This is a genomic window from Streptomyces sp. NPDC052064 (assembly GCF_055585925.1).
Genome location: NZ_JBVJJE010000002.1, coordinates 629,940 through 687,610, shown reverse-complemented (window position 1 = coordinate 687,610; position 57,671 = coordinate 629,940). Strand labels below are relative to the sequence as shown.

Annotated in this window: 45 protein-coding genes and 1 pseudogene (2 of these 46 cut by a window edge); 30 read left to right on the top strand and 16 right to left on the bottom strand. The window is 72.5% G+C overall.

The genetic code is table 11. From position 1 onward, the window contains the following. The 5 genes and pseudogenes from ACZ6TU_RS07705 to ACZ6TU_RS07685 form a co-directional block, all read left to right on the top strand. A protein-coding gene (locus ACZ6TU_RS07705; protein WP_467679378.1) for a type I polyketide synthase crosses the window boundary here: on the top strand, nucleotides 1–3,946 show its 3' portion. Its footprint begins 4,418 nt before the window's first position; 3,946 of the gene's 8,364 nt are visible here — the last part of the coding sequence; its start codon lies off the left edge, out of view; it ends in the stop codon at nucleotides 3,944–3,946. A 33-nt stretch (nucleotides 3,947–3,979) separates the two neighbouring features. Then, nucleotides 3,980–5,449 (top strand): MFS transporter, encoded by a 1,470-nt coding sequence (locus tag ACZ6TU_RS07700; protein WP_467679376.1) that lies wholly within the window; start codon nucleotides 3,980–3,982, stop codon nucleotides 5,447–5,449. A 182-nt stretch (nucleotides 5,450–5,631) separates the two neighbouring features. Next, entirely contained in the window at nucleotides 5,632–6,570 is a 939-nt protein-coding gene (locus ACZ6TU_RS07695) for a beta-ketoacyl-ACP synthase III (RefSeq protein WP_469547325.1), read from the top strand. A gap of 228 nt (nucleotides 6,571–6,798) precedes the next feature. After that, nucleotides 6,799–7,293, top strand: a complete 495-nt coding sequence (locus ACZ6TU_RS07690) for a hypothetical protein (RefSeq protein ID WP_469547323.1) — start codon at nucleotides 6,799–6,801, stop codon at nucleotides 7,291–7,293. Further along, nucleotides 7,199–7,552: pseudogene (locus ACZ6TU_RS07685) on the top strand (cytochrome P450); the annotation flags it as partial. The gene ACZ6TU_RS07690 and the pseudogene ACZ6TU_RS07685, both read left to right, overlap by 95 nt. Before the next feature lie 213 nt (nucleotides 7,553–7,765). Here the strand turns inward: ACZ6TU_RS07685 and ACZ6TU_RS07680 are convergent. After that, on the bottom strand, nucleotides 7,766–8,437 hold the full coding sequence (locus ACZ6TU_RS07680) for a lysophospholipid acyltransferase family protein (protein WP_467679368.1): 672 nt from the start codon (nucleotides 8,435–8,437) through the stop codon (nucleotides 7,766–7,768). Nucleotides 8,438–8,693: 256 nt separating this feature from the next. Here ACZ6TU_RS07680 and ACZ6TU_RS07675 point away from each other — a divergent pair, with 256 nt between their 5' ends. After that, nucleotides 8,694–9,323, top strand: a complete 630-nt coding sequence (locus ACZ6TU_RS07675; protein ID WP_467679366.1) for a TetR/AcrR family transcriptional regulator — start codon at nucleotides 8,694–8,696, stop codon at nucleotides 9,321–9,323. Here ACZ6TU_RS07675 and ACZ6TU_RS07670 read toward each other — a convergent pair. The 7 genes from ACZ6TU_RS07670 to ACZ6TU_RS07640 all read right to left on the bottom strand — a co-directional run bounded on the left by ACZ6TU_RS07670 (nucleotide 9,214) and on the right by ACZ6TU_RS07640 (nucleotide 19,107). Next, nucleotides 9,214–10,107: an AfsR/SARP family transcriptional regulator gene (locus ACZ6TU_RS07670; protein ID WP_469547320.1), complete on the bottom strand. Its 894-nt coding sequence runs from the start codon at nucleotides 10,105–10,107 to the stop codon at nucleotides 9,214–9,216. The two genes, ACZ6TU_RS07675 and ACZ6TU_RS07670, sit on opposite strands and share 110 nt — an antisense overlap. Before the next feature lie 253 nt (nucleotides 10,108–10,360). Continuing rightward, a complete protein-coding gene (locus tag ACZ6TU_RS07665; RefSeq protein ID WP_467679362.1) occupies nucleotides 10,361–12,586 on the bottom strand; it encodes an FAD/NAD(P)-binding protein in 2,226 nt (741 codons plus the stop codon). A gap of 21 nt (nucleotides 12,587–12,607) precedes the next feature. Beyond that, nucleotides 12,608–13,783: a pyridoxal-phosphate-dependent aminotransferase family protein gene (locus tag ACZ6TU_RS07660; RefSeq protein WP_469547318.1), complete on the bottom strand. Its 1,176-nt coding sequence runs from the start codon at nucleotides 13,781–13,783 to the stop codon at nucleotides 12,608–12,610. Beyond that, nucleotides 13,780–14,913: a phosphonopyruvate decarboxylase gene (gene aepY, locus ACZ6TU_RS07655; RefSeq protein WP_467679358.1), complete on the bottom strand. Its 1,134-nt coding sequence runs from the start codon at nucleotides 14,911–14,913 to the stop codon at nucleotides 13,780–13,782. Before aepY ends, ACZ6TU_RS07660 begins: the two co-directional genes overlap by 4 nt. Continuing rightward, nucleotides 14,910–16,457: an isocitrate lyase/phosphoenolpyruvate mutase family protein gene (locus ACZ6TU_RS07650; RefSeq protein ID WP_469547316.1), complete on the bottom strand. Its 1,548-nt coding sequence runs from the start codon at nucleotides 16,455–16,457 to the stop codon at nucleotides 14,910–14,912. Before ACZ6TU_RS07650 ends, aepY begins: the two co-directional genes overlap by 4 nt. 173 nt (nucleotides 16,458–16,630) lie before the next feature. Continuing rightward, the gene (locus ACZ6TU_RS07645; protein ID WP_469547314.1) at nucleotides 16,631–18,181 is read right to left on the bottom strand and encodes a DHA2 family efflux MFS transporter permease subunit; all 1,551 of its coding nucleotides are present in this window, start codon (nucleotides 18,179–18,181) and stop codon (nucleotides 16,631–16,633) included. Then, complete coding sequence (locus ACZ6TU_RS07640) at nucleotides 18,178–19,107, bottom strand: sterol desaturase family protein (RefSeq protein WP_467679352.1); 930 nt, start codon at nucleotides 19,105–19,107, stop codon at nucleotides 18,178–18,180. Before ACZ6TU_RS07640 ends, ACZ6TU_RS07645 begins: the two co-directional genes overlap by 4 nt. 281 nt (nucleotides 19,108–19,388) lie before the next feature. Between ACZ6TU_RS07640 and ACZ6TU_RS07635 the strand changes: the two genes are divergently transcribed. From ACZ6TU_RS07635 to ACZ6TU_RS07590, 10 genes are all read left to right on the top strand, one after another. Beyond that, the gene (locus ACZ6TU_RS07635) at nucleotides 19,389–20,180 is read left to right on the top strand and encodes an alpha/beta fold hydrolase (protein ID WP_467679350.1); all 792 of its coding nucleotides are present in this window, start codon (nucleotides 19,389–19,391) and stop codon (nucleotides 20,178–20,180) included. 2 nt (nucleotides 20,181–20,182) lie between these two features. Beyond that, the gene (locus ACZ6TU_RS07630; RefSeq protein ID WP_469547311.1) at nucleotides 20,183–21,352 is read left to right on the top strand and encodes a beta-ketoacyl-[acyl-carrier-protein] synthase family protein; all 1,170 of its coding nucleotides are present in this window, start codon (nucleotides 20,183–20,185) and stop codon (nucleotides 21,350–21,352) included. Then, on the top strand, nucleotides 21,349–22,284 hold the full coding sequence (locus ACZ6TU_RS07625) for a beta-ketoacyl synthase N-terminal-like domain-containing protein (protein WP_469547309.1): 936 nt from the start codon (nucleotides 21,349–21,351) through the stop codon (nucleotides 22,282–22,284). Before ACZ6TU_RS07630 ends, ACZ6TU_RS07625 begins: the two co-directional genes overlap by 4 nt. A 67-nt stretch (nucleotides 22,285–22,351) precedes the next feature. Next, nucleotides 22,352–23,146 (top strand): SDR family oxidoreductase, encoded by a 795-nt coding sequence (locus tag ACZ6TU_RS07620; RefSeq protein WP_467679344.1) that lies wholly within the window; start codon nucleotides 22,352–22,354, stop codon nucleotides 23,144–23,146. A 56-nt stretch (nucleotides 23,147–23,202) separates the two neighbouring features. Further along, nucleotides 23,203–23,463, top strand: a complete 261-nt coding sequence (locus ACZ6TU_RS07615) for an acyl carrier protein (protein ID WP_467679342.1) — start codon at nucleotides 23,203–23,205, stop codon at nucleotides 23,461–23,463. Next, nucleotides 23,460–24,203: a 3-oxoacyl-[acyl-carrier-protein] reductase gene (gene fabG / locus ACZ6TU_RS07610; RefSeq protein WP_467679340.1), complete on the top strand. Its 744-nt coding sequence runs from the start codon at nucleotides 23,460–23,462 to the stop codon at nucleotides 24,201–24,203. Before ACZ6TU_RS07615 ends, fabG begins: the two co-directional genes overlap by 4 nt. A 10-nt stretch (nucleotides 24,204–24,213) precedes the next feature. After that, nucleotides 24,214–25,455, top strand: coding sequence for a beta-ketoacyl-[acyl-carrier-protein] synthase family protein (locus ACZ6TU_RS07605; protein WP_469547306.1), 1,242 nt, complete (start codon nucleotides 24,214–24,216; stop codon nucleotides 25,453–25,455). Next, nucleotides 25,452–26,699, top strand: coding sequence for a beta-ketoacyl synthase N-terminal-like domain-containing protein (locus ACZ6TU_RS07600; protein ID WP_469547304.1), 1,248 nt, complete (start codon nucleotides 25,452–25,454; stop codon nucleotides 26,697–26,699). The genes ACZ6TU_RS07605 and ACZ6TU_RS07600 overlap by 4 nt, the downstream gene beginning before the upstream one ends. Nucleotides 26,700–26,769: 70 nt before the next feature. Beyond that, the gene (locus tag ACZ6TU_RS07595) at nucleotides 26,770–33,006 is read left to right on the top strand and encodes a type I polyketide synthase (RefSeq protein WP_469547302.1); all 6,237 of its coding nucleotides are present in this window, start codon (nucleotides 26,770–26,772) and stop codon (nucleotides 33,004–33,006) included. Beyond that, nucleotides 33,003–34,721: a beta-ketoacyl synthase N-terminal-like domain-containing protein gene (locus ACZ6TU_RS07590; protein ID WP_469547300.1), complete on the top strand. Its 1,719-nt coding sequence runs from the start codon at nucleotides 33,003–33,005 to the stop codon at nucleotides 34,719–34,721. Before ACZ6TU_RS07595 ends, ACZ6TU_RS07590 begins: the two co-directional genes overlap by 4 nt. 19 nt (nucleotides 34,722–34,740) lie before the next feature. Here ACZ6TU_RS07590 and ACZ6TU_RS07585 read toward each other — a convergent pair whose 3' ends face one another. Continuing rightward, nucleotides 34,741–34,995, bottom strand: coding sequence for an acyl carrier protein (locus tag ACZ6TU_RS07585; protein ID WP_467679330.1), 255 nt, complete (start codon nucleotides 34,993–34,995; stop codon nucleotides 34,741–34,743). Nucleotides 34,996–35,170: 175 nt separating this feature from the next. Between ACZ6TU_RS07585 and ACZ6TU_RS07580 the strand changes: the two genes are divergently transcribed. Next, the gene (locus ACZ6TU_RS07580) at nucleotides 35,171–35,842 is read left to right on the top strand and encodes a lysophospholipid acyltransferase family protein (protein WP_467679328.1); all 672 of its coding nucleotides are present in this window, start codon (nucleotides 35,171–35,173) and stop codon (nucleotides 35,840–35,842) included. A 129-nt stretch (nucleotides 35,843–35,971) separates the two neighbouring features. Here ACZ6TU_RS07580 and ACZ6TU_RS07575 read toward each other — a convergent pair whose 3' ends face one another. Genes ACZ6TU_RS07575 through ACZ6TU_RS07565 form a run of 3 tightly spaced genes read right to left on the bottom strand, consistent with a single transcriptional unit; the run spans nucleotide 35,972 to nucleotide 39,712 of the window. Beyond that, nucleotides 35,972–36,505 (bottom strand): winged helix-turn-helix transcriptional regulator, encoded by a 534-nt coding sequence (locus ACZ6TU_RS07575; protein WP_467679326.1) that lies wholly within the window; start codon nucleotides 36,503–36,505, stop codon nucleotides 35,972–35,974. A 49-nt stretch (nucleotides 36,506–36,554) separates the two neighbouring features. Then, entirely contained in the window at nucleotides 36,555–38,993 is a 2,439-nt protein-coding gene (locus ACZ6TU_RS07570; protein WP_469547299.1) for an FtsX-like permease family protein, read from the bottom strand. Continuing rightward, nucleotides 38,987–39,712: an ABC transporter ATP-binding protein gene (locus ACZ6TU_RS07565; RefSeq protein WP_469547298.1), complete on the bottom strand. Its 726-nt coding sequence runs from the start codon at nucleotides 39,710–39,712 to the stop codon at nucleotides 38,987–38,989. Before ACZ6TU_RS07565 ends, ACZ6TU_RS07570 begins: the two co-directional genes overlap by 7 nt. 164 nt (nucleotides 39,713–39,876) lie before the next feature. Here ACZ6TU_RS07565 and ACZ6TU_RS07560 point away from each other — a divergent pair, with 164 nt between their 5' ends. From ACZ6TU_RS07560 to ACZ6TU_RS07545, 4 genes are all read left to right on the top strand, one after another. Next, on the top strand, nucleotides 39,877–41,157 hold the full coding sequence (locus ACZ6TU_RS07560) for a sensor histidine kinase (RefSeq protein ID WP_467679320.1): 1,281 nt from the start codon (nucleotides 39,877–39,879) through the stop codon (nucleotides 41,155–41,157). Next, a complete protein-coding gene (locus ACZ6TU_RS07555) occupies nucleotides 41,147–41,806 on the top strand; it encodes a response regulator (RefSeq protein ID WP_467679451.1) in 660 nt (219 codons plus the stop codon). Before ACZ6TU_RS07560 ends, ACZ6TU_RS07555 begins: the two co-directional genes overlap by 11 nt. Before the next feature lie 121 nt (nucleotides 41,807–41,927). Next, nucleotides 41,928–42,623, top strand: a complete 696-nt coding sequence (locus ACZ6TU_RS07550; RefSeq protein WP_467679318.1) for a ScbR family autoregulator-binding transcription factor — start codon at nucleotides 41,928–41,930, stop codon at nucleotides 42,621–42,623. A 144-nt stretch (nucleotides 42,624–42,767) separates the two neighbouring features. After that, the gene (locus ACZ6TU_RS07545; protein ID WP_469547297.1) at nucleotides 42,768–44,108 is read left to right on the top strand and encodes a cytochrome P450 family protein; all 1,341 of its coding nucleotides are present in this window, start codon (nucleotides 42,768–42,770) and stop codon (nucleotides 44,106–44,108) included. On the opposite strand, the gene ACZ6TU_RS07540 is transcribed toward ACZ6TU_RS07545, so the two are convergent. Further along, nucleotides 44,053–44,985 (bottom strand): NAD-dependent epimerase/dehydratase family protein, encoded by a 933-nt coding sequence (locus tag ACZ6TU_RS07540; protein ID WP_469547296.1) that lies wholly within the window; start codon nucleotides 44,983–44,985, stop codon nucleotides 44,053–44,055. The two genes, ACZ6TU_RS07545 and ACZ6TU_RS07540, sit on opposite strands and share 56 nt — an antisense overlap. Then, nucleotides 44,982–46,052, bottom strand: coding sequence for a ScbA/BarX family gamma-butyrolactone biosynthesis protein (locus ACZ6TU_RS07535; RefSeq protein ID WP_469547295.1), 1,071 nt, complete (start codon nucleotides 46,050–46,052; stop codon nucleotides 44,982–44,984). Before ACZ6TU_RS07535 ends, ACZ6TU_RS07540 begins: the two co-directional genes overlap by 4 nt. 159 nt (nucleotides 46,053–46,211) lie before the next feature. Here ACZ6TU_RS07535 and ACZ6TU_RS07530 point away from each other — a divergent pair, with 159 nt between their 5' ends. From ACZ6TU_RS07530 to ACZ6TU_RS07515, 4 genes are all read left to right on the top strand, one after another. Then, nucleotides 46,212–46,907 (top strand): ScbR family autoregulator-binding transcription factor, encoded by a 696-nt coding sequence (locus tag ACZ6TU_RS07530; protein ID WP_467679311.1) that lies wholly within the window; start codon nucleotides 46,212–46,214, stop codon nucleotides 46,905–46,907. 199 nt (nucleotides 46,908–47,106) lie between these two features. Next, entirely contained in the window at nucleotides 47,107–48,510 is a 1,404-nt protein-coding gene (locus tag ACZ6TU_RS07525; RefSeq protein ID WP_467679450.1) for a DUF2252 domain-containing protein, read from the top strand. Nucleotides 48,511–48,578: 68 nt separating this feature from the next. After that, nucleotides 48,579–49,427: a hypothetical protein gene (locus ACZ6TU_RS07520; protein ID WP_467679309.1), complete on the top strand. Its 849-nt coding sequence runs from the start codon at nucleotides 48,579–48,581 to the stop codon at nucleotides 49,425–49,427. A 60-nt stretch (nucleotides 49,428–49,487) separates the two neighbouring features. Continuing rightward, nucleotides 49,488–49,817, top strand: coding sequence for a rhodanese-like domain-containing protein (locus tag ACZ6TU_RS07515; protein WP_469547382.1), 330 nt, complete (start codon nucleotides 49,488–49,490; stop codon nucleotides 49,815–49,817). A 28-nt stretch (nucleotides 49,818–49,845) separates the two neighbouring features. Here ACZ6TU_RS07515 and ACZ6TU_RS07510 read toward each other — a convergent pair whose 3' ends face one another. Then, a complete protein-coding gene (locus ACZ6TU_RS07510) occupies nucleotides 49,846–50,979 on the bottom strand; it encodes an acyl-CoA dehydrogenase family protein (protein ID WP_469547294.1) in 1,134 nt (377 codons plus the stop codon). A 439-nt stretch (nucleotides 50,980–51,418) separates the two neighbouring features. On the opposite strand from ACZ6TU_RS07510, the gene ACZ6TU_RS07505 reads away from it, so the two are divergent. Genes ACZ6TU_RS07505 through ACZ6TU_RS07495 form a run of 3 tightly spaced genes read left to right on the top strand, consistent with a single transcriptional unit; the run spans nucleotide 51,419 to nucleotide 54,269 of the window. Next, a complete protein-coding gene (locus ACZ6TU_RS07505) occupies nucleotides 51,419–52,246 on the top strand; it encodes a DUF5819 family protein (RefSeq protein WP_467679305.1) in 828 nt (275 codons plus the stop codon). Next, nucleotides 52,243–53,457, top strand: a complete 1,215-nt coding sequence (locus ACZ6TU_RS07500) for an HTTM domain-containing protein (RefSeq protein WP_467679303.1) — start codon at nucleotides 52,243–52,245, stop codon at nucleotides 53,455–53,457. Before ACZ6TU_RS07505 ends, ACZ6TU_RS07500 begins: the two co-directional genes overlap by 4 nt. Next, nucleotides 53,454–54,269, top strand: coding sequence for a TrmH family RNA methyltransferase (locus ACZ6TU_RS07495; RefSeq protein WP_467679302.1), 816 nt, complete (start codon nucleotides 53,454–53,456; stop codon nucleotides 54,267–54,269). Before ACZ6TU_RS07500 ends, ACZ6TU_RS07495 begins: the two co-directional genes overlap by 4 nt. On the opposite strand, the gene paaN is transcribed toward ACZ6TU_RS07495, so the two are convergent. Then, nucleotides 54,266–55,957, bottom strand: a complete 1,692-nt coding sequence (gene paaN, locus ACZ6TU_RS07490; RefSeq protein ID WP_467679300.1) for a phenylacetic acid degradation protein PaaN — start codon at nucleotides 55,955–55,957, stop codon at nucleotides 54,266–54,268. The genes ACZ6TU_RS07495 and paaN overlap by 4 nt on opposite strands. Before the next feature lie 160 nt (nucleotides 55,958–56,117). On the opposite strand from paaN, the gene ACZ6TU_RS07485 reads away from it, so the two are divergent. Continuing rightward, the gene (locus tag ACZ6TU_RS07485; RefSeq protein ID WP_469547290.1) at nucleotides 56,118–57,635 is read left to right on the top strand and encodes a 3-hydroxyacyl-CoA dehydrogenase; all 1,518 of its coding nucleotides are present in this window, start codon (nucleotides 56,118–56,120) and stop codon (nucleotides 57,633–57,635) included. After that, nucleotides 57,632–57,671, top strand: the beginning of a protein-coding gene (locus ACZ6TU_RS07480; RefSeq protein WP_467679296.1) for a TetR/AcrR family transcriptional regulator. 551 nt of this gene lie beyond the right edge of the window; 40 of the gene's 591 nt are visible here — the first part of the coding sequence; it begins with the start codon at nucleotides 57,632–57,634; the stop codon falls past the right edge of the window. Before ACZ6TU_RS07485 ends, ACZ6TU_RS07480 begins: the two co-directional genes overlap by 4 nt.

Below are 57,671 nucleotides of genomic sequence, written 5' to 3'. Positions count from 1 at the left end.
AGGGACCGGGCCGGTACCGCTGCCGCTGACGGCCAAGAGCGCGGCCGCGCTGGGCGCCCAGGCGGACGCGCTCCGCGCCCACGCGGCGGCCACGGACGCCGGTCTGCTCGACCTCGGCCACAGCCTGGCCGCCACCCGCTCGACGTTCGAACACCGGGCCGTGGTGCTCGCGTCGGACCGTACCGAGCTCTCCGCCGGCCTGGAAGCCCTCGCGAACGGCGGCCTCGCCGGGAACGTGACACAGGGGGCGGCGGCGCCCGGCCGGGTCGCCTTCCTCTTCACCGGCCAGGGCAGCCAGTACCCGGGCATGGGCCGCGACCTGTACGCGGCTCATCCCGCTTTCGCGCGGGCCCTGGACGAGGTCTGCGCGCATCTGGACCCCCACCTCGGACGCCCGCTCCGCGACGTGATGTTCGCAGGCGAGGCGGACGGGGAAACGGCGCTCCTGAACCGTACGGAGTGGACCCAGCCGGCCCTGTTCGCCTTCGAAGTGGCCCTGTTCCGGCTGCTCGAACACTGGGGCGTCACGCCGGATCACCTGCTGGGCCATTCCGTCGGCGAGATCGCGGCCGCGCATGTGGCCGGAGTCCTGTCACTGCCGGACGCCTGCCTCCTGGTGGCGAGCCGCGCCCGGCTGATGGGCGGGCTGCCGGACGGCGGGGCGATGGTGTCTCTGGAGGCGGCCGAGCACGAGGTCACCGAGTGGATCGCGGCACAGGGCGCCAAGCTGGACGTCGCGGCGCTCAACGGTCCGGACGCGACGGTCGTCGCGGGGGACGCGGACTGGGCGGTCCGCATCATGGCGGAGTGGCAGCGGCGCGGCCGCCGGGCCAAGCGGCTGACCGTGAGCCACGCCTTCCACTCCGCGAAGGTGGAGCCGATGCTGGACGAGTTCGCCCGGATCGCCGAGACCCTCGACTACCGTCCGCCGACGCTGCCCGTCGTCTCCAACCTGACCGGCCGGCCGGTCGAGGAGACGACGCTGTGCTCCGCCGAGTACTGGGTCCGGCACGTGCGGCAGCCCGTGCGGTTCCTGGACGGCATCAGGGCGCTGGAAGCGGCGGGAGTCACCAGGTTCCTCGAAGTCGGGCCCGACGGAGTGCTGTCGCCGATGGCGAGGGGCTGCCTGACGGCGGCTCGGTCGGCCGTGGTGGCGGCCGCCGCCCGCCGCAACCGGCCGGCGGAGCGGACGTTCTTCACCGCGCTCGCCACGCTGTACGTCCAGGGGGTCGACGTCGACTGGGCGGCCGGGTTGTCCCGGGCAGGGGGGCGCACCGTCGCGTTGCCGACCTACGCCTTCGACCGGCAGTTCTACTGGTTGACCGCACCGGCGCGCAGCGGCACCGACCTCGTCGGCGCGGGGCTGGAAGCGGCGGACCACCCGCTGCTCGGCGCTGCGGTCGAACTGCCCGCCACCGATGGTGTCGTGTACACCGCCGGGCTGTCCCTGGACAGCCACCCCTGGCTGTCCGACCACGTCGTGCTCGGCACGGTCCTGGTCCCGGGCGCGGCGTTCGCCGAATGGGCCGTGCACGCCGCCGCGGGGACGGGCGGCCGGGTCGGCGAACTGGTGCTCGAGGCGCCCATGGCCCTGCGGGAGGGGACAGCTCTCGACGTACGGGTGAGCGTCGGCGGTGCGCAGGCGGACGGCCGCCGCGAATTCACCGTGCACGCACGGCCGCAGGAGGCGTCCCGCGGGGAGTGGACCCGGCACGCGACCGGCCGGCTGGAACCAGCGGACGCCGGGCGCCCGGCCGCCGTCCCGGCAGCGGAGCAGAGCTGGCCGCCCGCCGGAGCCGTCGAGGTGGACCTCGCCGGTGTCTACGAGCGGTTGGCCGAACGCGGCCTGCAGTACGGCAGCGAGTTCCGCGGGCTGCGGGCCCTGTGGCAGCTCGGGGACGAGCTTCTCGCCGACGTGGAACTCCCCGGCGGTGAGGCCGGAGAGGCCCACGGATTCCTCCTCCACCCGGTTCTCCTCGACGCGGCGCTGCACGCGGTCCTGGCACCGGCACCGGAGCAGGACCCCGCCCTGCCCTTCGCCTGGCGGGGGATCGAGACGTACGCACCGAGCGGACGGCGTCTGCGGGTCCGGGCCCTGTTGCGCAAGGGCGGAAGATCCGGCGAACTGTCGGTCTCGCTCGCCCTCGCGGACGGCACGGGCCGCCCGGTGGCCTCGGTCGAGTCCCTGCTGTTGAAGCGAACCACGCCCGAACAGCTCGGCCGGGCGCTCGGAGAGCGGCAGGGGGAGCTGTACCGGCTGGAGTGGCTGCCCGTCGCGGACCCGGCGGTCGCCGACGGGCCGGACGGCCGGCTGGCGTTCCTGGGCAGCGACCACCTCGGCCTGACCGGAATGTTCAAGAGCGCCGGGATACCGGTGGAGGTCTGCCCGGACCTGCTGGCTCTCGACAGCCTGATCGGGGCCCCGGAGCCGCCGCCCGAGGCCGTCGTCGTCACGTGCGTGGGAGAGAAGGACACCGTCGACGAGGCGGTCGCCGCGGCGAGCCGGCGGGCGCTCAGACTGGTCCAGGAGTGGCTGACCGACGAACGGCTGGCGGCGACCCGGCTGGTGCTCGTCACCGCGGGCGCGGTCGCCACCCGTGCGGGCGAGGAGGTGTCCGACCCGGCGGGCGCGGCCGTCTGGGGCCTGATCCGAAGTGCCCAGACGGAACATCCCGGACGATTCGTCCTGGTCGACATCGAACCGGGGGAACGCGGCGTGGACGGGCTGATCAGCGCGATCACGTCCGGCGAGCCGCAGACAACCGTCCGCGCCGGTGCCGTCCGGGAACCCAGACTGGCGGCGGTCCGCGGCAGGCGTTCTCCGGCCGCGGTGGGCAGCGGGCCCTGGACGCCGGACGGCACCGTGCTCATCACCGGCGGAACCGGCATGCTCGGCAGCCTGGTCGCCCGCCACCTGGTGCGGCGGCACGGCGTGCGGAAGCTGGCGTTGCTGAGCCGACGTGGCCCGGCGGCACCCGGCGCCGACGGCTTGGTGGCCGAACTGACCGCACACGGTGCCGAGGTGTCCGTCCTGGCCTGCGACGCGGCCGACCGTCCGGCGCTGGCGGAGGCACTGACGCAGCTGCGGAAGGACGCTCCGCTGAGCGCCGTCGTGCATACGGCGGGGGTCCTCGACGACGGCACCGTCACGGGGCTGACGCCCAAGCGGCTGCAGCGCGTCCTGAGGGCCAAGAGCACGGCAGCGCTCAATCTCCATGGACTCACCACGGGAGACGCGCTGTCGGCGTTCGTCCTGTTCTCCTCGGTCATCGGCATGCTCGGTGGCGCGGGACAGGCCAACTACGCCGCGGCGAACAGCGTCCTGGACGCGCTGGCACACCAGCGCAGGGCGCTCGGGCTGCCCGCCGTCTCGCTGGCCTGGGGTCTGTGGAACCCCGACGCGGGAATCGCGGCGAGCCTGTCGGACGTCGACATCGCCCGTATGGCCCGGTCAGGCCTGGCACCGTTGTCCGTGCAGCGCGGGATCGAGCTGTTCGACGCCGCCCTCGCCTGTGACGAGCCCGTGCTCGTGCCCGCCGCGCTCGACGCCAAGGCACTGCGTACCCGGTCCGGCGGCATCGCCAAGGTACTGGCCGGGCTGGCACCGGCCGGGGCGGCGCGACCCGGGACGGCACCGCAGGCCTCGCTCCAGGAACGGACGGCGGCGCTGCCGGAGGCGGAACGGGCCTCCGCACTCCTCGCGTTCGTCCGGGAGCAGATCGCCGCGGTGATGGGGTACGCCTCGGCGGACGCCGTCGAGCCCGAGCGGGAAGTCTGGGACCTCGGCCTCGATTCGCTGACCGCACTGGAACTCACCAGCCGGCTGACCGCCGCAGCCGGACTGCGGCTGCCGACCACCCTCACCTTCGACCACCCCTCCGCTGCCGCGCTGTCGCAGTACCTCGATGAGGTGCTGACCGGTAAGGCCGTACCGAAGCAGCAGTGACACCCCCCGCCGTCCTCGGACAGAAGCAGTGAGATGAAGCAGATTCAAGACGCGGGCACGCCGCCCGAGGCACCCGGCCGCGGACAGTTACTGCCGGCACTGGTGCTGGCCATGCTGGCCTTCAGCATGGTGCAGACCGCGGTGGTGCCGATCCTCCCCTCTCTCGCGACGGCCGTACACGTCTCCAGCGGCACGGTCGCCTGGCTGATGACGGCCAACCTGCTCGCGGCCGCGGTGCTCACCCCGCTGCTGGGGCGCTTCGGTGACCTCTACGGCCGCAAGACGATGCTGCTGGTCTCGCTCGGCGGCCTGGCGCTGGGGTCGGTGCTCGCGGTGAGCACCGAGTCGTTCGCCTGGCTTGTGGTGGCCCGCGTCCTGCAGGGCGCGGGTGGCGGTGTCCTTCCGCTGGCCATCAGCGTGGTGCGCAACCAGCTCCCGCCGGGCAGAATCCCGGGCGGCATCGGGGCCGTCAGCGCCGCGATGGGCATCGGCAGTGCCCTCGGCCTGGTGGTCACCGGACTGCTGATGGAGCAGTGGAGCTACAAGTCCGTCTTCTGGGCCGGACTGCTCTTCAGCCTCGTCGCCATCGCCTGGTCCGTGGTGGGCATCCCCAAGGACGTGGTAACCGATCGCACCATCAAGGTGGACCCGCTGGGCGCCCTCACCCTGGCCGGGTGGCTCTGCGCACTGCTGCTCGCCGTCAGCCAGGGCAACTCCTGGGGCTGGGGCTCCGGACGGATCGTCGGCCTCTTCATCGCGGCCGCGGTGATCGCGGCCGTGTGGGCCGTCGTCGAACTGAAGGTGCAGCACCCCTTGGTGAGTATCCGGATGCTGCTGAGCCCCGTCGTGGCCATCACCAACGTGGCAGGTGCGGTGATCGGGTTCGGCATGTACGGGTGCTTCATGGTGATCAGCAACTTCGCCCAGACACCGGAGGAAATCGCGCACTACGGATTCAGCGCCGACGTCCTGCACGCGGGCGTGATGCTGCTGCCTTCCGCCATCGGCAGCATGACGGCCGCCCCGGTCGGCGCCAAGCTGATCGCCGCGCGAGGCCCGCGGATCCCCCTCTCACTGGGCGGACTGCTCGCAGCGGTGGCGATGGGCTTCCTCGCCGTGGTGAACGGGCACCCGGTCGACCTCTATCTCGCCTCCGCGGTGTTCGGCTTCGGCGTCGGCCTTGCTTACACGGCCATGCCGGCCGCCATCAATTCCGCTGTCCCGATCGAGGAGAGCGGCATCGCCAATGGCATGAACGCGGTGTTCCGTACGGTAGGAGGCGCTGTGGGAACGGCTGTCCTCGGCGCCACCCTGGCCAGTGACACCATCGAGGGCTTGCCGCTGCCCACCTTGGGCGCATATCAAGAGGCGTTCTGGATCACCGCGATCGGCTGTTTCCTCGCGGCCGTGGCCTCTCTTGCGATCCGCACCCCCCTCAGCTCGGTGAACTCGGGGAAGCCCGCTGTGCGGCAAAGCGACCCGACCGAGGAAACCGCCGCCTGACACGTTCTGGTCCGAGCCGTCGGATGAGAAACCCACTGGAATTGGTCCGAGCGGTTCGAAAGGCAGCCAATGTTCAAAGCTATTGGGGTGGCCGGTTTCAACTCTCTCTCCCACTCTGGCGGCACCCGGGAACGGCTAGGGTGACGGCACGTCAATCGTCAGTGCACCAGGAGGACTTCACCATGACCGGGTCTCGCCTCGTGGCCCTCGGCCACTACCAGCCGCAGAAGGTGCTCACCAATGAAGCCCTCGCGGAGATGGTCGACACCAGTGACGAGTGGATCCGGAGCCGGGTCGGCATCCGTACCAGACATGTGGCGAAGGCCGAGGAATCGGTGGCGGACATGGCGGCGGAAGCCGCTCAGAAAGCTCTCGCCAATGCGGGCTTGACCAGTGCGGAGATCGATCTCGTCATCGTCGCGACCTGCACGTCCCACGATCGTTCACCCAATGTGGCAGCGCGTGTCGCGAGCCGGCTCGGCATCACGGCGCCTGCGGCGCTGGACGTCAACACGGCCTGCTCCGGATTCCCGCACGCCCTGGCCATGGCCGACCTGGCCATCAAGGGCGGCTCCGCGAAGAAGGCCTTGGTGATCGGGGTCGAGAAGCTCACGGACTTCGTGGACTGGTCCGACCGCAGTACCTGCGTGCTGGTCGGCGACGGAGCGGGTGCCGTCGTTGTCGCCGAGGCCGACACCGCCGAGATCAGTCCCGTGGTCTGGGGATCCGTCCCCGAGATGGGCAGGGCCGTGCTCATCGAGGGCAAGTCGGGCACCTTCACCCAGGAGGGCCAGTCCGTGTACCGCTGGGCGACGACCACTCTGCCGGACATCGCCCGGACAGTGTGCGAGCGCGCCGGCGTCAAGCCGGAGGAACTCGGTGGTGTCGTCCTGCACCAGGCCAATCTCCGGATCGTCGAGCCGGTCGCCAGGAAGATCGGCGCGGTGAACGCGGTCATCGCGCGGGACGTCGTGGACTCCGGCAACACCTCGGCCGCGAGCATCCCGCTGGCGTTCTCCAAGCTGGTGGAACGGGGAGAACTGACCCCGGGGTCACCCGTGCTGCTCTTCGGATTCGGCGGCGGCTTGTCGTACGCCGGCCAGGTCGTCCGGTGCCCGTGACGGGTGAACCAACGGCCCGGCCATGTCGCCCGCGTGGCGGATCTCCACCCCATCGACGCGGATGCCGCCGTCTGCACCGGCCCGGCGTGGCAGTGGCTCCCCGGACTGACACGGGGGCGCCGCGCCGTACGCTGGGGTTCCGCCGTCGTCCTGACGACGTATGCCGACTGCCGGACCGCCTTGTCGGACAAGAGATTCGGTAACGGCCTCCGGGCTGAGATCGGCGCCATGCAGGACATCGACCCGCAGTTCGTTGCGCTGCGCCGGCAGTCGCTGCTCCTCGAGGAGGGGGAGCGGCACAAGCGGCTGCGCCGGCTGGCGATTCCCGCCCTGCACCCCCGCAACGTCGACCGGCTCCGGCCCGCGATGGTCCAGGTCGTCGACGAGTTGGTGGACCGCGTCCAGGAGCGGGGACGATGCGACGCGGTCGTCGACATCTGCAACCCCTTGCCCATTTCGGTGATTTGCTGGGTGCTGGGCATCCCGCGTGAGGAAGCGGCGTTCTTCGCCGAGGTGGCCGAGGCGTCGACCGCTGTGTTCTCCGGGGATCCGAGCACCATACCGGCGGCCATGGCGGCCACCGAGAAGATCGACTCCTACATCGAGGACCTGATCGAACGCCGACGTGATGACGGTCATCACGTCGTTGATCGTCGGCGGCACCGACACCACGCGGAATCAGCTCGCCATCGCGCTCCACTGCTTCGTCGAGCGTCCCGATGACTGGGAGCAGCTCCGCAAGGATCCGGGGCTGGTGCCGAACGCCGTCGAGGAAGTCGTCCGTTACGCCCCGACGGCGTACGTGATGAAGCGTGTCACCAATGAGGATGTGGACCTCGACGGTCTGTGGCTCCCCGGTGGCACCCCCGTCATGGTCATGTCCACCCTCGCCAACCGCGATCCCGGCGTCTTCACCGATCCCGAACGCTTCGACATCCGCCGGGAGTTCCGGCACCCTCACATGGGGTTCGGCTGGGGGCTGCGCAGCTGCGTCGGGTCGGCACTGGCGCGAGCCGAGCTCAGCGAGGCGCTGACCATTCTCTCCCGGCGACTGACTGGTCTGGCGCTCGACGGCGAGAGACTGTGTGGAGCCGACCCGACAGCATTCAGGGCCCGGTGGCCCTGCCCCTGCGCTTCGAGGCGGCGTAGGGGGTGTCCGCAAAGTCCCGAGCATGACCCTCGTCGGCCGGACTGCTCAGGCACTCGGGGCAGGGGCTGCCGCGTAGTCGTGGGCACGCTCCTGTCCCGAGAGGCCCCCGATCGCCCCGATGATCTCGTCGGTGACGAACCGGCGGACCTGCGCGGGGCGCATACCGGTCTCGAGTCCGGCGCAATGCAGCGGCTTGCCGAACTCCACGGTGATGCGGTGGTAACGGGGCAGTCGTCGGCCCACCGGCTGGAGTCGATCGGTACCGGTCAGCGCCACGGGCACCACCGGGGCTCCGGTCGTGAGGGCAAGCCATGCGACACCGGTCCGCCCGCGGTAGAGCCGGCCGTCGAGAGAACGGGTTCCCTCGGGATAGATACCGAAGGCCCGGCCCTCGGCCAGGACGTGTTCAGCCGCCTCCAGCGATGCCCGCGCGCCGCGGTGGGAGCCACGGTCGACCGGGATGCAGCCGAAGGCGGTGAAGAAACAGCGAGTCAGGACGCCCTTGATTCCCGATCCCGTGAAGTACGCGTCCTTGGCCAGGAAATACACCGGACGCGGCGAAAGGAGCGCGATGACGATGCTGTCGATGAAGGACAGGTGGTTGCTGGCGAGAATCACCGGACCGTGCCGTGGGACGTTGCTCCGGCCACGGACAACGGGCCGGTAGACCAGCCGTACCAGCGGGGTGAGCAGCAGTCGGGCGAGGGGGTAGAGCACCAGCGGTCCTTTCGTGGGCAGTGACGCCTGGTGGCCCCGGAGGGCAGCCGGGTGATCAGGCACACCGGGGCAGCCGACCGCGTTCGGCCGACCCGGAGCGCGTGAGGAGTACGACGGCGGCAAAGGTGCGACGCAGCCGGGGCAAGGAGGGGTTCTCCCGCGGGCAGGGCCGCACCGACGCAGCGGATGCGGAGGGATGTTAGCAACCGACCGATCGGAAGTTAAGTGACGCGTGGGGCGGCTACCATGGATGCCCATGAGTCCCCGGAGCAGCGTTGCCGAGACGCGTCGCACCCGTCAGCGCATCGTCGATCGCAGCCTGGTCGTCGCCTCGTTGTACGGCCTCGACGGTCTGACCATCGGCCGGCTCGCGACCGACCTGGGGATGAGCAAGGCCGGTGTGCTGGGCCACTTCGGCACCAAGGAGAGTCTCCAACTCGCCGTCGTCGACGCTGCGGTGGAGTTGTTCACCCGTGAGGTGCTGAACCAGGTGGCGGACGACGTGCCACCTGGCCTGCCCCGTCTGCGAGCGTGGTGCGATGCCTGGGTGTCGTATCTTGCGCGGGACGTGCTGCCCGGTGGGTGCTTGCTCACCGCGGCGGCGGCCGAGTTCGACGGGCGCAGCGGCCCCGTGCGCGACGCCATCGCCGGCATGAACGACTTGTGGCAGCGCGACCTGCGCCTGCAGATCCGGCATGCGATCACCGCGGGAGAACTGCAACCGGACACGGATGCCGACCAATTGGTCTACGAGGTGGTCGGCATCATGCTGGCCCTCAACCACTTCCTGCAGTTGCAGCGCGACCGGTCCGCCCCGGCCCGCGCCCGCAGAGCACTTCACCGGCTCTGGGAGGGCGTGAAAGTTCCCGTGTGCAATAGTGATTGACGTCGGCGACGCCGCGGTCGGCACGGTATTCGAGCCAGGGATCGCGAGCGAGAATGGACCGCTGTATATGCTGTAGCTGCGGTCCCGGCTCCAGGCCCAGCTCCTCGACCAGAAGCCCCCGGATTCGGTCGAAGGTTCGCAGTGCGTCCGCGGTACGGCCACTGCGGTACAGGGAGATCATGAGATAGCCGTAAATCGCCTCCCAGGCCGGATGCGCCTCGATCAGCGAATACAGCTCGCAGATCAGCTCGTGGTGACGGCCCAGGTCCAGCTCCAGCTGCAGTCGGCGCTCGTGGGCGTAGACACGCTTCTCGTCGAGCAGCCTGCGGACGCCCGCGAAAGCGGGCATGTCACGGAAGTCGGCCAACGCCGGGCCGCGCCAGAGGGCGACGGCAGCGCTCAGCGCGGCGGACGCCGCTTCGAGCTCACCGCGGGTTTGCAGGTCACGGGCCTCGGCCAGGTGCGCCTCGAACAGGTTGAGGTCGAGGGAGGAGTGCGTGAGCCGCAGTTCGTATCCGGTCGATTGGGTGGTGAGGACGGAGGCGTCGAGGCCCAGTTCACGGAAGCGGCTTCGCAGGTTGCAGATGTAGACGTGGAGTGCGGTGTGAGCGCTCTGCGGCGGCATGCCCGACCAGATCGCGTTGATGAGCCGTTCCGGGGAGACTGCAGTCAGATTGTTGACGCAGAGATAGGCCAGTAAAGCGCGGTTTTTCGGCGCCCAAGGCCTGACACTTTCGCCGTTGGGTTTTTCTATTCCGAGCGGACCCAGAATACGGAAAAACATGTCCAATCCACCCCCGTGACAATTTGGACGAGGCAGGGGGGAGCCCCCGCCGTAGACCTGTCATCGTCAATGATTCAGGGGCGGCGGGCAAGTGCTTTGAGCATCACCTGAGGTTACCGGTCAGTGAAGATGTGGGAGAGTGGGGGACATAAGCGCATTTACCCCCCTGTGATGCTTCACTACTCAACCTGAGCTAACCGTGGGGCGAGTTTATGGCAAAGCTTGCGCCCTGCCCGCGATGGGTGGTCGATATTCACTGGGACCTCACAAGTGACTCCCAGAAGCCGTCCAGCCAGACCAAGATATCCCGCATGACGTAGTGGTCCGCGTCTGGGCGCAGCGCCGACAGCAGAAAGGAGCGGGCGCCCTCCGCCGGCGCCCCCAGGACCGTGATGCGGGACTCCACGTCGCCGTCGGTACGCAGGGGATGGAACTGCGGGGTGAGGTCCAGACCGCCGGGCGCGAAGTCCGTGGCACCCGCGCCGTCCGGACCGTGGTTGCGCCACAGGCGTACCAGTCCACGGTCCCGCAGGCTGCGGTACAGGGGCCGTACGTCCACGCGCGGGTCGAAGGGATGCATGCGTGCCTCGACCAGCACGTCCAGAGCGCGTCGCGCACCCGTGCGCGGCCCCACCACGACCGTGCGGCCGCTCGACTCCTCGTAGCCCACCCGGGCGTCCGGGCCGGTGCCCACATCCAGGAGCCCGTGGTCGACGAGCGCGGTGATCTTCGCCATGACCTCCGGCGCGGCCCCGTTGGCCAGCCGGTTGTGCCAGCCGGTGTGCCGGCGCAGGAACGCCCGCTGGGAGGCCGCGGTGACCCCGGCGTCGTCCACCGCGTAGGAGATCACCGACCGCAGATCACGCCACACTCCGTCGGACGCGGCCTTGTGCGGATTGCACAGGTTGCCCTGCCGGGCCCAAGCCTGGTCGCGGATCATGAACTCCAGCAGTTCCGCCCGGTACTCGGCAGGGGAGCCCGCCGGGCCGACCGGGCTGACGGCCGCACGCCAGTCGAACCGGTTCCCGTCGAGTCCGGTGTCCAGGGACCACGGCGAGTCCCGGCCCTCGAGGACTCCGGCCGGCGGCAGGGAACGGTCCAGGCAGCGCCGGACCTCGTACTGCACCGACGGGCCGTACACGGTCCGCACCCAGTGCAGCAGCACGTCTCGAACCGACCACACGACCGTCTTCTGGGCGTCGAACAGCGCCTGTTCACCGCGCAGCACCGGCAGCAGGATCCGCACGATGTCGTCCACGGCCGCGTCCAGCGCCGACACCAGACAGTCCTCGCCGCCGGGCCGCGCACCGGCCAGGAAGGCGAGGTAGGACGGCATCGCACGCTGCGTCAGCGGCAGCGCCGCACTCGGTCCGAGCAGCGTCACGTAGTGCAGGTGGGCCATCTCCGCCACCAGCAGCGGCAGGACGTCCCGGTCGAAGTCGAGCTGCGGCCGGGTGCGGTCCGGCGTGGGGTACGGCTGCCCGCAGTTCGCCCGGAGCAGGTCCACCGCCTCTTTGGTCAGAAACATGCCGGGGTGGTCGCCGGAGCCGTCGCCTGGCTTGTGGTTGTCGGGCCGGGCGAAGGTGAACAGTCCGGAACCGCTGAACGCGACGATCGCGGCGGGTTCCGAACCGCTCGCCCGGTACACCAGCCCGCGCCCGGGCTCCTCGTGGAAGCTCCCGCCCCGCCCCTCGGTCAGGTGCAGGATCGTGTCGATGGCGGTGAGTCCCATGCCGGCGCAGCCGACCACGTCCGTCGGTCCGACCAGGTCCGGGCCGAGCGACTCGTGCAACGGGTACGGGTGCGGCACATGCGAGGCGCCGCCGCGGGACGCCGCCTCGGCCAGCCGGCGTCCCTCCGGCGACAGCGCCGGGTCGTGGTACGAGTGCCCGGTGAGCAGCAGCACCTCGTCGGCCGGGTGGCGGGTGCCGTCCGCCGTGACGATCCGCAGTTCGGCACCGACCGGCTCGATGTCCACGACCTCCGCGTGGTGCAGGTGGAGGTCGGCACCGGGGTGCCGGCGCAGGTCGTCGGCGAATGCCCGGAACATGTCGCTCAGCGCCAGGCCGTGCACGTATCGCCGGGGCCAGTCCTCCGGACGCAGGTCGAAGTCCGGGTGCCCGGTCTCGGCGTAGCGGCGGCGGCACCACTCGTGCAGAGTCGGCCGCTCCTCCCGCGGCCGCAGCGGGCCGGCACCCGAAACGGTCTCGTCGGCGGCGAAACTCACCTGGCAGCCGATGCGGTTGAGGTAGCTGGTGCGGGCCTGCCCGGAACTGTGGGCCTGGCCGGCCCCGAACTCCCCGGTGCGCTCGAAGACCCGCACCTCCAGCCTGCGGCCTCCGAGCCGGCCGATCGTCGCCGACAGCCTCTCGACGACGTACGTCGCCCTGGGCCCGCCGCCGACCAGAGCGAGCCGGTACGGGCGGCCCGGCGCGGTCGGGGGCGCCGGGTTCGGCGGCTCAGCGTGTGTGGTGGTCACCTCGTACCCCATTCAGCGATGTCAGGCGTGTCGGCCAGGCCGGCCGGCAGCCGGATCGGCGAGCGGTGCGTGGTCCGCGTCCCGCAGGACGTCCGCGAGCACAGCCAGGAAGCGGTCGATGTCGGCGGCGGTGATCCGGCCCATCGTCGACAGCCGCCAGTGGTCGGCGGCCAGCCGCTCCTGGGCCCGGTAGATGACGAACCCGGCGGCGCGCATGCCCCGGTGGAGTTCCTCGTAGCCGGTCCCGGCGGGCAGGCGCAGCGCGGTCAGCCCCACCGCGCGCCGACCGGGCGGCAGCAGCAGTTCGAGACCGAGAGCCTCCAGGCCCGCGCGCAGCCGCTCGGCCAGCGCGGCGTAACGGGCGTGCCGGGCCTCGCGCCCTTCGGCGAGGACCAGGTCGAGCGCCGCCTCGAAGGCGTAACACGCCGGAATGCCGGGGGTGAAGGCGGGCAGGCCGGACTTCTCCTGAGCCGTGTAGTGCCGGTGCAGGTCCAGGTAGTAGGTACGGTTCGGGCGGCCGGCCAGCCGCTCGAACGCCGTTCTGGCGGCGCTGACGAAGGCCAGTCCGGGCGCGCCCTCAAGGCACTTGTTGGCCGATCCGCACAGCCAGTCGGCACCGTCCCCGCCCAGTGAGATCCGTTCGGCGCCGACACTGCTGACGGCGTCCACGATCACCTCGCGGCCGAGTTCGTGGGCGATCCGGGCCACGGCGGAGACGTCGTTGAGCATGCCGGTACTGGTCTCGTGCTGCACCATGCCCACATGTGTCAGCCCGGGGTCGGCGGCCAGGACCTGCTCGACCCGGGCCAGGTCGACCGGCGTGGCCCAGCCCAACTCCTGCCGGTGGGTGCGGATGCCGTACGCGGCGGCGATGTGCTCGAACCGCTCGCCGTAGTGGCCGTTGTCGACGACGAGCAGCCCGCCGTCCGGAGGGACGGCGGAGCTGATCGCCGCCTCGACGGCCGAGGTCCCGGACCCGGTGAGGAGCACCGAGGTGTGCGCGTCGCCGCCGCCGGACACCAGGGTCGTCTTGTGCCGGATGCGGGCGAGCAGGTCGGCGAACTCCGGTTCCCGGTGGCACAGGTCGGGGCCGGCGAGTGCGGCGCGGACCCGCTCGTCGAGGACGACCGGTCCGGGGTTCATCAGGACGAGCTGTTCGGCGGCATCGGCCGCGAGGAAGGACACGGGAGCGGTCACCGGGCGAGCACCTCCATGAATCGGGCCGCCGACTGCGGCGGGCGGAGCGCGGGCCGGCCCAGCGCGGGGTCCGAACCCGGTCTGATCCGGACCCGGACCAGCTGGGCGCCGCCCTCGGCCTGGGCGCTGCGCACCGCGGTGCGCAGCTGCTCCGCGTCCGACACGTCGTACGTGGCGCGGTAGCCGCTCGCGGCGGCGACGGCGCAGAAGTCCACGCCCGCCGACGCGGTCGGCTGGCCTCCGGTCGATTCGTAGGACTCGTTGTCGAGAAGGATGTGGCACAGGCCCGTACGGGTCTGGCGGCCGATCGCCGCCATGGCCTCCAGGCGCATCAGCGCGGCGCCGTCGCCGTCGAGGACCGCGACCGGCCGTCCGGGCGACGCGTGCATCGCCACGCCGAGGGCCACGCTTGAGGCGCAGCCCATGGAGCCGACGACATACAGGTTCTCCGGCCGGTCGAAGTCGCGTTCCAGCTCGCGGGAGGTCTTGCCGGTGGTGGCGACCAGCAGGGTCGCCGGGTCCATGGCCTCCACGACCCGGCCGATCGCCTCGGACCGCAGCATGAGGTGTGCGCGCGGGTCCGGCACGCCGGCCGCCGCTGCCCGGCGGGGGGCGATGGCTCCCTTGGGCACGATGAAAGCGAACGGCAGACCCGTGGCGGCCATGTGCGCCAGCGCGCCGTCGAGGAGGTCGCTGAGCTCCGGGAGGGTCTGCGGAAGCAGCTCGTTGCGGATGCCCATCGAGGTGAGCATCTCGGGGGTGATCGCGCCCATCAGCTCGTGCTGCGGCTCGTCCGGCTGTCCGGGGCGGCCACGCCAGGTGACCAGGAGCAGGACCGGCAGCCGCAGGGTGTGGCACAGCGAGGTGAGCGGGTTGACGGCGTTGCCGAGGCCGGAGTTCTGCAGGATGACCACCGGGCTGCGTCCGGTCAGCCGGGCACCTGCCGCGATGGACACCGCCTCGCCCTCGTTGGCGCAGATGACGTAGTCCTCGGGATGTTCCGCCTCCAGGCAGCTGATGACCGGCCCCAGGAACGAGCAAGGCACACCGGTGAACGGCCCGAGGCCGCGTTCCTTGAGCAGCGCCACGACTCCGTCCGCGGCGAGCTGCGCGGGGATCGTTGTGCTCAACGTCCCGCCTCCGGTGCCGCGAACAGTGCGGCGGCCCGCTCGGCATCCTCGGCGGTGCGCAGTTCCAGCCAGCCGGAGGCGATCTCGACCGCGCGGACCCGCACGCCGGCGGCCAGCAGATCTGCGACCAGGTCGCCCAGGGCGGCCGGGGCGACGTCGGCGCGCCGCTTCTCGGCCGCCGCGCGCAGCGCGGCGAAGCCCTGTGGGGAGAAGACGGCGGCTCCCGCGAACTCTGCGTCGGAGTCCGGCTCCCCGATGCCCACGACCTCGCCGGCCCCGCCTTGTGCGACCCTGCGGCCGCCCTGTGCCACGGAGCTCAGCGTCAGCGGCAGCCCGTCGTCCCGCCGCGGTGTGGCCGACACGTCCGCCAGGACGGCGACATCGGCGTCGGCCGCCGCGAGCAGCCGCAGCGGCTCGGCCTCGACGAGCACGTCGCCGCAGACGACCAGGGTGGGACCGTGGTGGGCCTCGGGCAGGCCGAGCAGCGCCTCCACGACCGACCGCTCGCCCTGCGCGCCGGTGTCCGTGACGGTCTCGGCGCCGGAGCGGCGCAGGGCCACGGTGCGGTGGTCCTGCAAGGACGAGGGCGTGGCGTCGGCGGGCCCGGGGAGCACGACCGCGCGGGGACGGGTCTCGTACGAGGTGACGAACTCCGCCTCGTTCCGCTTCTGCTCGGCCATGCCCTGGAGGTCGAAGACGGTGGACAGGGGAGCGATGCGGTCCTCGATGCCGGTGGTGCGGTCGTCCCGCAGGATCGACGCGAAGGTGTCGGTCACGGCCGTGATGCCGGCCCGCAGACCGTGGTTGGCGTAGATGACCATCTTCGCGCCGGCCGCGGCGAGTTCGGTCGCCGTGATGGTGTGGTACGTCGTCGGGACCACGGCCACCGGCGTCGGCAGCGTCCACTGCGCGAGGAAGTCCAGGATCGGCTCCGGCGAGGATCCCTTGGCGTGGATCAGCACGGCGTCGGCGCCCGCCCGGGCGTAGGCCTCTCCGCGGGAAAGTGCCTCGTCCATGCCCCAGCCCGCGATCAGCGCCTCGATCCGGGCGATGACCATCAGCTCGGGTGCGCGCTGCGCGGCCTTGGCCGCGGCCAGCTTGCCGCAGAACTCCCCCACGGGGGCGAGCTCCTGACGACCCGGGATGAAGCTGTTGACCTTCGGGAACCGCTTGTCCTCGATCGAGACGGCGGCGATGCCGGCCGCCTCGTAGCGGCGGATCATGTGCATCACGTTGTGCGCGTTGCCGTACCCGGCGTCACAGTCGGCCACCACCGGTACGTCGACCGCGGCGGCCAGCGAGGAGGCGACGCCCAGCAGTTCGCTCATCGTGAGGATGTCGGTGTCCGGTACGCCCTGGGAGGCTGAAACCTCGAGACCGCTCGACCAGACGCCGTCGAATCCGGCGCGTTGGGCGAGCCGTGCACCCAGCGGATTGTGGGCGCCGGCCAGGCGCACCGCCCCGGGGCGGGCGAACAGTTCGCGCAGCCGGCGCGCCCCGGAGAGCCCGGACGCCCGATGGATTTCCGTCGTTGCAGCACCCATGCCGAATTCTCCTTGCGGGTAAGGGCGGCGCAGCGTCATCGGGGCAGCCCTGAAATCTACGATTGACTGAGGGGACGAAATAGCGGGGAAAAACGGGAGCGAGGACAGCGGCGGGCACAGCCGGGGAGACGAATCGGCGGCCCGAGGGGCATTCCGGTCGGAACAGTGGCCGGTCAGTCCTGCCGGGCCCGTGCCACCACGACGGCCCCCAGCGCCGCCACCGCGGCCGTGGCCAGCAGCGCGTACTGCATTCCGTCGAGGAACACCGACTGGCCGATCCGCTCCAGCACACCGTGGGCGGCCGTACCGGTGCCGAGGTCGGGTGGCAGCCCGACGGCCACGGACCGTACGGCCTCCTCGGTCCGGTCCGACGGCAGCGTGACCCCGGCGGCCGCGAGCCGGGACGGCAACCGGTCCGCCGTGTACGTCATGACGACGGCACTGACGACCGCGATGCCGAGGCTGCCCCCGACCTGCATGGCCGTCTGCTGCATGCCGCCGGCCACCCCGGACAGCTCCTTCGGGGCGTTGCTCATGACGAGCTTGGTACCGCCCACCATGACCGGGCTGAAGCCGAGACCCAGCAGCAGGAAGCACAGGGTCGTGTGCAAGGTGCCGGAGTCCGCGTCGAGTCCGGCCAGGGCGCACATCGCCGCGGCGATGACGGTCAGTCCGACGGCCACCGGGATCCGCGGGCCCGCCTTGCCGATCCAGATCGCCGCGGGCGGCGCACCCACGATCATCAGCAGCGTCAGGCTCAGGACCCGGACACCGGATTCGGCGGGCGAGAGACCGAGCACGTTCTGCAGGTAGAAGATCAGCACGAAGGGCGCGCCGACCATCACGCATCCCATCACGGCCATCGTGACGACACCCGAGGTGAACGGCGCCGAGCGGAACAGCCGCAGTGGCACCAGGGGGTGCGTGCTGCGCCGCTCCCACGCGACGAAGGCGGCGCCGAGCACCGCACCCGCCGCGAGGTAGGGCAACGCCTCCAGGTCGGTCCAGCCGGCGTCCGCCACCGCGGCCAGGCCCCACACCAGCGAACCCAGGGAGCCGGCCACCAGCAGCATGCCGACGAGGTCGAGGCGGCCACCCGCGTCCTCGTCGCGCACGTCGCCGAGGACGGTTACGCCCAGCAGGAGGGCAACGGCGCCCAGCGGAACGTTGAGGAAGAACACCCAGCCCCAGTGGGCGTGTTCGACGAGCAGACCGCCGACCACCGGACCGGCGGCGGTGGAGGCGGCGATGACGGCGCTGCGCACCGCGATGGGCTGGTTGAGCCGCTCGGGCGGGAACGCGCTGCGCAGCAGCCCCAGCGTGGCGGGCTGCATCAGCGCGCCGAAGACGCCCTGCACCACGCGCAGGGCGACCACCCAGCCCAGGCTGGAGGACAGGCCGATGGCCACCGACGAGGCGGTGAAACCCGCGGCGCCCACCAGGAACACCGTGCGGTGTCCGAAGCGGTCGCCGAGCCGGCCCGCGGTGATCAGGAGCGCGGCCACGGCCAGGAGGTAGCCGTCCGTGACCCACTGGACGCCGGTGAGATCCGTGTGCAGGTCCGCCTGCATGGCCGGCTGGGCGACCGTGACGATCGTCGTGTCCAGCGAGACCATCATCGCGCCGACGGACAAGGTCAGGACGGTCAGCCAGGGATGGCCGCGCATGCCGCGCCGGGCGGCTTCCGCCTCCTGCGGTTCCGCCGCGGTGTGCGGTCGGCTCACGTCGCCGCTCCGGGCAGTTCCACGGTTGCGGACTTCGGCTCGGGGCGGTCGGCGTGGCCGGTGCCGGGGTCGTCGGCGGGCTTCCAGCCGGGCGGGCCGAAGACGTAGCCCAGCTTGTGCCGGAACGTCCTGGCCTGGCGCACGTCCCGCACCATGTTGGCGAACTCGTGCAGCTGGATCTTCCAGATGCTGAAGCTCTCCAACGGCTTGGTCAGGCCGTACGTCGGCCGGTGCAGCTCGGGCTGGAAGGTGCCGAAGATCCGGTCCCAGATGATGAGGATGCTGCCGAAGTTCTTGTCCAGGTACTCCGGGTCGCTGCCGTGGTGGACCCGGTGGTGCGAGGGCGTCACGAAGACGTACTCGATGGGACGCGGCAGCTTGCCGATCTTCTCGGTGTGCGCGAACAGCCCCCACAGCAGGTGCACCGAGTGCATCGTGAACACCAGGGCGGGGTGGACGCCGAGGAGCGGCAGCGGCAGCCAGACCATCTTCTCGAACCACTGCGCCCACTTGCGGCGCAGCGCGGTGGACAGGTTCAGGTACTGGCTGGAGTGGTGGACCTGGTGACCGGCCCAGATCAGCCGGATGGCGTGCGCGGCCCGGTGGTACCAGTAGAGCAGGAACTCGACGCCCCAGAAGACGATGAACCAGGTCGTCCAGGCCGTCGACGACAGCTGCCACGGCGCCACATACTCGTAGACCAGCAGGTACAGCGCCAGCGCCACGGTGCGCAGCAGGGTGGACGAGACCAGCGCGCCGAGGCCGGTGATGATGCTCGCCCGGTGGTCCCGAAGGTCGTAACCCTGCCGCCCGTCGGGGTCGTCACCGAACTTGATCGCCAGCAGTTCGATCACGATCAGCAGCGCCATCGCGGGCATCGCGTACACCGCGGGGTCGTGCAGCCGGTCGATCACGTTGTCGACCATCAGGCCCTCCTCGATTGGTTCGTGCCGGGCCTGTCGCATGCGATCCGTTGGAAACCCCGGAACTGCCCGAGCGTTTACGCAGCGTAATTCGGGGTCCTTAAAACTGACTTACGAACTCCTTGCGAACATCGGGCAACGGTTTTGCGTCCGGCTCTCATTGAGCAGGTCAACCAGTCGTTAAGCGAGGGTTAAGAGGAATTACCTATGCTCCAACTCCGGGCGAGCAGCGGTCGTATGACGAGAGCCGCCGGGGCCATCGATGAGTTGTGAGCGGGGTAGCCATGACCGGGATTCATGTCGTCGTCCGGAGAACGCGGGCCACGACACACGAGCGCCCCGTGCGTGCGCTGGCCCTGCACGGACTGGCGGCCACCGGCACCACCTGGAGCGCGTACGGGCAGCATGCCGCGCCCGACGTCGAGTTGTGGACCGCGGAGCTGCCCTGGGGGCAGACCGGCGCACCGGCGTGGAGCCTGCCGGGCGGCGACCCGGCCGACTGGATCGGCGCGGCGATGGACGAGGTGCCGGGGGGCGTCGACGTCCTGATCGTCCACTCCTACTCCGCGCTCCTGGCGCTGGAACACCTGGCCGCCGCATCCCCGCAGGCCCGCCCCGGTGCGCTCGTGGTGGTCTCGCCCTTCCACCGGCGCGACCCGGCGGACTTCCACTGGGACACCGCTCGGCATTACCTGAGCATCTTCCAGGACGTGTTCGACGAGGCGCTGCGCCTCGCCTCGACGCGCCCGCTGGACGCCGGGATACGCCACGACATGGCCCTGCTGGTACGCGACCGGGTCGGCCCCTACGGCTGGCTCCGCTTCTACGACAGCTATCTGCGCAGCCCTTTCCTCGACACCGCCGCACTCGACCTGCCGGTCCTCGCGGTGGCCGGCCGTGACGACCGGTTCGCGCCGCCGGAGGACGCCGCGGTCCTGGCCGAGGCACTGCCCCGCGGAAGGCTGTGCCTGCTCGACGGCTGCGGGCACTTCCCGATGGCCGAACGGCCGCGCGAGTTCGCCGACGCGGTCCACGCGTTCGTGAGCGAGTCCGTCACATCCGCGGGGGTGAGCTGAGCATGGCGGCCGCCACCATCCCCGAGATCCATGTCACCGGGCTCGGTGCGGTCAGCTGCCTCGGCACCGGGGTGGGGGCGTTCTGGACCGGACTGACCTCGGCGGCCCCGCGCCCGACCCCGGTGGCCGGGCTCACCGACCGGGTGCCCGACGTCCTCGCCTACCAGGTCCCGGACGGGCCGCAGTGGTCGCCGAGGGCCGGTGAGCCGCACGGCCGGGCCACCCGGCTCGCGCTGCACGCGGCCCGGCAGGCCGTGGCCGACGCAGGGCTGAGCGAGGACGAGACCGCCGACATGGCTGTGGTCATCGGCACCGCGGCCGGTGAGAGCGGCGAGCGCGACGGCCTGTCGTCCCCGGCGGCCGGGTGGATGCCCGTGTTCCGGCTCGCCTCCGAGGTCGGCGGCGAACTCGGTGCGTTCGGCACCAATATCAACGTCAGCAACGCCTGTGCCGCCAGCGGGTATGCCCTGTCGGTCGCCATGGACCTCGTGCGCCGCGGCGAGGCCGACACCGTGCTGGTCGGGGGTGCCGAGGCGCTGTCCTGGGCGCCGCTGGCCAGCTTCAGCCGGCTCGGGGCGAACGACCCCGAGCTGTGCCGTCCGTTCGACACCGACCGCCGGGGCACCGTGTTCGGGGAGGGCGCGGCGATGCTCGTCGTGCAGTCCGCGCGGGCCGCGGCGGGCAGGCCGTCGTACGGCCGTCTGCGCGGCACCGGCTGGAGCTGCGACGCCCATCACCTCACCGCACCGGACCCGGCGGGCGACCAGCCCCTGCGGGCCGCCCGCGAGGCCTTGCGGGAGGCGGACGGTGCCGAGGACATCGGCTGTGTGGTGCCGCACGGCACGGGGACCGAGCACAACGACGTGCTGGAGGCCCGCGTGCTGCGCGAGGCGCTCGGCGAACACCTTGAGCGAATACCGCTGTTCAGTCTGAAGGCGTTCATCGGACACACCGCGGGCGCCGCCGCCGCGTTCGCCGTCGTGGCCGCCGCACTGATGACACGGCACGCGCTCGTACCCGCGAACATCGCCCCACAACGGCAGGACCCCGCGTGCCCGGTGTGGCTGCCGCGGACCGGCCCGGTACGGCTGGAGCGGCCCCGGATCCTGCTCAACGCCTACGCGTTCGGCGGCAGCAACGTCTCGCTGGTGTTCGGGGGTGAGACGCGGTGACCGCCCGAGACACCGTGGCCGAGGCGACGATCACCGGCGCCGGCCTCGTCGTACCGCCCGTGCCGCTCCCGCCGGACGCACAGTGGTTCGACCACCGCACCCGGCTGGGGCGCGGCTACCGGTACCTGCCCCAGGCCTGCCACTATCTGCTGGCGGCCGCCCGGGAGGCTCTGGCCGGAGCGGAACCCGAGCAGCATGCCGAGGAGCGGCGCGGGATCGTGGTCGGCACCAACAGCGCCGTGACCGCACTGCACGCCGACATCGCGGGAGCCGTACGGACCGGGGGTTTCGACACGCTCAGCCCCATGACCGTGCCCTTCTTCTCGGTGAACCTCGTCGCGGCCAAGCTGTCCACCGAACACCGCTTCAAGGGCTTCAACCTCACCGTGAGTTCACCCCGGGTGGCCGGTCTGGAAGCGGTGCACCTGGCCGCCCGCGCGCTGTCCGCCGGGCGCGGCGACCTGGTCCTCGCGGGGGCCACCGAGGCACCCGATCCGCAGGCCGGCGACGCCGTACCCGAGTCGGGGGCCGGGCTGCTGCTCCTGCGGCCCCGGACCGCCGACGCCCCCGGACCCGTCGTACGGACCGCGCTGCGCTTCCTGCCGCCCCGGGCCGCCGCCACCCCGGCCGGGCGCGAGCGGGCCGGGCGCGCGGTACAGCACGCGCTGGACGAGGTATGCCCGGCGCGCCCGCTGTCCCTGCACCTGGTGACCGACCATTCGCCCACGGCGCGCACGGCCGCGGACGCGGTGCGCGCCTGGTGCGCCGGTACGACCGCGGTGACGGATGCGGTCGGCCCGGCCCGGGCGGGCGCACTGGCCCCGCTCGAGCTGCTCGCCCGCGCCCTGCGGCGGGACCGCGGGGGCCCCGAGGCCGTGGTCGTCGCCTCCCGGGAAGGCAACCTCGCCTTCGCCGCCGTCGACGCCCGCTGAGACCCGCGGGCGACCTCCTCACCGACCGCCCTCCCCACCCGACCCATCCACCGAGCAAGAGGAAAGCATGCTGTCATCCGTCAAGGGATCGTGGTGCCTGATACTCGGCGCCTCCAGCGGCATGGGCCGGGCCACCGCCCTCGCCATGGCCCGCGAGGGCGCCAACGTCTTCGGCGTGTACTTCGGCACCACCGCCCAGCAGGAGGAGGCCGACGCGCTCGTCGGGGAGCTGCACGCGCTCGGCGTCCGGACCTCCTTCCACAACCTCAACGCCGCGAAGGAGCAGACGCGTACCGAGGTCGTCGCGCGGCTGGCCGACCTGACCGGCCCGGACGGAGTGCGGGTGCTGCTGCACTCGCTCGCGTTCGGCAGTCTGCTCCCGTTCATTCCGAAGGAGGGACAGCCGGACGTCATCACGCCCCGGCAGATGGACATGACGGTCGACGTCATGGGCCACAGCCTCGTCTACTGGGTGCGCGACCTGTACACCGCAGGCCTGCTGACCCGCGGTTCCAAGGTGTTCGCGCTGACCAGCCGGGGCGACGCCCGGGTCATGCCGAGCTACGGCGCGGTGTCCGCCGCGAAGTCCGCCCTCGTCTCCCACGTCCGGCAGCTGGCCGTCGAACTGGCGCCCTCGGGCATCGCCGTGAACGCCGTGCGCGCCGGACTGACCATGACCCCGGCCCTGGTCCGCATCCCCGGCAGCGACATCCTGGCCGGCCGGGCCGGCGAGGCGAACCCGCACGGCCGGATCACCACGACCGAGGACGTCGCCGAAGCCGTCGTCATGCTGTCTGCCAGCGACTCCTCCTGGATCACCGGCAACGTCATCGACGTCGACGGCGGCGAAGGCCTGGTCTGACCGACCGGCCCCCGCTGTACCCGACCCTGCCCAGCACTCACGACGGAGGAACCGCCATGCCCGAACTCACCACCCCCCTCGACCTGGAGGACCTGCGCGCCACCATCGCCGAGGTCATCGATGTCGACGTCGCCGAGGTCACCGACACCGCGGACTTCAAGGAGACACTCGACGTCGACTCGCTGCTGGCGCTGGAGATCCTGGTGACCCTGGAGCGCAAGTACGGTGTGAAGCTGGCCGAGTCGAACCTGCAGAAGGTGCGCTCGCTCCAGGAGACCTACGCGCTGCTCGTCGAGCAGTTCGAGGCGTCCTCATGACAGCCGACACCCGCACGGCCCTGGTCACCGGCGGCTCCCGCGGCATCGGCCGCGCGGTGGTCGAGCGCTTCCTGGCCGACGGATACCACGTCGGTTACTGCCACCGCACCCCGTCCGCCGGAGCCGCCGGGCTCGAGGAACTCGCCGAGAAGCACGGCGTGCGGGTGCACGGGGCCGTGGTGGACGTCACGGACCAGGCCGCGGTGCGCGCCTGGCTGGAGGAGACCGAGGAACGACTCGGCGCCGTCGACGCGCTGGTGACCAACGCCGGAATCATCCGGGACATGCCCCTGGCCGTGATGGACCGGGAGCACTGGGACGCCGTCGTCGACACCAACCTCACGGGGACGTTCACCGTGTGCCGGGCGGCGATCATGTCGATGATGAGCCGCCACCGGGGCGCGATCGTCAACGTGTCGTCCGTGGCCGGCCTGCGCGGCAACGCCTCGCAGACCAACTACGCGGCCTCCAAGGCCGGGATCGTCGGCTTCTCCAAGTCGCTGGCCAAGGAAGTGGCCCGGTTCGGCGTCCGCGCCAACGTGGTGGCGCCGGGACTCATCGAGACGGACATGACCGCCGCCCTGGACGAGAAGGCCCGCCGGCGGGTCGTCGCCGACATCCCGCTGCGGCGGACCGGCACGGCGGACGAGGTGGCCGACGCGGTCGCCTTCCTCGCCTCGGACCGTGCCGCCTACATCACGGGCCAGGTCATCCAGATCGACGGCGGAATCGGCATCTGAGGGAGCACAGGTGAACGCAGTGGTGGACCGCTCCGCCCGCGTGGTGGTGACCGGCCTCGGCGTCCTCACCCCCGTCGGGGAGACGCTGGAGGACTTCTGGGACGCCGCCGTACGCGGAGTCGTCGGCACCCGCCCGCTGGACCGGCCGGACGCCGCCGACTTCGCGGGGCGGCTGGCCGGTGAGGTGCGCGGTTTCGTCGCCCCGCGCGGCGACGGCGACCGTGTCACCCGGCTGGCGGTGGCGTCGGCGGTGGCGGCGACCGCCGACGCCGGCCTCGCCCCGTGGGCGGGCGACCCGGCCCGGGCCGGGGTGTGCTTCGGCACGCTGCTGGGGAACCGGGCGGCGCTGGAACCGGCGGTGACGCGGTATCACCGTGGTGGGGGCACGGATCCGGGCACGAACGGTACGGATGCCCCGGCCGCGGGACCACGCCCCGTCGTGGGCCTCGCCGACGCCGTCGCCCGGGAACACGGATTCCTCGGGCCCAGCTCGGTCGTGGCGACCGCCTGCGCGTCGGGCAACAGCGCGCTCGCGTACGCCGCGGAGGCGATCCGGGCGGGCCGGGCGGACGTGATGATCGCGGGCGGGGCGGACGAGTTGTCCACCGGCATCATGATGATGTTCGCCAGCCTGCGCTCGCTCACCGACGACGCGCTGCGCCCGTTCGACCGCAACCGCTCCGGGCTCGTCGTCTCCGAGGGCGCTGCCGCACTCGTCCTTGAGTCGTACGAGCACGCCCGCTTGCGCGGAGCGCGCGTGTACGCCGAGCTCGCCGGGTGGGCGTCCGCCTGCGACGCCCACCACATGACGGCACCGCATCCGCAAGGGCGCGGCGCCCGCCGCTCCCTGGAGCGGGCCCTGGCCATGTCCGGGGTGCCGCTCGACCGGGTCGGGCACATCAGCGCGCACGGCACCGGCACCCCGTCGAACGACAGCGTCGAGGCGGCGGCCGTGCGGGCCGTTTTCGGGGAGCGCGGCCCCGCCGTCTCCTCCCTGAAGGGGGCGCTCGGGCACACCCAGGGCGCGGCCAGCGCGATCGAGGCGGTGGCTTGTGTGCTCGCGCTGCGCGACGGAGTGATCCCGCCCACCGCCAACCTCGTCGACCCGGACCCCGACTGCGCGGTCGACCTCGTGTACGGCGCGGCGCGGCAGGCGCCGCTGGAGGTGGTCGTCAACAACGCTTTCGGTTTTGGGGGCAACACGGCCTGCACCGTGTTCACCCGGCCGGGCTCCGGAGGGAACGCAGGATGAGCACATCGGCCGCTGTCACCGGCGTGGGACTGGCAACCGCGCTGGGCGCGGGACTCGACGCCACCTGGGAGGGCCTGCTGACGGGGCGTACGGCGGTCACGGACGTGGCCGCGCCCGAGGGGCTGTACCCCGGTCGGGGTCCCGCGCCGGCCGCCGCGCTTCCCGACGACCTGTCCGACGTGTCCGCCTTCGGCCGGCGGCGGCTGCGCGCGCTGAGCCGCGAGTCACTGCTGGTGTCCCGGGCGGGCCTGCTGGCCTGGCAGGACGCGGGGCTCGACGCGGGCGGCGCGCCCGCCCCGGAGGACCTCGGTGTCGTCCTGGGCACGGCGGGCGCGGGCCTGACGGGCTATCTGCAGGTCCTCCACGACGGCCTCACCCTCGGGGTGGACCTGGTCAGCCCGTATGCCGGCCCCCAGGGAAGCCTGAACGCCGCCGTCTCCGACCTCGCCATCGCCGCGGATGCCGAGGGCCCCGTCGCGACGGTCACGGCCGGCCGCTGCTCCGGAGCCGAGGCTCTGACCGTAGCGGCCGACCTCGTCCGCACCGGTCAGGCCGAGGTGGTGCTGGTGGCGGCGGTGGACGTGCTGGACCCGCTCACGCTCGGTGCCGGTGCGGTGCACGAAGGCGCCGCCGAGGGTGCCGTGGGCGGAAGCGCCGGCGGCCGTTCCGCGCACCTGCCGCGCCCCTTCGCGCCCGGCCGCACCGGTCACCTCCCCGGCGAGGCCGTCGTGGTCCTCGTCGTCGAGGACGCCGGCCGGGCCCGCGAGCGCGGCGCCCGGATCCACGCCGAGGTCGCCGCCGTGAGCACCGCCCTGGGCGACACCGGCGACACGGACGGGGAGGCCGCGGCGCGTGCCGTCGACACCGCCCTGGCAGCGGCCGGCCTCGTGCCCGGGGCTGTCGGACTCGTCTGCTCCTCGGCCGACGGTTCCGGCCCGGTCGACCGGGCCGAGGCCCACGCCCTGTACAAGACGCTCGGCGCGGACACCCCGGTCTTCACCGCGTGCGCCGCACTGGGGGATTGCGCCGGCACCACCGCCCTGCTCCAAGTGGCCCTGGCCGCGAAGGCGTTGGCGGTCGGCGAGGCGCCTGCCACGGCGGGGCTCGCCGACTGGGATCCGGCGCTGCCCCAGCTCGCCGTGAGCGACACGCCCCAGCGGCTCGGCGCCGCCACCGCGGCCCTGGTCCTGACATCGGACGACCGCCCCGGCGCGTCCGCGGTGGTCCTGCGCGTCCCGCGCTAGGGCCGACGCCCCCAGAGAACTCACGAACGTCCCGGCCCGGGCACCGGCCGCCGGGTTACGGAGGTAGGAAGTGAAGCAGGACCCGGCAGAGCAGATCGCCATCGTGGGGATGGCGGGGCGTTTCCCCGAAGCCCCGGACATGGACAGTTTCTGGCAGTTGCTGATCGAGGGCGGCGACGCGATCCGCTCCGTCCCCGCCGACCGCTGGAACGCCCAGGAGGTCCTGGACCCGGAGAAGCGGATCCAGGAGCGCGGCGGATTCCTGGCGGACGTCGACCAGTTCGACGCCGCCTTCTTCGGCATCTCCCCGCGCGAGGCCAAGGTGATGGACCCCCAGCAGCGGCTGCTGCTGGAGGCCGCCTGGCAGGCGGTGGAGGACGCGGGCGTACCGGCCGCCTCGCTGCGCGGTTCCCGCATCGGCGTATACAGCGCCGGGATCTGGCACGACTACGAGAATCTGCGCAACAACCGCGGTGTGCCGATCTCGCAGCACTCCATCGCCGGCACCTCCCTGGACATGCTCTCGGCCCGCGTCTCCTACTTCATGGGCCTGATGGGTCCCAGCCTCAACCTCGAGACCGGCTGCTCCTCCGCGTTGGTCGCCCTGCACCTGGCCTGCCAGGCGATCCGCGTCGGCGAGGTGGACGGCGCCCTCGTCGGCGCGGCCAACCTCATGGTCACCCCCGAGGTGACGATCGGACTGACCCACTTCGGCGGGCTGTCCCCGAACGACCGCTGCGCCACCTTCGGGGCCGACGCCGACGGATTCGTCCGGGGCGAGGGCGCTGCCGCCGTCTACCTCAAGCGGCTCGACCGTGCCCTGCGCGACGGCGACCGGGTGCACGCCGTCATCGCGGGCACCGCCGTCAACAACGACGGCGGCGGCCCCAGCCTGGTGACACCCAGCCAGGAAGGGCAGGAGGACGTGCTGCGCCAGGTCTACGAGAAGTCCGGCGTCCCGCTCGACCGGGTCGCCTACGTCGAAGCCCACGGCACCGGCACCCGGCGCGGCGACCCGACCGAGGCGGCGGCCATCGGCCGGGTGATCGGCCAGGCCCCGGAGCGGGCGGGCCGGCCCCTTCCCGTCGGGTCCGTGAAGAGCAACATCGGCCACCTCGAGGCCGCCGCCGGGTTCGCCGGCCTGTTCAAGGCGGTCCTGTCCCTGCGACACGGTGTCGTGCCGCCCAGCCTGCACTCCGCCGAGCTCAACCCGAGAATCCCCTTCGACGACCTGAACCTGCACGTCGTGCGGAAGCCGCTGCCGCTGCCCGAGGACGGCCCCGTCTACCTGGGCGTCAGCTCCTTCGGCTGGGGCGGCACCAACGCCCACGCCGTCGTCACCGGCCCACCGCCCGAGAGGGCCGCCGTCGTGGAACCGCCCGTCGACACGACGGCACCCTTCCTGACGCCGCTGAGCGGCCACACCCCGGCCGCGCTCGCCCAGCGGGCCCGCGATGTGCGCCACGCGCTCCAGCGGCCCGGCGCCGAACCCCGGCGGCTGGCCGGGGCGCTGGGCTGGCAACGCGACCACTTCCCGTTCCGGGCCGGTGCGGTGGCCACCGACACGGGCGAACTGACGGCCCTGCTGGAGAAGTTCGCCGCCGAACCCGACATCGAGCTGCCCGGCGTCGTCACCGGACGGGCCCGGGAGCACGGCCGGACCGCCTTCGTGTTTCCCGGACAGGGCTGGCAGTGGGCGGCCATGGGGCAGCGCCTGTACGCCTCCGACCCGGTCTTCGCAGCCTCGGTCGACCGCTGTGCCGCCGCCCTGGCCCCGCACGTCGACTGGGACGTGACCGACATCGTCACCGGGGCCGTCGGGGACGCGTGGATGGGGCGGGTCGACATCGTGCAGCCCGTGCTCTGGACTGTCTGCGTGGGGCTGGCCGCGGTCTGGCGGGCCGCGGGTGTCGAACCGGACGTCGTCGTCGGCCACAGCCAGGGCGAGATCGCCGCCGCGACCGTCGCCGGCATCCTGTCCGTGGAGGACGCCGCCCTCATCGTGGCCCGGCGCAGCGCGGTCCTGTTGCGCACCAGCGCCGGCACCGGCCGCATGCTCGCCGTGGACCTGGACGCGGACGCGGCGCGTGCCGCGCTGGAGGGCTTCGAGGACAGCGTGGCGCTGGCCGTGCACAACGGCCCCCGCTCGTGCGTCCTGTCCGGCGAGACCGATTCGGTGCTGCTGCTGAAGGAACTCCTGGAGGCCGACGGCACGTTCTGCCGACTGGTCGATGTCGACTACGCCTCCCACAGCCCGCTGATGCGGGGCCTCACCGACGAACTGCTCGAGGTGCTGGCACCCGTCCGACCCCGTCGGGCCGAGCTGCCGCTGATGTCGACGGTGCGCACGCAACTGCTGCACGGGCCGGAGATGGACGCCGCGTACTGGGTGGAGAACCTGGGCCGCCCGGTGCTGTTCGCCGACTCCGTCCGCACCCTGATCGACGAGGGCGTCACCCACTTCGTGGAGATCAGCGCCCACCCGGTGCTGGTCCCCGCGCTGGAGCAGCTGGTCGCCTCGGATCCCGAGCCGCCGGCCGTCCAGGGCACCCTGCACCGCGACCGGGGCGCCCCGGAGGACCTCGCCGAGTCGTTCGCCCGGGCGTACGTGTCGGGGCTCACTCCCTTCGGGCGGGTGCCGCTGGGCCGGGACGCGCACGTGCCGACGTACCCGTGGCAGCGGGAGCGGCACTGGGTGGACTCCGTGCGCCGGCCCGCGGACCGAGCCGCCTCCTTCGCCCTCCCGCTCGCGCCGGTTCCCGCCGAGGCGGACGTCTGGCAAGGCACACTCGACCTCGACACCGTCGCCCACCCCTGGCTCGACGACCACCGGGTGCACGACGCGGTCGTCGTTCCCGCCGCGGCCGCCGTCGAACTCTGCCTGGGCACAGCCTCCGCACGCACCGGCGGCCTGCCGTCCGCGCTGCACGGCCTTTCCCTGCAGCGCGACATGACGCTCGCCGACGACGCCCTGCGACTGGGTGTCCTCTGGCGCGAGGACGCGGCCGACGGCGCCGGAGTCGAGCTGCTCTCGCTGCCGACGGGTGCCGACGCCTGGACCCGGCACACCACGGCTCGTGTGTCGTACGGGCACGACGCCCCACCCGCCCCGGAATTCCCCGAAGCCCTGCTCCAGGCCCCGGCAACGGACCCCGACACCTTCTACGCCGCCTGCGCCGCCCGAGGCCTGCAGTACGGCCCGGCCTTTCGCAGCGTGCGCGAGCTGTACGCCACCGCCGACGAGGTGCTCGGGCTGCTCCGGCTCGACGAGCGCTGCCGGGCGGGTGCCCGCCGCTTCACCCTCCACCCGGCACTGTGGGACGGCGCGTTGCAGTTGTCGCTCCCGCTGTCGGACGACACGGGGACGGTCGTGCCGGTCGGCGTCGGCCGCATCGACCTGCTCCCCGGCCTGTCGGCGGAGGTCACCGACCTGTGGGCGCACGCCCGCCGCCGCCCCGACGGCCGCTTCGACCTCTGGCTGTACGACACCGACCGCCGCCCCCTGGTCCGGCTGACGGGGCTCGAACTGCACCCCTTGGCCTTGGAGGGCGACTCCGACCCCGCCCTGGAGCGGGTGCACCGGTTCGCCTTCCACGAGGTCGAGCCGGGCGAGGGGGCGGGCCGCGAGGCACGGTGGCTGGTGTGCGGCCCCGAGGCATCGGCCGGCATGGTGAAGGAACTCGCGGCCGCCCTGGGCGCCGAAGGGGTCGCCCTGCCGGAGGCGGACGCCGCCGACCGTGGCGCCTGGGCGGCGGTGCTGCGCCGGGCGTCGGACATCACAGACGTCGTGTTCGCCGCCCCCGACGCGACGGCCGGGGAGGCCGCTCAGCGGGCCGGGCTGACCGTGCTGTCCGCGCTGGCGGGCGCGGCCCTCGACCGGCCGACCGCACCGCGGCTGACCGTGCTGACGACACACGCCCAGGCGACGGCCGGCGAGCGGCCTGACCCCGGGGCCGCCCTGTACTGGGGCTTCACCCGCGTCCTGCGCGGCGAGCATCCGGGTCTCGCCGCCACACTCGTCGACCGGGCGGCCGAGGACGGCTGGGCGTCGTACGCCGTACGCGAACTGTGCGAGGAACGGCGGGAGGACCAGGTCCTGTTGCGGGCGGGCCGACGGCTCGCGGGCCGACTGGAGCGCACCGCCGGGCTGGGCACGGACGCGGAGACGCCCGTGCCGTACACGGCGGGTCAGCCGTTCCGGCTGCATCCCGGCCCCCGGCCCGGCCAGTGGGAGTCGCTGCGCTTCCTGCCGCTGGTGCGCCGCGCGCCCGGCCCCGGTGAGATAGAGATCGAGGTGGATGCCACATCCCTGAACTTCATCGACGTGATGAAGGCGATGGGCACCTACCCCGACGAGTCCGGCGGCAAGGAGCTGCTCGGCGGGGACTGCGCCGGCCGGGTCGTCGCGGTGGGCCCGGACACCACCGGGTTCCGGGCCGGTGACCGTGTGGTGGCCTGCAAGTTCGGTGCGATGGTTTCCCACCTGACGCTGAGTGCCGAGCACGCCCGCCTCGTCCCCGACGGCATGACCCAGGCCGAGGCCGCCGCGCTGCCGCTGGTCGTCGCCACCGCCTGGTACGCGTTGCACGACCTGGCCCGCGTCGAGAAGGGCGACCGCGTCCTGATCCATTCGGCCGCCGGCGGCCTCGGCCTCGCCGCCGTTCAGATCGCACAGCTCCTCGGCGCCGAGGTGATGGCCACCGCGGGCAGTCCCGCCAAGCGCGACCATCTGCGCGGTCTCGGCGTGCGGCACGTCTTCGACTCCCGCGACCTGGCGTGGGCCGACGCCGTGCTCGACCTCACCGGCGGCCGGGGAGTCGACGTCGTCCTCAACTCGCTGACGGGCGCGGCCCTGATCCGGGGTCTCGACGTGCTCGCCGAGGACGGCCGGTTCCTGGAGGTCGGCAAGAAGGACATCCACGGCGGCCGCCGGCTCGACCTGCGCACCTTCCGCAAGGGCATCAGCTTCGCGGCCATCGACCTCGAAGGGCTGGTGATGCGCCGTCCGGAGCGGTTCGCCCGGGTCCTCCACGCGGTGTGGGACGAGGTCGCCGCGGGCCGCATCCGCCCGCTGCCCGTCATCCCGTACACCTTCGACCGGGCGGCCGAGGCGCTGCGTGCCATGTCGCACGGGGACCACATCGGCAAGTTCGTCCTGCACGAGCCGCACCGGGTGCGCCGGGTGGTCGCGGACCCGCTGTCGTACGGGAGTTTCCGGGCCGACGGCAGCTATCTGATCACCGGAGGTCTGGGCGACCTCGGCCTCTCGCTCGCCGAGCACCTGGCCGTGCGCGGGGCCACGGTCCTCACCTTGCTGGGCCGCTCGGAGCCGGGCCCGGAGGCCGCCGCTCGCGTGGGGGCGCTGCGTGCGGCCGGCGTCACGGTGAGCGTGGCGCGGGCGGACGTCGCCGACGAGGCGGCGCTGGCGGCCGTCCTGCACCGGATACGCGCCGAACTGCCGCCGCTGCGTGGCGTGTTCCACGCGGCTGGGATCCTCGACGACGGCGTGGTCCAGGGACTGGACGCCGCGCAGGTCGCCCGGGTGCTGGCGCCCAAGGTGGACGGGGCCCGCCATCTGGACCGGCTGACCGCCGACGACCCGCTGGACCTCTTCGTCATGTTCTCCTCGGCCGCGGGCCTGGTGGGCAACGTCGGCCAGGCGTCCTACGCGGCGGCCAACACCTACCTCGACGCCCTTGCGGTGGCCCGCCGGCACGCGGGCCGCCCGGCTCTGAGCGTCCAGTGGGGCAGCTTCGACGGCATGGGACTGGCCGCCCGCAGCGAGAACCGCGGCGCGCGTCTCGCGGACCGCGGAATGGACCCGTTCCCGGCGGCCGACGCCTGGCGAGCGCTGGAGGAGTTCCTGCGGGACGGCGAGACCGTCGTGGGCTATCTGTCACTCGACGCGCGACGCTGGTTCGAGACGTACCCGGCGACGGCGAGTCTGCCCAGCTGGAGCGGGCTGGCGGCAGCCGGCCGGTCCACCGGTCCCGCCACGCGCGGCGCGTTCCGGCAACAGCTCGCCGCCTGCGCCCCCGAGGGCCGCCCCGACCTCGTCGAGCAGCGGGTACGGCACCTGGCGGGCCGGGTGCTGCGCATCGCCGCGGACTCCATCGACCGCGAGACACCGCTGAAGTCCCTCGGCCTGGACTCGCTGATGAGCCTGGAACTGCGCAACCGTCTGGAGGCCGACTTCGGCTTGAAGCTGTCACCGACGCTGCTGTGGACGTACGCCAGTCTCCGGCCGCTGTCCCAGGCGCTCATGGAGCGAGTGGGGGCAGAACTCGTGGACGGGGAACAGCGATGAGCGGGCCGACGGCATCCGGGGCGACGCCGGTCAGCCGGGCCATGGAGACCATCCGCGGGCTGCGTGCGGAACTCGCCGCGCTGCGCGGGGGACGGACCGTCGCCGTCGTCGGGGTCGGTCTGCGTGCCCCGGGCGGCGTCGCCGACATGGACGGCTACTGGCGGCTGCTGGCCGCCGGTGGCGATGCGGTCCGGCCCATTCCCGAGCATCGGCGCCACCCCTTCGGCGACTCCTGGGACGAGGTGCCGCACCGGGGCGGGTTCCTGGACGAGGTCCTGGAGTTCGACGCCCCGTTCTTCGGCATCGCTCCGCGTGAGGCCCGTGCCCTGGACCCGCAGCACCGGCTGCTGCTCGAGGTGGCCTGGGAGGCGCTGGAGGACGCGGGCCTGGCCCGGCCCGGCGGAAACTGCGGGCTGTACGTCGGCGTCACCGGGCAGGACTACCGCGAGTGGATGCCTGGCGAGTCCGACGTGTACTGGGCGACCGGCAACGGCCACTGCTTCGCGGCGGGTCGGCTCGCGCACACGCTCGGGCTCACCGGGCCGGTGGCCGCCGTCGACACCGCGTGCTCGTCGTCCCTGGTGACGGTGCACATGGCCCGTCAGGCGCTGGCCACGGGCGAGTGCGACGTCGCGCTGGCCGGCGGGGTCAACCTGGTGCTGTCCCCGCGGGCCACCGAGTTCGCGGCTCGGACCGGGGCGCTCTCCCCGGACGGGGTGTGCCGCCCCTTCGACGCGCGTGCCACCGGTTTCACCCGTGCCGAGGGCTGCGGAGTCGTCGTACTGAAGCGGCTGGCGGACGCGGTGAGGGACGGCGACCGGGTGCACGCGGTGATCCACGGGTCGGCCGTCAACCACGACGGTGCCGCCTCGGGGTTCACCGCGCCCAGCGTGGCGGCACAGACCGCGCTCGTGGAACGCGCGCTCGCCGACGCGGGGCTGGGCCCGGCAGACGTCGGGTACGTGGAGACGCACGGCACGGGGACGGCGCTCGGCGACCCCATCGAGGTGGAGGCGCTGGCCGAGGCGCTCGGCCGGCCTGGTGGTGCGGCCCCCGTGCTGCTCGGCGCCGCCAAGGCGAACCTCGGCCACACCGAGTCGGCGGCCGGCGTACTGGGCCTGCTCAAGGCGATGCTGAGCCTGCGGCACCGGGCCGCGCCGCCCGTGCCGCACTTCACCACCCTCAACCCGCGGATCGACCTCGCGGGCACCGGCTTCCGGGTGCCGGAGCGGCTGGAGCCATGGCCGGCCGGGGCCGGGGCGTACGCGGGCGTGAGCTCATTCGGGATGAGCGGCACCAACGCGCACGTCATCCTGGGCGGGGCGGAGGCGTCCGCCACTCCGGCGGCCGGTCAGGCGGTGGAGGTCACCGGATTCGAGGTGTCCGCGCGTACGCCCGCCGCGCTGCGCGTCTACGCCGGGCTGCTGGCCGCGCATCTGACCACGGTCAAGGACGAGGACTACCCCGCCTTCGCCTACACCCTCACTCACGGAAGGGCCGCGCTGGCCACCCGGGTGCGGGTGGCGGCGGCCGGCCGGGAGCAGGCCCGGGCCGCCTTGGAGGCGCTGGCCGAGGACCGGGAGTGTCCGGTGGCCGAGTTCCTGGACCCGGGCGCCGAGCCCTCGTTCGCCGGTCTGCCGCGCCGCGTCCTGACGCTGCCCGCGTATCCGTGGGAGCGCCGCCGGTACGCGCCGCCGGCTGCTGAACGTCCGTGAGGGCCGGCGGCGCGGCGGCTCAGGCCGCCGCGGCCCGGGAGCGGATGAGCTCGCACACCGCCGAGACCGTGCTGGTGCGCGGTATGTCCTCGAAGGGGATCTCGACGGCGAACCGCCGCTTGACCGAGGCGACGAGTTCGACGACAGCGAGGGAGTCGATGTCGAGGGCGTCCAGTGAGATGTCGTCCGAGATCGCGTCCGGTTCGGCGCCGAAATCGACGAGTTCTTGCTCTATGAAGGTACGTACGGAATCAGGCGTGATGGGCTTGGACACGGCGCTCCTGGTCTCTCACATCCGATGAAGAACGAACTGGCTGAAGGTGAAGGAGAGTTTACCCGGGAAAACAGTCGAGTGCGTCGATGACTTTCTTTCAGAAGCGGCTTCTAAGTCTTACTTAAGCGGGTCGCGTTAAAATCCGAAACGGCCCTCGTACGGACAGGACAGGCACATGTTTCGAATGCTGCTGCGGAGGATCCTCCTGATCCCGCTGAAACTCATTTTCCGCCCCCGGGTGGAGGGAGTTCGCAACATACCCGCGAGCGGCCCGTTCATCATTGCTGCGAATCACCTCTCATTCTTCGACTCCATTTTCATCGCGCTCCTGACGCCACGACTGCTGTACTTCGTCGGAAAGCAGGGCTGGCTGGAGGTGCCGGGCATCAAGGGCCGGCTGCAGAGGATGTTCTTCCGATCCGTCGGAATGATCTCGGTGGACAGGACGAGCGGCACGGGAACCATGGCCGGGCTGGAGCTGTCCCTGAGTGTTCTGGCGGAAGGCGACGGCGTCGGCATCCACATCGAGGGCACCCGTTCACCCGACGGCCGCCTCTACAAGGGCACCACCGGCACCGCCTGGCTGGCCCTGCGCAGCGGGGCACCGGTGATTCCGTGCGGCCTCATCGGTACGGAGCGGGTGCACCCCAAGGGCGCCAAGCGGCTGTATCGCGCAAGCTTCGACGCGAGGTTCGGTCCCGCGATGACGTTCGCGGAGCACCTCGGGCGGGAATCGGACCGCCGGACCCGCCGCGCGGTGACGACGAGCATCACGGCCGAGATCTCGGCTCTGTCCGGCCAGGAGTACGTCGACATGTATGCGGAGACGGTGAAGAGCGGCGCGTGACGGGTGCGGAGCCGCCGCGGAGACCGAGGCCCTGCAGCCGGGTGGCTCCACCAGGGTTCGGGTGAGCGGTGTGCTGCCCAGGACACCGGGAGCGGACGGACGGCGCGGGGGGCCGCGTGAGGGAAGCTCTCAGGACTGGTCGGCTCGGGCGTCCCCCAGCGGCCGGCCGGGGGCGAAGCGTTCCCGTACGGCGGGGTCGTCGAGGAGGCGGGCCGGGTAGCCGGGGCCGGTGCGGGCGGTCAGGTCCTGGTGGCGCAGCGGCTCGCCGCAGGAGGAGCAGACGACCCGGGCCTCGGTGTCGTGGTCGCAGGGCGTGTGGTGCAGGACGACCGGGGCGCCCTCGTCGCCGGCCAGCCAGCGGTCGCCCCAGGCGTTGATCGCGGCCAGTACGCCGAAGAAGTCGCGGCCCTTGTCCGTCAGCAGGTACTCGTGGCGGACCGGGTCGCTCTGGTAGGCCTGCCGCCGCAGCAGGCCCTCGGACTCCAGGCGCCGCAGCCGGTCGGTGAGGGTGTTGCGGGCGATGCCGAGCGAGCCGATGAAGCCGTCGAAGCGGGATTCGCCGTAGAAGACCTCGCGCAGCACCAGGAGGCTCCAGGCGTCGCCCAGGATGTCGGCGGTGCGGGCGATGGAGCAGGGCCAGGTGTCGAACGAGGTCCGTTTCACGGCTGCCAGGTTATCGGTTTCATCATGAGATGGACCCGCCCTCGGGGCGTCACTCCCGTACGCCCGCCAGTTCCACCGGGCGGCGGCGCAGGGTGAGGGCGGCCGGGACGAGCGCCGAGGCCACGGCGAGGAGGGCGCACACGGCCGTCGTCGTGCCGAGGGCCTGCCACGGGAGCTCGATCGCGGCCGGGGCCGACAGCAGGGCGAGGGCGCTCGCCATGCCGGCCAGGTTGACGGCGGCGACCAGGAGGCCGAGGAGGGCGCCGGCCGCCACGATCGTCAGGGCCTCGGCGCCGGTCAGCCGCAGGACCTGCCACCGGGTGGCTCCGGCCAGCCGCAGCACGGCCAGGTCGCGGGCCCGGTCGGACGTCGCCATGACCATGGTGTTGGCCACGGAGATGCCCGTGTAGAGGAGGGCGATGCCGAGGACCAGCAGGAGGCCGAGGCGGGTGGTGCGGTTGGTCTCGGGGTGGGTGGCCCGGATCCATGCGTCGCGGGTGAGGACCTGTCCGTTCCCGGTGCCGAGCGCCTTGCGCAGGGCGGTGGCGACGGATTGCGGGTCCGCGTCGTCGGTCAGGGTCACGTCGATCCGGTCGACCGTGGCGCCAGGGGCGTTGCGCGGGGTGACGTAGACGCCGTTGTCGCCGGTGCCGGTGGTCATCACCGCGGCGATCCGCAGGGTCCGCGGCGTCCCGTCGCCGAGCCAGACGCGGATCCGGTCGCCCACCCGGTGCCGCTGCCACTCCTCGTTGACGATGATCGAGTCGTCGTCGAGATCGCCCACCGCGCCGGCGGCCAGGGGCAGGCGGGTGGTGGCCGCGAGGGGGCCGGGGGTGGCGGCGCGGGCCTCGGAGCGGACGAGGGCCACGTCGTCCTCCAGGACGTGGACGGCCGTCGAGGACGTCGGTGACATCTCGGCGCCCGGGACGGCGCGCAGTCTGCGCAGGGCGGCGGCGTCGAAGCCGGTGCCGGCCGGCGGGGTCACGACGAAAGCGGCGGTGGTGCGCTCGCTCGTCTCGGTGGTCTTCGCCCGGTTCAGGGTCGCGGTGGCGCCGAGCAGGGAACCCGCGAGGGCGACGGTGACCAGGACGGGCGCCGCGAGCGCGGCGGTGCGGCGCATGCCGGCGGTGGTGTTCTCGCGGACCAGCATGGCGCAGGCACCCGGCAGTCGCGTCAGCAGCCGGGTCAGCGGGCGCAGCACGAGCGGGGAGAGCAGGGCGGCCGCGGTGATCAGCAGCATCGGGCGGCTGATGTAGGACTTGCGGTGCAGCAGACCGGCCGGGTCGCCGGTCAGGGACAGGCCCAGTGTCACCGCGGCCGTCAGCAGCAGGCCCGTGCCGTACAGCAGACGGCCGCGGGTGATGGTCCTGCTCTCCGCCGAGGCCTCGCGCAGCGCCTCGGTGGGGCCGGTGCGGCCGGCCCGCCAGGACGCCGCGGTCGCTCCGCACAGCGCGACGAGCAGGCCGGTCCAGAAGGCCGCGTGGTACGGCCAGGCATGGTCGCCGATGGTGAACCAGGCCGGGGCGAGGCCGTTGTCGGCGACCCAGGCCGCGAGGCGTGGCGCTCCGTGGGAGCCCAGGACGCAGCCGGTGGCCGAGGCGAGGGCGCCGACGGCGAGCGCCTCGGTGAGGACGGTCCGGCGGATCTGGCCCGGGGTGGCCCCGGCGGTGCGCAGCAGGGCGAACTCCCGGCGCCGCTGGGCGACCACGAAGGCGAAGGTCGACGCCACGACGAAGACCGACACGAAGGCGGTGACGCCGCCGGCGGTGCCGAACAGGGAGTTCATCGCCGTGAGCGCCTCGCTGTCCCGGCCGGGATCGGCGTCGGCGAGGCGGCGCGCGGTCCCGGTGAGGACCTGGGCGCTGTCGCCCACCGCCTCCCGTACGGCTGCCGGGTCGGCCTCGACAGCCCACTGCGTGACCGAGGGCGCCAGTTGGGCGGCGCGGGCGTCGGTGAAGAACACGGCGTTCTCGAAGCCGCGCGAGGTGAGCGTGCCGACGACGCGTACCGGGCCGCGGTCGGTGTGGAGCCGCCGGCCGGGGCGCGTCCAGTCTCCGGTGACGGCGACCTCGTCGGCGGTGCGGGGGGCTCGGCCGGCGGCGAGGTCGTAGGGGGCGAACGCGGCGGTGGGCCAGGGGTGGCCGACCAGGTCCGTGGGGGCGTCCGCGGCACGGACGGCGAAGGACCTGTCCGCCACGACCGGGCCCAGCTTCCGCAACTCGGCGACGGTCGCGGCGGGGACCGGGCGCGGGTGGGCGAGCCGGGACTCGTGGTCGCCGATCGCGGTCGGAACGCGCAGCGTGTCCTGGCCCTTGACGACGGCCGGCGCCGCCGCGAAGCGTTCGGGGGACCGCTCCGGTGCGGTGGCCGACGAGGCCAGGGCCAGGCCTGTCACGGTCAGCAGCGCCACGCCCAGCGAGAGCGCGACGAAGCTGCCGGTGAAGGCGGCCCAGCGGGTGCGCAGGGTGCGCAGGGAGACGCTCAGCACGGCACGGCCTCCAGGCGGGTCATGCGCGCGGCGACGGCGTCGGCGCTCGGGCCGGTCAACTCCCCGTGTACGCGCCCGTCGACGAGGAAGAGCACGCGGTCGGCACAGGCGGCGGCCACCGGGTCGTGCGTGACCATGACGACCGTCTGGCCCTCGCGGTCGACCATGCCGCGCAGCAGCCCGAGCACCTCGCGGCCGGTCCGCGTGTCCAGGGCGCCGGTCGGTTCGTCGGCGAACAGCACGTCGGGTCGGGTGATCAAAGCGCGGGCCAGGGCGACGCGTTGCTGCTGGCCGCCGGACAGCTGCCCAGGTCTGTGCCGGGCCCGCTCGGCGAGGCCGACTTGTTGGAGCGCCTGGCGCACCCGGGCCTTCGGTACGCGCCGGCCGGCCAGTCGCAGGGGCAGGGCCACGTTCTGCCCGGCGGTCAGCGAGGGCAGCAGGTTGAACGCCTGGAAGACGAACCCGACGCGTTCGCGGCGCAGCAGGGTCAGCCGCCGCTCGCTCAGCCCGGTCAGTTCGGTGCCGGCGACGGTGACCGAGCCGGAGGTGGGCCGGTCCAGGCCGGCGGCGCACTGGAGCAGGGTCGACTTGCCGGAGCCGGAGGGCCCCATGACGGCCGTGAAGGACCCGGCGGGGAACGCCAGGGAGACGTCGTCGAGTGCGGTCACGGGTCCGTACGTCCTGGTGACGGAGTCCAGCCGGATGGCGTCGTGTGTCATGGGTTCCCTGCCTCGTGTCGATTGACCGTTGGCTTCCACGACATCGCACGGAGGCGGGTCGGCGCAGTGCGGCGGAGCCTAGACCTGAGGTAGGGCCAGGCATACCTCTGAGCCTCCGCCTGAGCCCATGGCCCGGACCCCGAGGGGCTTCTACGGTGATCCCCATGCAGTCTCGGAACGTGTGGCAGGCCATGGCCCGCCCCGGCTACCTGATGTCGGCGTGGCCGTGGCGCTCCGCCGCGTACCTGCTCACCGGTGTGGTGACCGGCGTCGTCGTGCTCGTGGGAATCGTGGCCTCGGTGGCGGTCGGGGGTGTGTTCGCGCTCGCCCTGGTGGGGCTGCCGCTGCTCGTCTGCACGGTCCTGGCGGGCATCCCGGTCACCGCCATCGAGCGGCACAGGCTGCGGCTCGTCGACCCGGACCCGGCGCCCGGGCAGCACGGGACGCCCGGCGAGCCGGGCCTGCGGGCGTGGCTGACGACCCGGCTGCGGGAGAGGGCCACCTGGCGCGAGCTCGGCCACGCCCTGCTGTTCGCGGGGCTGTTGTGGCCGGTCGACGCCCTCGCGCTGTTCGTCGCCCTGCTCTGCCCGCTGTCCGTGGCGCTCACGCCGCTGCTGATGGCCACCGTCGGCGACGGGCAGGAGGCGAAGGTCCTCAAGCTGTGGACCGTCACCAGCTGGCCCGCGGCCTTCGGGTTCGCCGCTTGCGGGCTGGTCCTGCTGGCCCTGGGCGCCTACCTGCTGGGCGTCGCCGCCGGTGCGCGGGCCGGGCTGACGCGGCTGCTGATCGCCCCGCGGGATGCCGACCTGGGGACCAGGGTGGTCGAACTGGCCCGGTCCCGGGTGCGGTTGGTGGACGCGTTCGAGGCGGAACGGCGGCGGATCGAGCGCGATCTGCACGACGGGGCGCAGCAGCGGCTCGTCGCCCTGACGATGACGCTCGGCCTGGCCCGGCTGGACGCCCCGCCGGGTCCGCTGGCCGACCAGCTCGCCAAGGCCCATGAGGAGGCGGGCACGGCCCTCGCGGAGCTGCGCGAGCTCATCCACGGCATCCACCCCAAGGTCCTCGCCGACTACGGCCTCGAAGCCGCCGTCGCCGACGCCGCCGACCGCTCGGCCGTGCCCGTGGACGTCGACCTGGAGCTGCCCGGGCGGCTCTCCCAAGCCGTCGAGGCCGCCGCGTACTTCGTGGTCTGCGAGGCGCTCGCCAACGTGGGCAGGCACAGCGGGGCGAGCCGGGCGGAGGTGAGCGGCGGGCACCGCGACGGCCGGCTGGTCCTTCGGATCCGCGACGACGGGCGCGGCGGTGCCAGGGCCGGGGAGGGCAGCGGACTGACCGGACTCGCCGACCGGGTGTCGGTGCTCGATGGCAGACTCTCCCTGTCCAGTCCGCCCGGCGGACCGACCCTGCTGCGTGTGGAGATCCCTTGTGGCCCTGCGAGTTGAGCGACCGCTGCGCGTGGTCCTGGCCGAGGACAGCGTGCTGCTGCGGGACGGGCTCGTCGGGCTGCTCGGCCGCTGCGGACACGAGGTCGTCGCGGCCGTGGGGGATGCCGAGGCACTGATCACGGCCGTCGAGGAGCACACCCCGGACGTGGTCGTGACGGACGTGCGGATGCCGCCCGGGTTCCAGGACGAGGGCCTGCACGCGGCCGTGCGGCTGCGCGGGGAGCGGCCCACGCTGCCCGTCCTGGTCCTCAGCCAGTACGTGCAGCGCCGCTACGCCGCCGAGCTGCTGGACTCCGGTGACGGCACGGGCGTCGGCTATCTGCTCAAGGACCGCGTCGGCCAGGTCGAGGAGTTCGTCGAGGCGCTCGGCGAGGTGGCCGACGGCGGCACGGTCGTCGACCCGGAGGTCGTACGGCAGTTGCTGCGCCGCCGCCGTGACCCGCTGGAGCGCCTCACTCCGCGTGAGCGGGAGGTGCTGGCGCTGATCGCGGAGGGCAGGTCCAACGGCGCGATCGCCCGCGAACTGGTCGTGTCCGAGGCGGCCGTCGGCAAGCACATCTCCGGCATCCTCACCAAACTGGACCTGCCACCGGCGGACGAGACCCATCGCCGGGTGCTGGCCGTGCTGGCGTATTTGCGGGCGTAGGCGCGCGGCCGAACGGCCCGGCCCGGCCGGACCCAAGGCCTGCGGCCCGGCCGCGCGTTGTGCAAAAACCAGCAAGTTGGTTTCATTGCGTCGCCATCAGAGCCCTCCACAGGAGCCAGGGGTGACCAAACAGGACCGGGCCGTCCGGACCCGTCTCGCGCTGATCCGGTCGGCGGCCGAGCAGTTCGAGGCACGGGGATACGTCCGGGCCAGTCTCTCGGAGATCAGCGCGGGTGCCGGCGTCAGCTCCGGCGCACTGCACTTCCACTTCGCGAACAAGGCCGCCGTGGCCGAGGCCGTCGAGCACGCGGCCGCCCGTGCCCTGCGCCAGGTCGCGGTCCGGGGCCGCGGCGGCGACGGGTGCACTCTCCAGCGCCTCGTCGACGTCACGCACCACCTCGCCCGGCTGCTGTGCGCCGACATCGTGGTGCGCGCGGGGCTTCGGCTGAACGCCGAGGCGGTCGCCGGACGGGTGCGGGACCTGCGCCGGGAGTGGCGGGAGTGCGTGCACGAGCTGCTGGCCGAGGCGGAGCGCAAGGGCGAACTCGCCGCCGGGGTGCCGCCGCACCGCTCCAGCGCCGTCGTTCTCGCCGCCACGACCGGCATCGAGGTGCTGGCCCGGGAGGAGCCCGGCTGGCTCGCCCGCCACTCGCTGACCGACCTGTGGCACCTGCTCCTGCCGTGCGTGGCCGCACCCCACCTGGCCGGCGCGCTGGACCCGGCCGGGACCGAGCCGGAGCACGCGGAGCCGGACGTCGGCAGGGAGGCGGACGGGACGTGGGAGGAGCCGGGCCGGACGGGGCTCGCGCTGCGGTAGCGGGGCGTCCCGGCCGGCTTCCGGCCGGCCTTCCCATGGCCGACAGTGGTTGAAGCCGTGGCCAAAACAAACCGGTTGCCAAGTTTTTTCGTCACTTCGATCGCACGATGGTTCCCCAGCCTCTGGACCAAGGAGCGATGAGTCATGGCACAGCAGGCCTGCCCCTTCCTGGCGATCGACCCGTCCGGCCAGGACCTCTACGACGAGATAGCCCGGATCCGGGCCCAAGGACCCGCCGTGGAGGTCGAACTCCCGGGCGGCGTACGGGCGTGGTGGATCAACGGCCTGGAGCTGAACAAGCGGCTCCTGGCCGGACCCGAGACGAGCAAGGACGCCTTCCAGCACTGGCCGGCCTGGATCAACGGGGACATCTCCCGCACCTGGCCGCTCGCGATCTGGGTGTCGGTGCGCAACATGGTCACGGCCTACGGCGCCGACCACAGCCGGCTGCGCAAGCCGATGTCCGCCGCCTTCACCAAGCGCCGCGTCGACGGGCTGCTCCCGCGCGTCCAGGAGATCGTCGACCGGGCGCTGGACGACCTGGAGCGGATCCCCGAGGGCGAGGTCGTCGACCTGCGGGCGGCGTTCGCGGGACCGGTGCCGCACGAGGTGGTGTGCGAACTCTTCGGCGTACCGCCGGGTGAGGACGGTCCGCGGGGGGCCCTCTACCGCATCATCAACCGTTTCTTCGACACGGCGATCACCCTGGAGGACGCCCAGGCCAACGGGGTCGAGCTGTACGGCACGCTGACCGCGTTCCTCCAGTACAAGCGCGAGCACCCGGCCGACGACCTGACGACGGCTCTCATGACCGCGCACGACGAAGGCAGCCTCAGCGAACAGGAGCTGATGGACAACCTGATCCTGCTGCTCACCGCGGGCTTCGAGACGACCGTCAACCTCATCGACAACACCGTGCACAGCCTGCTCGCCCACCCCGACCAGCTCGAACTCGTCCGCTCCGGGCAGGTGACCTGGGAGGACGCCATAGAGGAGTCGCTGCGCTTCGAGGCGCCCGGTGCCATGTCGGGGCTGCGCTACGCCGTCGAGGACATCGAGATCGAGCCAGGTCTGACGATCCCGAAGGGCGACCCGGTCGTGGTCTCCTTCGCCGGTGCCGGACGCGACCCCGAGCGGCACGGCCCGGACGCCGAACGGTTCGACGTCACCCGGTCCACCAGCCGGGACCACGTCTCCTTCGGCCACGGCGTGCACCACTGCCTGGGCCGGCCCCTGGCCATGGCCGAGGCGACGGCGGCGCTGACGTCCCTGTTCGACCGTTTCCCGAGGCTGGCCCTGGCCGATCCGTCGCGGACTCCGAAGCGGTTGCGCTCCATCATCTCCACGGGGCACCAGGAGCTGCCCGTGCTGCTGCACGGCCGGGCCCCCGGGCCGGTACCGGGCCCGCGTGCGGAGGAGGCGGAGGCGATCAGGAGGCTTTCCGGCCTTGGAGGAACGAGCGGTACCAGGGCGCCGCGCGCCTGAATCCGGCCGCGAACCCCTCGCCGGGAGAGCAGTCGAGGTCCTTCCAGAAGGCGTCGTCCACGAACCAGTGGTCGACCGTGAGCATGCCGAGGTGATGGAGGGCGAGCGGCTTCCCGGCGGCCCGGTCCAGGGCGGTGGCGACGTCCACCGCCGCACCGCCGCCGGGCTCCTCCAGCAGCGTGCACGCCGCCCCGAGCAGGTCCGGAACCCCCACCGGCTCGGGGTGGTTGACGTGGTGCACACCGCCGTCGTGCGCCGGGGACAGGGCCGCGGCCACCACCGCACGGCCCAGGGCGTCGACGTCGATCATCGACTGGAGCGCCTCGCAGCCGGTCAGGGTCGCCGACAATTCGTCCAGCAGCCACACCAGTCCGGGGACGACCCACCGGTCGCCCTCGCCGTACACGAGGTGCGGGCGCAGCACCAGGCCGCCCGCGTCGAGGACGTGCCGTTCGGCGGCGGCCCGGGTGCGGCTGGTGGCCGACGCGGGCGCGATCGGCACCTCGCCGGGGCGCACCCCGCGGAACGGGCCCCGGCCGTACACGGCGGCCGTGCTCACGTGCACGATCCGGCGCACCCCGGCGCGTACGGCCTCCTCGACCAGGGCCCGCGTGCCCAGGTCGTTGACGGCCTCGACGGTCTCGGCGTCGCCGCCGACCCGCGTGGCGCAGTGCACCAGGACGTCGGTGCCCGCGCAGGCGCCGCGCAGGGAGGGCGGGTCGCCGAGGTCGCCGTGGACGAACTCGCCGGGCCCGGCTTCGGGTGGGGTACGGCGTGACAAGTGCCGTACGCGGACGCCGGGTTGCCGGTGTGCGGCGGCCGCGACCCTGCTGCCGACGAAGCCGCTCGCGCCCGTGATCAGAAAATCGACCGTCACGACAGGGACCGTACCCGGGTCGGCCGCGCGCAGGTCAGCGTGGCGCTGAAGACGGACTCGCCGTCCTGCCGCCCCGAGACCCGTACGGCCGTCTCTCCCGGATCTCCCTGATCCTCGTCGAGCACCTCCGTCTCGATCCGGCACGGGCTGTGCAGCTCGGCGTACCGGGCGAAGGTCGCCGTCATCGAGCGGGGCAGGAAGGGGTGCCGGCCGGACGCGGCCGTCGCTGCCTGGCGGGCCGCCTCGAACAGGACCATGCCGGGCACGTGGTCGTTGGGCCGCGGGAAGAGCACCGGGTGGCCGGTGTCCACGCGCAGCAGCCAGACGCCGGGGCGGTCCGCGGGGGCGAGGACGACGTCCTCCGGGCGGGAGCGGCCGGCGAGCGCCGGCGAGATGCCCGGCAGCAGCGGCACCGGGGTGTCCAGTTCGGCCAACTGCTTCTGTCGCAGACGGCGGTAGGCGAGCGGCGAGGTGCAGCCGGTGCTGCCGGTGCCGCGGGCGACGAAGCGTCCCGCACGGCGGAACTCCATCGTGGTCCGCATGCTGTGCAGGCCGCGACCGCGACGGCGTATCTCGGAGCACACGACGTCGACGTCGACCGGTTCGGCGGCGTCGGACAACAGGAGCGCGGACGGGTCGGTGTGGACCGTCAGGTCCCACATGACGAAGTGGGTGTCGGCGGGGGCTCCGAACTCGGCGTGCGCGAGCACCATCGAGGCCTGCCGCAACGTTTCGCCCACGATCATCGGGTCCTGGTGTCGGTCGTCCACGGGGCCGAAGAAAGCGTGGGCGGCCGGCCAGTGAGCGGTGAAGCGGAAGCGGGACTCGGAGATTCGGCGCCACTGGGTGGGGAAGACGTCCGTCTCGGTGGTGCGGTGGGCGAGTTCCTTGGTGACCGAGGTGGCTTCGGGGACTTCGGGAACTTCGGAAATTTCGGGGACTCCGGTGGGATCGGTGACTGCGGCTTGTGGCGCGTTCTCGACGGCCGCAGCGGTTCTGTTTGCCGGAGGGCCCTCCTGTCCGGTCTGATCGTCCGTGGACGCGCTTAAAGGTTCTGACTGCGGCATGAGAACCCCCAGGATCGGCAGCCTGGCTGAGGTCGGCGTTTGACTAAGATACGGACGAGCCGGTTTTTTTCAAAGGGTTTGCCAAACCGCTGGGACAGGCTCTCGCGCCCCCGCTGCACAGCGATTTCACAGGAATCGACGGAGATCAGGAGGCACCCGATGGCGCGACAGGAGCGCGCGATCCGCACCCGGCGGACCATCCTTGAAGCGGCTGCGGCCGTCTTCGACGAACGCGGCTACACCTCGGCGACCATCGGGGAGATCCTGGACCGGGCGGGCGTCACCAAGGGCGCGCTGTACTTCCACTTCGGTTCCAAGGAGGAGCTGGCGGTGGGGGTCTTCGAGGAGCAGCTCGCGCTCACGCTCCCGCCGCAGTCCAGCAAGCTCCAGGAACTCGTCGACTCCGGGCTGGTGCTGGCCCGCCGACTGCGCTCCGAACCGCTGGTTCGCGCGAGTGTGGGGCTCGCCCTCGACCAGGGGGCCATGGACCTCGACCGCACTCCGGCCTTCCGTATGTGGATCGACCAGAACGTGCAGCAGCTGGCCGAGGCGAAGGCGCAGGGCGAACTGCTGCCGCATGTCGACGTGGCGGAGACGGCGGAGCTGCTGGTCGGCAGCTTCTCGGGGGTGCAGCTGCTGTCCCAGCTGCGCTGTCAACGGCAGGATCTGGAGCGCCGCGTCGTCGTGATGTTCGAGCACTTCCTGCCGAGCATCGCCGTCCCCGCGGTGCTGGCCCGGCTCGACATCTCGGTGGAGCGGGCGGAGTGGGTGCTGGCGCAGGTGCTGGTGCAGGTGCAGGGGCCGGGGCGGGTGCCGGAGGGGGCGGTGCCGGCGCAGGTCTCGTCGGGGGCGTAGGCGTCGGCCGGAGTGCGACTGCCCTTGTCTCCCCCTGTCTGCTCGTCGGCTGTTCCCGCACGGGTTGTCCACAGCTGTGGAGTTGTCCCCAGGGCATGACGCGTTTCGGCCGCCGGCTGTACGGTCGACACGAGTTGATGTTCGTGCGCGTGCGGGGGAGGCGGTCGGTGTGACCAGGGACGGTGCAGGGGCTGAGGCCATGGCGGCCCATGGGGCGACCCATCGACTGCCCCGGGTGCGCGGTTTCGCCGAGTGGCCCGTCGAGGGCTCGCCCAAGGACGACGGCAAGGCCCTGCGCAAGCGGATCCCGCGCCGCGCGCACGCCACGCTCGATCTGGACGCCTCCCGGCCCGACGCGGTGAGCGCGGTCGAGGAGTCGGGCCGCGGCCGGCTCCCCGAGCTCACGCCGATCCGGGTCGGCCGCATGGCCGCCACACCGTTCGCGTTTCTGCGCGGCGCCGCGGGCCTCATGGCCCACGACCTTGCGCGCACCCCCATGACCCGGATCCGGGCGCAGATCTGCGGCGACGCCCACGCGGCCAATTTCGGCCTGTACGGCGACGCGCGCGGCGGCCTGGTCATCGATCTCAACGACTTCGACGAGACGGTGCTCGGCCCCTGGGAGTGGGACGTGAAGCGTCTCGCGGCCTCCCTGGTGCTCGCGGGCCGGGAGGCCGGAGCGGACGAGGAGAGGTGCCGCAAGGCGGCGTACGACGCGGTGGGCGCCTACCGCCGCACCATGCGGCTGCTGGCCAGGCTCCCGGTGCTGGACGCGTGGAACGCCATCGCGGACGAGGAGCTCGTCTCCCACACGGACGCCCATGACCTGCTCGGCACGCTGGAGCGGGTCTCCGAGAAGGCCCGCCACAACACCAGCGGCCGCTTCGCCGCCAAGTCGACGGAGACCACGGAGGACGGCGGGCGCCGCTTCGTCGACGCCCCGCCGGTACTGCGGCGCGTCCCGGACGCGGAGGCCGCGGCGGTGGCGGCGTCCCTGGAGGAGTACGTCGGCACGCTGCCGGAGGACCGCCTGCCGCTCCTCGCCCGGCACGCGGTGCACGACGTGGCGTTCCGCGTCGTCGGCACCGGCAGTGTCGGCGCCCGGTCCTACGTCGTGCTGCTCCTGGACCACCGGGGTGAGCCGCTGGTGCTCCAGGTGAAGGAGGCGCGGGCGTCGGCGCTGGTGCCGCACCTGGTGACGGCCGGTTTCGACGCGCCGGTGGCCGACCACGAGGGCCGGCGGGTCGTGCTGGGGCAGAAGCGGATGCAGGTCGTGAGCGACATTCTGCTGGGTTGGACAACGGTCGACGGGCGCCCCTTCCAGGTCCGCCAGTTCCGCAACCGCAAGGGCAGCGTCGATCCGGCCGCCCTGGCCGCCGACCAGATAGACGACTACGGCCGGATGACCGGCGCCCTCCTGGCCCGCGCCCACGCCCACAGCGCCGACCCCCGCCTCATCGCCGGTTACTGCGGCAAGAGCGAGGAGCTGGACGAGGCGATGGCCGCGTTCGCCGTCGCCTATGCGGACCGTACCGAGGCGGACCATACGGACCTGGTGGCAGGGGTGCGGGCGGGGAGGGTCGCCGCGGAGATGGGGGTCTGACCACCCCTGGTCGGGTCACCGGAGGGCAGGGGCACGGACACGAGCCGATCGTGGCCTACGCTGGTCGGGTGACGACCCCGGAAGCTGAGCAGGGTGGTGGCGGCGCCGGTGAGGAACGGGTGACGCCCGAAGGCGACGCGGCGCGGCCCGAGGCGCGGCTTGAGCAGGCCGTGCGGGCCGCCGAGCAGGCGCTGATCGAGTACGAGATCGCGGTGGAGACCTTCCGCGTCGAGGTCGAGAACTTCTCCCGGCTGCACGAACAGAAGCTCGGTCCGCTGTACGCCCGGCTGGAGGAGCTGGACGCCCGGATCCTCGAGGCCAGGGCCGCCCGCAGCGGCGACCCGGAGGACCGGCGCCGGGCTGAGGAGGCCAGGGGCCGGCTCGCGCCGATCCCCGGTGTCGACGAGCTGCTGAACGGCTGGATGGACGACAGCGGCCTGTTCCCGGAAGCCGTGGCGATGCTCACGGACCAGGCGGTCCGGCCACCGCAGCGGGTCCGCCCCAGCGAGGAGGCCCGCAAGCTCTACCGCGAGCTGGCCCGCAAGGCCCACCCGGACCTGGCGCAGGAGGAGAAGGAACGCGAGCGGCGTGAGGAGTTCATCACCCGGGTGAACGCCGCCTACGCCCGGGGCGACGAGGCGGAGCTGCGGGAACTCGCCGAGGAATGGGCCGCCGGGCCGGAGCTGAAGCGGCGCCCGAGTCGCGCCGAGGAGCTCTACACCCGCCTCGAATGGCTCGCCCAGCGCAAGGAACTGCTCGCCCTGCTCGCCAAAGAGCTGGAGGAGAGCGCCATAGGCCACATGCTCCAGCTGGCCCCGGACGACCCGGACGGCCTCCTGGACGAGATCGGGCAGCAGCTGCTCACCCAGGTCACCGAGCGGGAGCGGGAGCTGGCCGCGCTGCTCGCGGAGGGCTGAGCCGCGGCCGGGGCACGGGCCGGTTCGGGTAGCGTCGGACGCATGAGTTTCGGAGCTGGTGTGCCCACGGTCGAGATCGCGGACCTCAAGGACGGCGACTTCCTGCTGGACGTCCGGGAGGACGACGAGTGGAAGGCCGGTCATGCCGAAGGGGCGCTGCACATCCCCATCAGCGAGTTCGTCGCCCGGTACGGCGAGCTGACCGAGGCCGCCCCGCAGGACGGCCGGGTCCATGTGATCTGCCGCTCCGGCGGGCGCTCCGCCCAGGTCACGATGTACCTGGCCCAGCAGGGCATCGACGCCGTGAACGTCGACGGCGGCATGCAGGTGTGGCAGGCGGCGGGCCGTCCCGTCGTGACGGACGACGGGCAGCCCGGCTTCGTCCTGTAACGCCCGGTAGCGCCCACCCGCCGGTGGTTCAGGCCAGTGGGTGGGCCGCCAGCAGGTCGCCCAGGGCCTCCTCGTGCGCCGCCGCCGGGCCGAGCGACAGCTCCAGGTGCTTGGCCCAGGCGTGGTACCGGTGCAGGGGGTAGTCGATGTCGGCGCCGAACCCTCCGTGCAGATGCTGCGCGGTCTGCACGACCCGGCGTACGCCCTCCGCCGCCCAGATCTTGGCGACGGCGACGTCACCGGCGGCGGGCAGCACGCCCGGCGCCCCCGAGGCGATCCGCCACGCGGCCTGCCACAGCGTGGCCTCCATCGCGCGCAGGTCGATGTAGCGGTCGGCGGCCTGTACGGCGACGGCCTGGAAGGTCGCGATCGGGAAGCCGAACTGCTCCCGCTCGCTCGTGTACTCCCCGGTCATCCGCAGCACGCGCTCCCCGAGCCCGAGCGCCAGCGCACACGTCCCGGTGGCCAGCAGGTCCCGCAGCCACTCCCACGCCCCGTCGGCGTCGATCACGTCCCGGGCGGCCAGCCGCGCCGACTCCAGCCGCAGCTCGCCGAGCCGCTCACCGCTCGTGGAGAACTGCTCGGCCAGGACGGCCCCGTCCTGGCCGCGGGGCACCAGGGCAAGCACGGTCCGGCCCGTTTCCGTGTGCGCCGGGACGACCGTGACGTCCGCGTCGTACGCCCACGGCACCGCCGTCTGCACTCCGTCCAGCACCCACGCCTCGCCGTCCTGCCGTGCGGTCACGGCGAGCTCGGCCGGGTCGTGGCCGGTGCGGCCGTGCGCGGCGACGGTCAGCACGAGTTCTCCCCGGCCCGCCCGGGCCGGCAGGGCGGACTTCACCTCCTCGCCGCCGAAGGCCTGGACGGCGGCGGCTGCCGCGCTGTTCTCCAGCAGCGGCACCCTGGCCAACACCCGCGCCGATTCCCGCAGCACCAGGCACAGCGCGATCGCGTCCAGCCCGGCCCCGCCGTAGCGCGCGTCCAGCAGCAGGCTCAGCAGGTCGGCGTCGGCGAGTTCGGCCCACAGGGCGCGGTCGAAGGTGTCGGCGACGGCGCCCGGAGTGAGGGCCGGGCTGGGCACGGCGTCCGGCGCGACCCCGGCGAACACGCCCTTCGCCGCCTCGGCCGCCGCCTGCTGCTCCTCGGTGAAGGTGAAGTCCACGATGCCCGTCCTTCCGGCCGCCCGTTGAGCTGACTTGAGCTGATCTGAGCTGTCGAGGCGCAAGATAGAACAGGTTCTAGAAGAAGGGAATGGGTGTACGGGCGGGCGCCGTAGGGTGTCACTCCTGGGGGCGACCTGCCCCGGCGCCCTGTGGATAACCTGCGGGGGTCCCCTGTGGACCAGGGGGATCGCCGCTTTCCGGCGGGCACGAGCGCCGTACGGTCGGCTTCCGGTCAACTTTCCGTCGGCTTCGGTCGGCTTCGGGTCGGCTCCCGTGGTGTGGTGACGGCCACGGCCGGAACCGGCGGAAGAGGCTGTGCCCGGGTGGGCGGCCTGAGTACCGTGCCCGTGCCGACGTGCCGCAGCGGAGCGCGGGCGGTGCGACGCCCTGGCGGCCGGGCGGACGGAACGACGGACCGGGATTGTGGAACGGGGCTGAATGGACGCGTACGACGGAGGCTCGAACGCCAGGCACGGGGCGGACGGGCCGGCCGAGCCGGGTGTGCCTGCCGAGTGGGGCGCGCCTGCCGAGCCGGGCGCGCTCACCCCTTCGGTCGGGTCTGCCGGGCCGCACCCGCCCGCCGCGTCGGACCCGCCCGCCGGACCCCGCGCCGGTATCGCCGCGCTCTCCCCTCGCTACCAGATCGGTGTCGCGCTGGCGCTCGCGTTCGTCGCGGTGGGGGTCTGTGCGCACGTCGGGATGATGTTCCTGCACGTCGCGCCGCCGAACACCGTCACCAGGGAGCACGGCAAGGCCGTGGACGACTGGATCTACCCCGAGTTCGAGCAGAACTGGAAGCTCTTCGCGCCGAACCCGCTCCAGCAGAACATCTCGATCCAGGTCCGCGCCGAGGTCCGGGACGGGGAGGGCGGGACGCTGACCACCGGCTGGTACGACCTGTCCGCCGAGGACGGCCGGGCCATCGACGGCAACCTGCTGCCCAGCCACACCCAGCAGAACGAGCTGCGCCGCGCCTGGGACTTCTTCCTCGCGACGCACGACAGCGAGAACCGCCCGGTGGGCCTGCGCGGCTCGCTGTCCGAGTCTTACCTGCGCCGGATCGTGGTGCTGCGCCTCGACCGCGACGACGCCGTGCGGGCCACCACCGGGGGCGGCGGTGTCATCGAGCGCGTCCAGGCCCGCTCCCGCACCAGCAACGTGCCCCCGCCGAAGTGGAGCCGCGAGAAGGTCTCCACGACGCCGGCCTACCGCGAGCTGCCGTGGTGGCCGGTGCCGGAGGACGAGGCCGGGGGTGGTGTGCGGTGAACCGCTTCTCCCTGGCTGTCTCGCGCGGTATCGCCCAGGTCACCGAGGCCGCCCTCGGCCCGTACCAGACCGCCGTGATCCGCATCGGCTTCAGCGCGACCTGGCTGCTCTTCCTGCTGCGCGAGTTCCCCCACCGCCACGAGCTCTACGGCCCCGACGGGCCCTGGAGCTGGAATCTCGCCGAGCAGCTGATCGGGACCAACAAGGCCTTCACCACTCTCATGTGGTCGGACGGCGGGATCTGGTTCGAGACCGTCTACCTGCTCGCGATCCTCGCCAGTGCCCTGCTGATGCTGGGCTGGCGCACCCGCACCATGTCGGTGCTGTTCATGGTCGGCGTGCTGTCGCTCCAGAACCGCAGCGTCTTCATGGGCGACGGTGGCGACAACGTGCTGCACCTGATGTCGGTCTACCTGGTGTTCACGCGCTGCGCCCAGGTGTGGTCGCTGGACGCCCGGCGGGCCGCGCGCGCCCGGGCGGCACAGGCGCGGGGCGAGCGGGTCACGGACCGCACCGGCCCGGCCCTGTGGGGTGTGCTCGGGTTCGTGCTGGTCGCGGCGACCCTGACCGGCCGGATGGAGGGCGACTGGCTGATACCGGTACTGCTGTGGACCGTGTGGCTGGCGCAGGCCCTGTGGTGGCTGGCCGGGCGCCGTGCGAAGCCCGGTGAGCCGCGGATCATGCTCGACGTCGTCGCCGACATCGTGCACAACGGCGCCCTGCTCGTGATCATGGCCGAGGCGTGCCTGATCTACGCGACGGCCGGCTGGTACAAGATCCAGGGCTCCCGCTGGCAGGACGGCACCGCCGTCTACTACCCGCTCCACCTGGAGTCCTTCTCGCCCTGGCCCGGGCTCGCCGACCTGCTGTCCGCCAGCGGCACGATGGTGATGCTCGTGACCTACGGGACGGTCCTCGTGCAGGTCGCCTTCCCGTTCACGCTGTTCAACCGGCGGGTGAAGAACGTCCTGCTGGCGGTCATGATTACCGAGCATGCCGTGATCGCCGTCGTCCTCGGGCTGCCGTTCTTCTCGCTGGCGATGATCGCGGCGGACGCGGTGTTCCTGCCGACGACCTTCCTGCGCCGCATGGGCAGCTGGGCCGCACGCGCCCGTGACCGGCTGCTGCGGCGCGGCGGGCCCGGACAGGCCCCCGAGCAGCAGCACGCCCCCGAGCGCCCCGAGGCCACGCACGTAGGCTTCGGGACATGACCGACCCCGTGACCGTCTGGCGCCGGCTCGCCGGCAGCACCGTCCTGCTCGACGGCTTCCACGCCCTCAAGCACGCCGTGCGGTTCGGCGCCGAGGTGCCCGTCGCGGTCACGGCCGACCGGGCGGCCACGATCGCCCTCGCCGACGAGCTGGCCCCGGACGTACGGGACGCGCTGGCCGGGCTGCTGACGGAGGTGCCGCACGAGACGTACGCGTCGTTCGTCCCGCGCCCGCACCCCACCGCCGTGGCCGCCCTGGCGGTACGGCCCTCCCGCGCGTCGAACCTCGAGAGGCTGGCGCACACGCCCCGCACGGCCCCCGTCGTGGTCCTCGACAATCCGCGCAACCTGGGCAACGCGGGGGCTGTGATCCGCCTGGCCGCCGGCTTCGGAGCGACCGGCGTGGTGACGACGGGGACGGTCGACCCCTGGCACCCCACGGTCGTCCGCGGCGGGGCCGGGTTGCACTTTGCGACGGCGGTGGAGCGGCTGGAGGTGTCCGACCTGCCGCCCGGCCCGCTGTTCGCACTCGACCCGGAGGGCGACGACATCCGGGCCATGAAGCTCCCGGACGACGCCGTCCTGGCCTTCGGCTCGGAACGCACGGGCCTGTCGCCCGAGCTGCGCGCCCGGGCCGACCACTTGCTGTCCCTGCCGATGCGTCCTCAGGTCTCCAGCTACAACCTGGCGACCAGTGTGGCCATGACCCTGTACCACTGGAGCTGTGGTGTGGCCCTCAGGGGCGCGGGGAACTGCGCGACAAACCACGACGCACCGGCAGCCGCGCAATCACCGCACCTCCCGAGCTCCTAGGCTTCCCGCCGCACCTCGACCACCCGGAACCGGTTGGCCACGAACGCCCCGTCACACAGCGCCGCACTGGCCGCCGGATTACCCCCCGACCCGTGGAAGTCCGAGAACGCGGCCGTCTGGTTCACATACACCCCACCCGTGAGATTCAGCGACAACTGCGCCGCCTCCTCCAGGCACACCTCCCGCACGGCCTGCTCGACCTCCGGGTCGGTCGTGTACGCCCCGACGGTCATCGCGCCCTTCTCACGGACGGTCCGCCGCAACAGCTCCGCCGCGTCCGCCGCCGAGTCGACCGACACGGCGAAGGAGACCGGCCCGAAGCACTCGCTCATGTACGCGGCCTCCGCGTCGGGCTTGGCCCCGTCCAGCTTCACGATCACCGGCGTACGGACGACCGCGCCCGGGAAGTCCGGGTTGGTGATCTCCCGGGAGGCGAGGGCGACTTCGCCCAGCCCCGCCGCGGCCTCCAGCCGGGCCTTCACGTCCGGGTTGACGATCGCGCCCAGCAGCGCGTTGGCCCGGGCGTCGTCGCCCAGCAGCCCGTCCACCGACTTCGCGAGATCCGCGACCACCTCGTCGTACGACTTGGGGCCCTGGTCCGTGGAGATGCCCTCGCGCGGGACGAGCAGGTTCTGCGGGGTCGTGCACATCTGGCCGCTGTACAGGGACAGCGAGAACGCCAGGTTGGAGAGCATGCCCTTGTAGTCGGACGTGGAGTGGACGACGACGGTGTTGACGCCGGCCTTCTCCGTGTAGACCTGGGCCTGGCGGGCGTTGGCCTCCAGCCAGTCGCCGAACTCGGTCGAGCCCGTGTAGTCGATGATCCGGATCTCGGGGCGCAGGGCCAGCGTCTTGGCGATGCCCTCGCCCGGGCGCTCCGCGGCCAGCGCCATCAGGTTCGGGTCGAAGCCGGTCTCGGCGAGCACCTCGCGCGCGACCTGCACGGTGAGGGCGAGGGGCAGCACCGCGCGCGGGTGGGGCTTGACCAGAACCGCGTTGCCGGTGGCGAGGGAGGCGAACAGGCCCGGGTAGCCGTTCCACGTCGGGAAGGTGTTGCAGCCGATCATCAGGGCGATGCCGCGCGGGACCGGTGTGAACTGCTTGGTCATGGCCAGCGGGTCGCGCTTGCCCTGCGGCTTGGTCCACTCGGCGTTGTCGGGTGTGCGCACCTGCTCCACGTAGGCGTAGGCCACCGCCTCCAGGCCGCGGTCCTGCGCGTGCGGCCCGCCCGCTTGGAACGCCATCATGAAGGCCTGGCCGGAGGTGTGCATGACCGCGTGCGCGAACTCGTGCGTCCGGTCGCTGATGCGCTTGAGGATCTCCAGGCAGACCACCGCGCGCTGCTCCGCGCCCGCGTCCCGCCAGGCCCGCTGACCGGCCTTCATGGCGGGCAGCAGCACATCGAGGTCCGCGTGCGGATAGGTCACGCCCAGGTCGATGCCGTACGGGGACGTCTCGCCGCCCACCCAGCCGTCCGTGCCCGGCTGGCCGAGGTCGAGGCGGGAGCCGAGCAGGGCGTCGAAGGCTGCCTTGCCCGCGGCCGCGTCCAGGCTGCCGTTCTCCCCGTAGGCCTTGGGGTGCTCGGGGTGCGGGGACCAGTACGCGCGCGTGCGGATCGCTTCCAGCGCCTGGTCGAGGGTGGACCGGTGCCGGGCGATCAGCTCGTGCGCCGAGAGTGCGGCGGTCATGGGTGACCAACTCCTCGTCTCAAGAACTCTTCGTCGAGTTCATGACCTGGGCAGAAACCTGGGCAGGAACACTCGGACAGAGCTAGAGTAACCGAACGATCGGTCGGTTCAAGGGGGTCCGCCGCATCTGTGGAAAACCCCGTGCGGGAGGATCGCGCACATGACAGCACTCGACCTCAGCAGCCCCGTGGCCGTCGTCGGCACCGGCACCATGGGCCAGGGAATCGCCCAGGTCGCGCTGGTCGCGGGCCATCCCGTACGCCTGTACGACACCATCCCCGGGCGCGCACGGGGGGCCGCCGACGCGATCGGCGCCCGACTGGACCGGCTCGTCGAGAAGGACCGGCTCACCGGCCCCGACCGGGACGCCGCCCGCGCCCGGCTGCTGCCCGCCGAGGACCTCGCCGACCTCGCCGACTGCGCCCTGGTCGTCGAGGCGGTCCTGGAGCGGCTGGACGTCAAACAGGACCTGTTCCGCGGGCTGGAGGACATCGTCGACGACGACTGTCTGCTCGCCACCAACACCTCGTCCCTGTCCGTCACCGCCATCGGCGGCGCCCTGCGCTCCCCCGGCCGCTTCGTCGGCCTGCACTTCTTCAACCCCGCCCCGCTGCTGCCGCTGGTCGAGGTCGTCTCCGGGTTCGCCACCGACGTCACGTACGCCACGCGCGCGTACGAGACCGCCCGCGCCTGGGGCAAGACGCCGGTCGCCTGCGCGGACACCCCCGGCTTCATCGTCAACCGCATCGCCCGGCCCTTCTACGCCGAGGCCTTCGCGGTGTACGAGGCGCAGGGCGCCGACCCGGCCACCATCGACGCCGTGCTGCGCGAGTCGGGCGGCTTCAGGATGGGCGCGTTCGAACTGACCGACCTGATCGGCCAGGACGTCAACGAGTCCGTCACCCAGTCGGTCTGGCAGTCCTTCTTCCAGGACGTGCGCTTCACGCCGTCCCTCGCCCAGCGGCGCCTGGTCGAGTCCGGCCGGCTGGGCCGCAAGACCGGCCACGGCTGGTACGACCACCGCGACGGCGCCGAGCGTCCCGAGGCGGACACCGCCGAGCGGCGGCAGCCGCCCGCGTACGTCGTCGCCGAGGGCGACCTGGGCCCGGCCTCCGATCTGCTCCCGCTGATCCGCGAGGCGGGCATCCCGGTGCGCGACGAGGACGAGGACAACGGCACCCGCATGGTGTTGCCGAGCGGGGGCCAGCTCGTCCTCGCCGACGGGCAGACCTCCGTGGAGTTCCGGGACGTCGTCTACTTCGACCTCGCCCTGGACTACCGCAAGGCCACCCGGATCGCCCTGTCCGCCTCCCAGGACACCTCCCCGCAGACCCTCGCCGAGGCCATCGGCCTGTTCCAGGCGCTCGGCAAGAAGGTCAGCGTCATCGGCGACGTCCCCGGCATGATCGTCGCCCGTACGGTCGCGCGGATCATCGACCTGGCGCACGACGCCGTCGCCAAGGGCGTGGCAACCGAGGAGGACATCGACACCGCGATGCGCCTCGGCGTCAACTACCCCCTGGGTCCCTTCGAGTGGAGCCGCCGGCTCGGCCGCTCCTGGGCCTACGCGCTCCTGGACGACCTCCACCTGCGCGACCCCTCGGGGCGTTACGCGCCGTCCCTCGCGCTGTACCGCCACGCCCACGCCTCCGACAAGCGGGAGGACAGCGCCTCATGACCACAGCCAAGCGCGACACCTACACGCCGGACACAC

Coding starts and splice junctions, on each gene's coding strand:
- ACZ6TU_RS07675 (WP_467679366.1), top strand. CDS start 8,694: ATGAGTCCCCGGAGCAGCGTTGCCGAGACGCGTCGCACCCGTCAGCGC.
- ACZ6TU_RS07600 (WP_469547304.1), top strand. CDS start 25,452: ATGAGCACATCGGCCGCTGTCACCGGCGTGGGACTGGCAACCGCGCTG.
- ACZ6TU_RS07530 (WP_467679311.1), top strand. CDS start 46,212: ATGGCGCGACAGGAGCGCGCGATCCGCACCCGGCGGACCATCCTTGAA.
- ACZ6TU_RS07630 (WP_469547311.1), top strand. CDS start 20,183: ATGGCGGCCGCCACCATCCCCGAGATCCATGTCACCGGGCTCGGTGCG.
- ACZ6TU_RS07670 (WP_469547320.1), bottom strand. CDS start 10,107: ATGTTTTTCCGTATTCTGGGTCCGCTCGGAATAGAAAAACCCAACGGC.
- ACZ6TU_RS07590 (WP_469547300.1), top strand. CDS start 33,003: ATGAGCGGGCCGACGGCATCCGGGGCGACGCCGGTCAGCCGGGCCATG.
- paaN (WP_467679300.1), bottom strand. CDS start 55,957: ATGACCGCCGCACTCTCGGCGCACGAGCTGATCGCCCGGCACCGGTCC.
- ACZ6TU_RS07690 (WP_469547323.1), top strand. CDS start 6,799: ATGCAGGACATCGACCCGCAGTTCGTTGCGCTGCGCCGGCAGTCGCTG.
- ACZ6TU_RS07620 (WP_467679344.1), top strand. CDS start 22,352: ATGCTGTCATCCGTCAAGGGATCGTGGTGCCTGATACTCGGCGCCTCC.
- ACZ6TU_RS07580 (WP_467679328.1), top strand. CDS start 35,171: ATGTTTCGAATGCTGCTGCGGAGGATCCTCCTGATCCCGCTGAAACTC.
- ACZ6TU_RS07495 (WP_467679302.1), top strand. CDS start 53,454: ATGACCGACCCCGTGACCGTCTGGCGCCGGCTCGCCGGCAGCACCGTC.
- ACZ6TU_RS07695 (WP_469547325.1), top strand. CDS start 5,632: ATGACCGGGTCTCGCCTCGTGGCCCTCGGCCACTACCAGCCGCAGAAG.
- ACZ6TU_RS07565 (WP_469547298.1), bottom strand. CDS start 39,712: ATGACACACGACGCCATCCGGCTGGACTCCGTCACCAGGACGTACGGA.
- ACZ6TU_RS07545 (WP_469547297.1), top strand. CDS start 42,768: ATGGCACAGCAGGCCTGCCCCTTCCTGGCGATCGACCCGTCCGGCCAG.
- ACZ6TU_RS07535 (WP_469547295.1), bottom strand. CDS start 46,052: ATGCCGCAGTCAGAACCTTTAAGCGCGTCCACGGACGATCAGACCGGA.
- ACZ6TU_RS07525 (WP_467679450.1), top strand. CDS start 47,107: ATGGCGGCCCATGGGGCGACCCATCGACTGCCCCGGGTGCGCGGTTTC.
- ACZ6TU_RS07505 (WP_467679305.1), top strand. CDS start 51,419: ATGGACGCGTACGACGGAGGCTCGAACGCCAGGCACGGGGCGGACGGG.
- ACZ6TU_RS07485 (WP_469547290.1), top strand. CDS start 56,118: ATGACAGCACTCGACCTCAGCAGCCCCGTGGCCGTCGTCGGCACCGGC.
- ACZ6TU_RS07560 (WP_467679320.1), top strand. CDS start 39,877: ATGCAGTCTCGGAACGTGTGGCAGGCCATGGCCCGCCCCGGCTACCTG.
- ACZ6TU_RS07615 (WP_467679342.1), top strand. CDS start 23,203: ATGCCCGAACTCACCACCCCCCTCGACCTGGAGGACCTGCGCGCCACC.
- ACZ6TU_RS07700 (WP_467679376.1), top strand. CDS start 3,980: ATGAAGCAGATTCAAGACGCGGGCACGCCGCCCGAGGCACCCGGCCGC.
- ACZ6TU_RS07650 (WP_469547316.1), bottom strand. CDS start 16,457: ATGGGTGCTGCAACGACGGAAATCCATCGGGCGTCCGGGCTCTCCGGG.
- fabG (WP_467679340.1), top strand. CDS start 23,460: ATGACAGCCGACACCCGCACGGCCCTGGTCACCGGCGGCTCCCGCGGC.
- ACZ6TU_RS07635 (WP_467679350.1), top strand. CDS start 19,389: ATGACCGGGATTCATGTCGTCGTCCGGAGAACGCGGGCCACGACACAC.
- ACZ6TU_RS07640 (WP_467679352.1), bottom strand. CDS start 19,107: ATGGTCGACAACGTGATCGACCGGCTGCACGACCCCGCGGTGTACGCG.